This is a genomic window from Streptomyces sp. NPDC006393, assembly GCF_040628575.1.
Taxonomy (GTDB): Bacteria; Actinomycetota; Actinomycetes; order Streptomycetales; family Streptomycetaceae; genus Streptomyces.
Genome location: NZ_JBEXZD010000074.1, coordinates 1 through 41657 on the forward strand (window position 1 = coordinate 1; position 41657 = coordinate 41657).

The window sequence follows — 41657 nt, forward strand, 5'->3', positions numbered from 1 at the left end:
ATGATCGTGTCGACGGCCAGGGCGGTCTTGCCGGTCTGGCGGTCGCCGATGATCAGCTGACGCTGACCGCGGCCGATCGGGGTCATCGCGTCGACCCGACCGGGAAGCCGGTCGGGGCCACCCCTCTCCTGTCCCTGTGTCACAGGTCCAGAGCCCGCAGCACCAGCCCCGTCGCCGGCTTCGGGCCGAACGAGGTCGACTTGCGGGGCATCGTGACGCCCTGGCGGGCCAGGTCGCGGACGACCTCCTCGCGGACCGGATGCAGCAGGACGGCCGTACCGCCGTCGCGTTCGGCCTTCGCCACGGTGGCGGCCGTGTCGTGGATGTACGCGATACGGGTCGGATCGTCCTCGGGGATGTGCCAGACGTGGTCGAGGAGCGCGGCGTGCAGGACGGTCGCGTCCAGCGTGCGCCAGGCCGCCGGGCGGTCGGACGGAACCGTGCGGGCCAGCAGCGCGGGGTCCGGGTGGTCCACGAGGTGGAAGGCGCCGTCGCCCGCGAGCAGGAAGGCGTTGCCCGCGCAGGCCGCGTCAGCGAGGACCGCCAGGGCCTCGGCCAGGGGCAGCTCCAGCCGCCGTACGCGGAACAGGCCGTCCAGCGCGGACACCGCGTCGGCGACCGGCACGCCGTGCAGCAGGCGGTGGATGGCGCGGACCCTGAGCGGGTAGCGGGCGGTGTCGACCAGGAGGACCAGGCCGTAGTCCCAGGCGCTGGGGGAGAGGTGCTCGGCGCGCAGCCGCCGGTAGGTGGCCCAGCGATGGTGGCCGTCGGCGATCAGCGCCTGGTACCGGGCCAGGTCGTCGCCGATGGCGGCCAGGTCGGCGGGGTCGGTGACGGCCCACAGGCGGTGGTGGAAGCCGTCCTCGGTGGTCGTCGCCAGCAGGGGAGGCCGGGCGGCGGTGCGTTCGACGACGACGGCGGTGGCCGCGGTGGAGCCGTTGCCGCGGTAGGTGAGCAGCAGGGGTTCGAGGTTGGTGCGGGTGGCCCGCATCAGGGCCGCGCGGTCGGCGACGACGTGCGGCATCACGTCCTCGTGCGGCAGCACCACGCCGTCCTCCGGGTCCGACACGCGCAGCGCGCCGATCAGTCCGCGTTGCAGCATCCCGTCGCCGTCGCGCTGCTCGTAGACGTACAGGCCCGGTTCGGGGTCGGCGGTCAGGACGCCCTCGGACAGCCAGCGGCGCAGGGTGTCGGCCGCCTGCTCGTTGCGGGCCGAGGGCGTGCCGGCCTGGGGGAGGATCAGGCGGACGATGTTGTGGGGGTCGGCGGACTGGAGGTGGTGCAGGCCGTCGGGGCGTACGACGACGTCGTACGGCGGGGACGTCACGGCGGCGAGGCTGCCGACCCGTTCGGGGTCGTAGCGAAGGCCTCGGAACGGGGTGAGTTCGAGGCCCCGGCGCGTTGGTGCCGGTGAGTGACCTGCTGTGTTCATCCCGGCATCGTACGTGTGTCAGTGGCATGGGGGATGATCGGGGGAAAGCCGGTACCACGAGGAGCGATGCGGAATGAGCCAGGGCGTCAGGACGAGGCCCGAGGGCAGTGGGCAGGCCCTGAGCGAGGCGTACGACACGGCCCTGCTCGATCTGGACGGGGTGGTGTACGCGGGGGGCAGCGCGATCGCGCACGCGGTCGATTCGCTGGCCGCCGCCCGCGCGGGCGGCATGCACCTGGCGTACGTCACCAACAACGCGCTGCGTCCCCCGGACGCGGTGGCCGCGCACCTCACCGAGCTGGGCATACCGGCTCAGGCATCCGATGTCGTCACATCGGCGCAGGCCGTGGCCCGGCTGATCGCCGACCAGGTGCCGCGGGGCGCGCGGGTGCTGGTCATCGGTGGCGAGGGGCTGCGGGTGGCGCTGCGCGAGCGCGGTCTCGAGCCGGTGGAGTCCGCCGACGACGAACCGGTGGCGGTGGTGCAGGGCTTCGGCGGGCCTCAGCTGCCGTGGGGGCGTTTCGCGGAGGCCTGCTACGCCATCGCGCGCGGGGTGCCGTGGTTCGCCTCCAACACCGATCTCACGATCCCGAGCGCGCGGGGCATCGCGCCCGGCAACGGCGCGGCGGTGGAGGTCGTGCGGATCGCGACGGGCGCGGAGCCGCAGGTGGCGGGCAAGCCGCTGCCGCCGATGCACCGCGAGACGATCCTGCGCACGGGCGCGCGGCGGCCCCTGGTCGTCGGGGACCGGCTGGACACGGACATCGAGGGCGCCTTCAACGGCGGGGTCGACTCGCTGCTGGTGCTGACCGGGGTCACCGACGGGGCACGGCTGCTCGCCGCGCCGCCGCAGCACCGGCCGACGTACGTGGACGCGGATCTGCGCGGGCTGCTCACCGGGCAGCCGAAGATCACCCGGGAGGGTGATGGTTTCCGGTGCGGTGGGTGGACGGCGACGGCCGGTGCGGAGCGTCTGGAGCTGACCGGCGACGGGGAGTCGCTGGACGGGCTGCGCGCGCTGTGCGCGGCGGCGTGGACGGCGGGCGGCGAGAGCGGGTGCGAGCTGGACGGGGGGAAGGCACTGGCGCGGCTGGGGCTGTGAAGCGGCAGGCTCTCCGGCGCGTACGCTGACGCCCTGTCGAGGCGGTAGCGAGGGTAGGCTAACCTAACCCCGTGTTGGTCGACAGTCCTCCGGAAGAGCGCGCGGCCGTGGCCGCGGCGCCACCGACCCGTCGTGGGATGCGAGCCCTTGGGCTCCTTCTCTCCGCCGTGATCCTGGTCCTCGTCGCCCTGGCGAGCATCGCCGTCGGGGCGAAGGAGCTTTCTCTGGACCAGGTCTGGCACGGCCTGTTCCAGGACTCGGGGACCTACGGCGACGTCGTGGTCGGCGAGCGGTTGTCCCGGACCCTCCTCGGTCTGCTCGCCGGGGCCGCGCTCGGGCTGTCCGGGGCCGTGTTGCAGGCGCTGACCCGCAATCCGCTGGCCGACCCGGGGATCCTCGGCATCAACGCGGGCGCGTCGGCCGCCGTCGTCACCGCGATCACCTGGTTCGGTGTCACCAGCCTGAGCGGCTACGTCTGGTTCGCCTTCCTCGGCGCCGCCGCGGTGGGCGCGCTGGTGTGGTTCCTCGGCGGTGGCCGGGGCGCCACGCCCGTACGGCTCGCGCTCGCCGGAACCGCGATCGGCGCCGCGCTCTACGGCTATCTCCAGGCCGTCATGATCATGGACGACGCGGCGCTCGGGAAGATGCGCTTCTGGACCGTGGGATCCCTGGCCTCCGCCACCGACGCGACCATCGTCCAGGTGCTGCCGTTCTGCCTGGCCGGCACGGTCCTCGCGCTGCTGCTCGCCCGGCCGCTCAACGCGGTCGCGATGGGTGACGACACCGCCCGCGCCCTCGGGGTGAACCTCAACCGCACCCGGGCGCTCGCCATGCTCGCCGCGACCGTGCTGTGCGGGGCCGCGACCGCGGCCTGCGGGCCGATCGTCTTCGTCGGGCTGATGATCCCGCACGTCGTCCGCTCCTTCACCGGGCCCGACCTGCGCTGGATCCTGCCCTACGCCACGATCCTCTCGCCGGTGCTGCTGCTCGGCGCCGACGTCGTCGGACGGCTCGTCGCCCGGCCCGCCGAGGTCCAGGTCGGGGTCGTCACCGCGATCATCGGCGGCCCGGTGTTCATCCTGCTCGTACGGCGGCGGAGGACGGCCCAGCTGTGAAGACGACCCGCACCACCACCCGCACCCCCGCCGCCGCTGCCGCCCGCGTTTCTCGCACCGCCACGGCGGCGCGTACCGCACGGGCCGTCCGCACCCCGGGCGGGCTGTCCTTCCGTCTGGACGCCCGGGCGCTGACCGTCGTCGTCCTGCTGGTGCTGGCCGCGCTCGCCGCGAGCGTCGTGCTGATCGGCACCGGCGACTTCCCGATCCCGGCCTCGGACGTGCTGAAGACGCTGTTCGGCCAGGGCGACGCGGGCCAGGAGTTCATCGTCCGTGAACTGCGGCTGCCGCGCGTCCTGGTCGGGCTGCTGGTCGGCGCCTGCCTCGGACTGGGCGGGGCACTGTTCCAGTCCGTCTCGCGCAACCCGCTGGGCAGCCCCGACGTCCTCGGCCTGTCCCAGGGTGCGACGGCCGGCGCGCTCACGGTGATCGTCCTGTTCTCCGGCGGCGCCACCGCGGTCACCCTCGGCGCGCTCACCGGCGGCCTGGTGACCGGGATCGCCGTCTACCTCCTCGCCTGGAGGCGGGGTGTGCACGGATACCGGCTGGTCCTCGTCGGCATCGGCGTCAACGCGGTCGCCACCGCGGTCAACGGCTACCTGATCACCAAGGCCGACTTCGTCGACGCGGCCCGCGCGGTCGTCTGGATGGCGGGCTCGCTCAACGGCCGTGACTGGAGCCAGGTCCGGCCGCTGCTGATCCTGTGCGCCGTGCTCCTCCCGCTCGTCCTCGGCAACGCGCGCGGGCTGCGGATGCTGGAGATGGGCGACGACACGGCGTACGCCCTCGGGGTGCGCGTGGAGCGCGTACGGCTGCTGCTGATGGCCTCGGCCGTCCTGCTCACCGCGGCCGCCACCGCCGCGGCCGGTCCGGTCGCCTTCGTCGCCCTGACCGCCCCGCAGCTCGCCCGGCGCCTCACCCGCTCACCCGGCCCGAATCTGGTGCCGTCCCTGTGCATGGGCGCCGCCCTGCTCGTCACCGCCGACTGGGCTTCGCAGCGCGCCTTCGGCGCCGACCAGCTGCCCGTCGGCGTGGTCACCGGTGTGCTCGGCGGCGTGTACCTGCTCTGGCTGCTGGTCGCCGAGCGCAGGAAGGGCCGGATATGAGCACCCGCCACGAGCCCGGTCCAGAGCCCGGTCCTGAGCCCGGCCACGGGCCCCGCCATGAGCCCGGCCACGACTCCGTCAGCGAGCGGCACGAGAACAGCAGGAGGAGCACCGTGAACCGTCTGTCCGCCGACAACGTCACCCTCGCCTACGACCAGCGGGTCATCGCCGAGCAGCTGTCGGTGGAGATACCCGACAACTCCTTCACGGTGATCGTCGGCCCGAACGCGTGCGGCAAGTCCACGCTGCTGCGGGCGCTGTCCCGGATGCTCAAGCCCACCCAGGGGCGTGTGCTGCTCGACGGGCAGGTCATCCAGGCGATGCCCGCCAAGAAGGTCGCCCGGACGCTCGGCCTGCTGCCGCAGTCGTCGATCGCGCCCGACGGGATCACCGTCGGCGACCTGGTGGGCCGCGGCCGCTATCCGCATCAGGGCATCCTGCGGCAGTGGTCGGCCGAGGACGAGCGGGTCGTACGGGACTCCATGGAGCGGACGGGCGTCGCCGAGCTCGCCGAACGGTATGTCGACGAGCTGTCGGGCGGTCAGCGGCAGCGCGTGTGGATCGCCATGGCGCTCGCCCAGCAGACACCGCTGCTGCTGCTCGACGAGCCGACGACGTATCTGGACATCCAGCACCAGATCGACGTCCTGGACCTGTGCGCCGAGCTGCACGAGGAGCAGGGGCGCACCCTCGTCGCCGTGCTGCACGACCTCAACCACGCCGCCCGCTACGCCACCCACCTCATCGCCCTGCGCGCCGGAAGGGTCGTCGCCCAGGGCGCGCCGAACGACGTCGTCACGGCCGAACTGGTGCGGGAGGTCTTCGGGCTGCGCTGCCAGGTCATCGAGGACCCCGAGACGGGGACCCCGCTGGTGGTGCCGGCCGCGCGCACGGCACGGGCCCGCACGGCGGCGGCACGGGTGGGGGCCGGACGCGGCGCCGGCGCTACAGAAGCTTCCTGAGCCGGAACAGGTCCAGCAGACTCGCCTCCAGCTTCACCCGGCCCGACCCCCAGGCCGTGGCGAAGTGCAGCTCCCCGCCCACCAGCGCGACCAGGTCGTCGCCGGCCATCGCGAGCCGGATCTGGGCCTTCTCGGGCGGCGGCCCCTGGACGGTGTCCCGCACCTCGATCCGGCCGCCCCTCATACGGCCCACGAAGGTGACGTCGAGGTCCTTGATGTGGCAGCTCACCGAGCGGTCCAGGGCCGCCGCCTCACGGACGTCCCCTTCCGCGCTCGCCATGTTGTCGGAGAGCTTCTCGAGTGCTCGGCGGCACTCCTCGATCGTGGCCATCGCGACCGACGGTACCCCAGCGCCGCGAGGTAGCGTCTGGGCATGAGCGACTCTGTGCCCGAGACGGAGGCCCCGGCGGAAGCGGCGGCCGAGGACCAGGACACCGGGGCCCCCGCGCACGACCCCGCGGGCGCTCCAGCGGAGGACTCCGCCTCGGCGTCCGCGCACGCCCCTGCGGAACCCGCCGACGACCCCCTGGCCCCCGACGACCCCACCCCCCTGGACGTCCCCCGCACCCCCACCGGCAACGCGGGCGTGGACGCGGCCCTGGAGCGGCTCGGTGACGTCGACCACCTCGCCACCGACGGGCACATGGAGGTGTACGAGGATGTACACGGGGCGCTGCGCGAGGCGCTCACCGCGCTCGACGCCCGCCCGGGACCTCCGGCGCCCCCCACGCCTTCACCGGCGCACCCACAGCCGTACCGACACAGGAGCTGAACCGAACGTGGCAGGAGTCGCACGCCGCCGTCTGGACGCGGAGCTGGTCCGCCGGAAGCTCGCGCGCTCGCGCGAGCACGCCAGCCAGCTGATCGCCGCCGGGCGGGTCACCGTCGGCAAGACCGTCGCGACCAAGCCCGCCACGCAGGTGGAGACCGCCGCCGCCATCGTGGTCGCCTCCGACGACAGCGACCCCGACTACGTCTCCCGGGGCGGCCACAAGCTCGCCGGCGCGCTCGAGGCGTTCGTCCCCCGGGGGCTCGTCGTCGAGGGGCGGCGCGCGCTGGACGCCGGTGCCTCCACCGGCGGCTTCACCGATGTCCTGCTGCGGGCGGGCGCCGCACACGTCGTCGCCGTCGACGTCGGCTACGGGCAACTCGCCTGGTCGCTCCAGAGTGATGAACGCGTCACCGTCAAGGACCGTACGAACGTACGCGAGTTGACGCTCGAGGCGATCGATGGGGAACCTGTGGATCTTGTCGTGGGGGATCTGTCCTTCATCCCGCTCGGCCTGGTGCTGCCCGCGCTGGCGCGGTGCGTGACGCCGGACGCCGACCTGGTGATGATGGTCAAGCCGCAGTTCGAGGTGGGGAAGGAGCGGCTGGGCAGCGGGGGTGTCGTACGGAGTCCGCAGCTGCGGGCGGAGGCCGTGCGGGGTGTGGCGGACAAGGCGTGGGAGCTGGGGCTGGGCGTGAAGGGTGTCACCGCCAGTCCGCTGCCCGGGCCGTCCGGGAACGTCGAGTACTTTCTCTGGCTGCGCGCCGGGTCGCCCGCCCTGGACCCGGCCGACGTCGACCGAGCAGTGGCGGAGGGGCCGCGTTGACACAGAACCGAGCGCGAACTGTTTTCCTGCTCGCCCACACCGGGCGGCCGGCCGCGATCCGCAGCGCGGAACTCGTGGTGAAGGGCCTGCTGCGGCACGACATCGGGGTACGGGTCCTGGAGGACGAGGCGCGCGACCTGCCGCTGCCCGAGGAGGTGCGGCTGGTCAAGGAGGCGACCCCGCAGTGCCTGGACGGCTGCGAGCTGCTGATCGTGCTCGGCGGCGACGGCACGCTGCTGCGCGGCGCCGAGTTCGCGCGGGCGTCCGGCGTGCCGATGCTCGGTGTCAACCTCGGCCGCGTCGGGTTCCTCGCGGAGGCCGAACGGGACGACCTCGACCGGGTGGTCGACCGGGTCGTGGCGCGGTCCTACGAGGTCGAGGAGCGGATGACCGTCGATGTCGTCGTGCACCGCAACGGGGACATCGTGCACACGGACTGGGCGCTGAACGAGGCGGCCGTGCAGAAGGCCGGCGCCGAGAAGCTGCTGGAAGTCGTCCTGGAGATCGACGGGCGGCCGGTGACGGGGTTCGGCTGCGACGGGGTCGTGCTGTCGACGCCCACGGGTTCCACGGCGTACGCGTTCTCCGCCGGGGGGCCGGTGGTGTGGCCCGAGGTGGAGGCCCTGCTGATGGTGCCGATCAGCGCGCACGCGCTGTTCGCGAAGCCGCTGGTCACCTCGCCGGACTCGGTGCTCGCCGTGGAGGTGCTGCCGCACATCCAGCCCGGTGTCCTGTGGTGCGACGGGCGGCGGACCATCGAGCTGCCGCCCGGGGCGCGGGTGGAGGTGCGGCGTGGGGCCGTGCCGGTGCGGCTGGCCCGGCTGCACCACGCGTCCTTCACCGACCGGCTGGTGGCGAAGTTCGCGTTGCCCACCACCGGGTGGCGCGGGGCGCCGCACCACTCGCCGGAGTGACAAGGGCGGGGCGGTCGCACTCGCCGCCCCGGACCTCGTATGGTCTTGTCCGTGCTGGAAGAGATGCGGATACGGTCGCTCGGAGTCATCGATGACGCGGTCGTCGAGCTGTCGCCCGGGTTCACCGCCGTCACCGGTGAGACGGGCGCGGGCAAGACCATGGTGGTCACCAGCCTGGGGCTGCTGCTGGGCGGGCGGGCCGACGCGGCGCTCGTGCGGCTCGGGGCGGACAAGGCGGTCGTCGAGGGGCGGGTCACCGTGCCCGGGGACGCCGCCGCCGTCGTACGCGCCGAGGAGGCCGGTGCCGAGCTCGACGACGGGGCGCTGCTGATCAGCCGTACCGTTTCCGCCGAGGGGCGCTCGCGGGCGCACCTGGGCGGCCGGAACGTGCCCGTGGGACTGCTCGCCGAGCTCGCCGACGACCTGGTGGCCGTGCACGGGCAGACCGACCAGCAGGGCCTGCTGAAGCTGTCCCGGCAGCGGCAGGCCCTCGACCGGTACGCGGGCGACGCCGTCGCCGTGCCGCTGGCCAAGTACACCGAGGCCTACCGGCGGCTGCGGGCGGTCTCCGCCGAGCTGGACGAGATCACCACGCGCGCGCGGGAGCGGGCCCAGGAAGCCGACATGCTCCGCTACGGCCTGGACGAGATCGCCGCCGTGGAACCGCGGGCCGGGGAGGACGTGGAGCTGGCCGAGGAGGCCGAGCGGCTCGGGCACGCCGAGGCCCTGTCCTCGGCCGCGACGGCCGCGCACGCCGCTCTCGCGGGCAATCCGGAGGACCCCGAGGGCATCGACGCGGCCACCCTCGTCGCGGGCGCACAGCGGGCCCTGGAGGCCGTGCGCGCGCACGATCCGGCGCTGGCCGCGCTCGCCGACCGGATCGGCGAGATCGGCATCCTGCTGGGCGACGTGGCCGGGGAGCTGGCCGGGTACGCCGACGACCTGGACGCCGACCCGCTGCGGCTGGCGGCCGTCGAGGAGCGGCGGGCCGCGCTGACCGCGCTGACCCGCAAGTACGGCGAGGACGTCGCCGCCGTGCTCGCCTGGGCCGAGCGGAGCGCCGCCCGGCTGACCGAGCTGGACTCCGACGACGAGCGGATCGGGGAGCTGACCGCCGAGCGGGACGCGCTGCGCACCGAACTGGGCGGTCTCGCGCAGGCGTTGACCGACGCCCGGACGGAGGCCGCCGAGCGGTTCGCCGCCGCCGTGACCGCCGAGCTGGCCTCGCTCGCCATGCCGCACGCGCGCGTGTCGTTCGACATCCGGCAGACCGAGGACCCGGACGGCGTGGAGGTGGACGGCCGCACGGTCGCCTACGGGCCGTCCGGGGTCGACGAGGTGGAGCTGCTGCTGGCCCCGCACCCGGGCGCGCCGCCCCGGCCGATCGCCAAGGGCGCCTCCGGCGGTGAGCTGTCGCGCGTGATGCTGGCCGTCGAGGTCGTCTTCGCCGGGACGGATCCGGTGCCGACGTACCTCTTCGACGAGGTGGACGCCGGTGTCGGCGGCAAGGCGGCCGTGGAGATCGGCAGGCGGCTGGCGAAGCTGGCCAGGACGGCGCAGGTCGTGGTCGTCACCCACCTGCCCCAGGTCGCCGCCTTCGCCGACCGGCAGCTGCTGGTGGAGAAGACGAACGACGGGTCGGTGACCCGCTCCGGCGTGAAGGTCCTGGAGGGCGAGGACCGCATCCGCGAACTCTCCCGGATGCTGGCCGGCCAGGAGGACTCCGAGACGGCCCGCGCGCACGCCGAGGAACTGCTCGCCACCGCCCGTGCGGATCAGTAGGCCGCCCGTGCGGATCGGTAGGCCGCCCGTGCGGACGCGTAGGCACGGCGTGTGAGCGGCGGTGCGTAGGGTGGCGGGATGATCTCCCGTCTCGCCGCCTCCTTCGCCCTGGCCGCCGGTCTCGGCCGCGCCACGACCGCCGTCCTCCGCGCCACCGCGCCCGGCGGCGCCCGGCGCTGGGAGCGGACCAACCACGCGGGCCGCACGGTCGACCTGTACGCCGGGCCCGCCACGGCCCTGGCGGCCGCGGTCGCCGCCGCCCGGGTGCGGCCCGCCGCCGGGCTCGCGGTGCTGGCCGCCGGGGCCTGCGGCGCCTACGACGACATCGCCGGGGCCGGTGACCCGCGGCGCGGGTTCCGCGCGCATCTCACGGCCCTGCGGCACGGCGAGATCACCAGCGGGGCGGTCAAGCTGTTCGGGATCGGAGCGGCCGGGCTGCTCGCCGGCGCGCTGCTGAAGGAGCGGCCGGTCGACAAGGCGCTCGCGGGTGTGGTGATCGCCGGGGCCGCGCACGCCGTCAACCTCGTGGACGTACGCCCCGGCCGCGCCGCCGGCGCGGTGCTCGCGCTCGCCGCACCCGGAGTGCTGCGGCGCGGACCGGGCGCCGAACTGGCCGCCGCCGCGACGGGGACCGCCGCCGCGGTGCTGCCCGACGACCTGGGGGAGCGCTCCATGCTCGGCGACACCGGGGCGCACGCCCTGGGCGCGACCCTCGGCACCGCCGCCGTCCTGTGCAACGGACGCACCGGACTGGTCGCCCACGCCGCCGCGGTCGTGGCCGCGGCCGTCTACGGCGACCGGGTGAGCCGGTGGGCGGCCGCCGCCTGGTGAGGCGTCCGGCGCGTCCGAGGCGAACCGATGCGCCGCCAGAGGCGCGTCGTAGTTCCCGTCCGAGGCGCGTCGTCGTCCCCGTCCGAGGCGGTTCGGTCGTCCGGGCCGGTGCGGTCGGGGCGGAGTGCGCCGTTTGAGGTGACTCGCGTCGCTGAAGAGGGTTCCTTCTCGATGCGGATCGGTCGCCTCAGGCCTGTCGCTCGGGAGTACCGACGCCGACGGGCGCGCCCGGCGGCCCGGGTCGGCGCGTCTCCCGAAAGGGGACCGGCGTCGGCATGGGCCTGTCAGATTCACTCGTGTGAGTGACGCCGGGTTGTCGGATCGGGACGCGCCGTCCCGCTCGCCGGGCCCCGGTGTGTCCGGAACACCCGTACGTACTGGCATCCTTGAGCCGGGGGCAGCACGCGGAGCGGGCGCGCGCGGTTCGGCCCCCGGCTCGATACCTTCTGTACGTTCCCCCGCGATTCCCCGTGACCGCCCGAAGCCGAACCAGGAGCCCCGGCCGCGTGAGCCCCGTGAACAGCCGCGTACCGCACGGTCAGTCGACGCTGCGCACCGTCCAGGTGCTGGGCGGCGGCAACGCCGGCAGCAGCGCGCACGTGCGGTCGCTGGCCGCCGGGCTGGTCGCGCGGGGCGTACGGGTCGCGGTGTGCGCCCCCGCCGAGACCGACCGCGCCTTCGGATTCACCGCGGTCGGCGCCGAGCACATCCCCGTGCCGCGCAGCAGCGACCCGGTGTCCGTGGCCGCGCTGCGCACGGCCTGCGCGGGCGCCGACCTGGTGCACGCGCACGGACTGCACGCCTCCTTCCGGGCGGCCCTCGCCCTCAGCGGCCGCCGCACCCCGCTCGTCGTCACCTGGCACAACCACACCCACGCCGAGGGCCCGCGCGGGCAGCTGCTGCGCGTGCTGGAGCGACGGGTGGTCAAGTCGGCCACCCTGGTCCTGGGCACCACCTCCGAGCTGGTGGACCGGGCCCGCCACCGCGGCGCGCGGGACGCCCGGCTCGCCGCGATCGCCCTGCCCCGGCCGCGCACCGGCTACGAGCACCCCGAGCGCCCCTGCTCCAAGGTGCGCGCCGAACTCGGCGCCACCGGACGGCCGTTGCTCCTTTCCGTCGCCGCCCTCGACCCGCACCGCGGCCACGAGCTGCTGCTGGACGCCGCCCGCGCCTGGCGCCTGGCGGACCCCGTGCCGCTGGTCGTGATCGCGGGGGAGGGGCCGCTGCGCCCCCTGCTGCAACGACGGATCGAGGACGAGCAGCTGCCGGTACGGCTCGTCGGCCGCCGCGACGACGTGGGCGAACTGCTCGCCGCCGCCGACGTGGCGCTGCTGCCCGGCAGCCGGGAGGCCCGCTCCGTGCTCGCGCAGGAAGCCCTGCACGCGGGGGTACCGCTCGTCGCCGCGCGGACCGGGGGCATCGGCGAACTCGTGGGCGAGGCGGCCGAGCTCGTGCCCCACCGGGACCCGGACGCGTTCGCCGCCGCCGTGCTGCGGCTGCTCGGCGACCCCGAACGCCGCCAGGCGCTACGGGACCTGGGCGCCCGCCAGGCGGCCACCTGGCCCACCGAGGACGAGACCGTCGCCCAAGTACTGAGCATCTACGACGAGTTGACCCAGCCCCGGCCCAGGCCCCTCGGCCGGCGCTACTGAACGCCGGGAGGAGACCGGGCAGTCGGGGGAGGTGCGGAGTCGTCAGGGGACGTGCCGGCGGGCGCGCAGGGCGAGGCTCAGCGCCAGGACCGTCTGCGGGTCGTCTAGATCGGTGCCCAGCAACTCCCCGATGCGGGCGAGGCGGTTGTAGAGGGTCTGCCGGTTCAGATGCAGCTCGCGGGCCGTCTCCGCCTTGCGGCCCGCGTGCGCCAGATACGTCTGAAGGGTGGGCAGCAGCGGCGGCTTGGAGCGCCGGTCGTGGTCCAGGAGCGGGCCGATCGCCCGGTCCACGAAGGCCGCCAGGTCCGGGTGGTCGCGCAGCCGCCACAGCAGCAGATCGATGTCGAGGCGGCGGGCGTCGTACCAGTCCCGCTCCGGCAGCCCCAGCGCCGCCGCCGCCGTCTCCGCCGCGTGCCTGAGGCCCGCCGAGGCCGCCGCCCAGCCCCCCGCCACCCCGACGACCACCACCGGCGGCTGCCCGCCCGGCCGCCGCATCCCGGCCCGCTCCACCCCGGCCCGCAGCGCCCCGGCGACCCGCCCGGCGACCGCCGCCCGCTCCGCCTCCGACCGCAGCCCGACCAGCAGCAGCACCCGGCCCTCGACCGGCCGCACGCCCAGCAGCACCGGCACGCCCACCGCCGCCAGCTCCTCGGCGACCGCGCGCGCCAGCACCGCCCAGCCCCCACCCGGGGCGAGGGCGTCACCCAGCCGCATGACCACGGGCAGCAGCGGGCTGGTGCCCGGCTTGAACCCGAGGACACGGGCCTGCGCGGGCGCGTCCTCGGCGGTGACACGGCCCTCGGCGAGATCGGTGAGGAAGTCGCCGCGTCCGCGGGCCGCCAGCTCCTCCTCCTGGCGGGCCTGCATCAGCACGACGGCCAGGATGCCCGCCGCCCGCTCCGCGGCCATGCGGTGCACCGGCGCGAGCGGTGAACGGACCGGCAGCAGCACGAGCCGCGCGCGGACCGATCCGGTGCCGGGCCCGCCACCGGGCACGTCCACCAGGACCGAGCCGGCCGGGGGCGGGACGTCCTTGTGCTGGCCGCGCAGCCCCTCCCAGACCTGGAGCGGATCGGCGCCCTCGGGTCCGGAGCCGGCCGCGTACAGCAGCCGGCCCTCTGGGGTCTCCAGGAACACCGGGTTGTCGCCGAAGTCGGCCAGGATGCCGAGGACCTGCGGCACTCCGCCGCCGCCGAGCAGCGCCTCGGTACAGCGGCGGTGCACCTCCTCGGCGCGCTGGAGCAGCGCGTAGTGGCCGTTGACGATCTCGGTGTGGATCTCCTCGGTGACCGTGACGAACGGCACCTCGCGGTGCAGCTGGACGAGCGGGAGACCGGCGGTGCGGGCCGTCTCGACGAGGGCGGCGGGCAGGCGTGTGAAGCGCGGGCCCAGCTCGACGACCAGTGCCGCGATGCCGCGCTCGGCGAGGGTGCGGACGAACGCGCGCTGGTCGGCGGGGCGGGTGCCCAGACCGTAGCCGGTGGTCAGCAGCAGCTCGCCGCCCTTGAGGAGGGAGGCGATGTTGGGGACCTCGCCGGCGTGCACCCAGCGGACGGTGCGGGTGAGGCGGTCGGCGCCGGCGAGGACCTCCGGGAGGCCGCTGCGCAGGCCGGGGAGGTCGAGGGCGCGCTGCACGGTGATGCCGGCGCCCTCGGTGTCGAGACTGCGGTCCATGAAATCGGACGGTACCCTCCGCCGCTGCGGGCAGGCACGCCCGCGGCCACCTGCGTACCCAGCCTCCGTACGCGACCTGCGTACCTAGCCTCCGTACGCGCCGCTCGCCGTCAGCCTCAGGGCCGTGTCGATCAGGGGGACGTGGCTGAAGGCCTGGGGGAAGTTGCCGACCTGGCGTTGCAGGCGCGGGTCCCATTCCTCGGCCAGGAGGCCCAGGTCGTTGCGGAGCGAGAGCAGCTTCTCGAAGAGCTTGCGCGCCTCGTCGACGCGGCCGATCATCGCCAGGTCGTCCGCCATCCAGAAGGAGCAGGCGAGGAAGGCGCCCTCGTCGCCGGGGAGGCCGTCGACGCCGCGGTGCTCGCCGTCGGTCGGGTAGCGCAGGATGAAGCCGTCCGGCGTGGACAGCTCGCGCTGGATCGCCTCGATGGTGCCGATCACCCGCTTGTCGTCCGGCGGCAGGAAGCCCATCTGCGGGATCAGCAGCAGGGACGCGTCCAGCTCGCGCGAGCCGTAGGACTGCGTGAAGGTGTTGCGCTCCTTGTCGTAGCCCTTCTCGCACACGTCCCGGTGGATCTCGTCGCGCAGGTCCTTCCACCGCTCCAGCGGGCCGTCGACGTCGCCGGACTCCAGCAGCTTGATCGTGCGGTCCACGGCGACCCACGCCATGACCTTGGAGTGCACGAAGTGGCGGCGCGGCCCGCGCACCTCCCAGATGCCCTCGTCCGGCTCCTGCCAGTGCTTCTCCAGGTAGCGGATCAGCTTGAGCTGGAGCAGGGAGGCGTAGTCGTTGCGGGCCAGACCCGTCATGTTGCCCAGGTGCAAGGCCTCGGTGACCTCGCCGTAGACGTCCAGCTGGAGCTGGTGCGCCGCGCCGTTGCCCACCCGGACCGGCGCGGAGTTCTCGTAGCCGGGGAGCCAGTCCAGCTCCGCCTCCCCGAGTTCACGCTCACCGGCGATGCCGTACATGATCTGAAGGTTGTCGGGGTCCCCGGCGACCGCCCGCAGCAGCCACTCGCGCCAGGCGCGCGCCTCCTCGCGGTAGCCGGTGCGCAGCAGGGAGGACAGGGTGATCGCCGCGTCCCGCAGCCAGGTGTAGCGGTAGTCCCAGTTGCGCACGCCCCCGATGTCCTCCGGAAGGGACGTGGTGGGCGCCGCGACGATGCCGCCGGTCGGGGCGTACGTCAGCGCCTTCAGCGTGATCAGGGAGCGGATCACGGCCTCGCGGTAGGGCCCGTGGTACGTGCAGTGCGCGACCCACTCGCGCCAGAAGTCCTCCGTCGCCTCCAGCGACTGCTCGGGCTCCGGCAGGGGCGGCGGCTCCTTGTGCGAGGGCTGCCAGGAGATCGTGAACGCGACCCGGTCACCGGGGGCGACGGTGAAGTCCGCGTACGTGGTCAGCGACTCGCCGTAGGTCTCCACCTCCGTGTCGAACCACACGGAGTCAGGGCCGGCCACCGCCACCGTGCGCGACTCGTGCCGGTGCACCCAGGGCACCACCCGGCCGTAGGAGAAGCGCATGCGCAGCGCCGAGCGCATCGGGACCCGGCCCGTGACGCCCTCCACGATGCGGATCAGCTGCGGGGCGCCGTCACGCGGGGGCATGAAATCGGTCACCCGGACCGTGCCGCGCGGGGTGTCCCACTCCGACTCCAGGATCAGCGAGTCGCCGCGGTAGCTGCGCCGGGCCGCCGCCGGCGGCTTCGCGTCGGCCTGGTGGGCGGGGCCGAGCCGCCAGAAGCCGTGCTCCTCGGTGCCCAGCAGACCGGCGAAGATGGCATGCGAGTCGAAGCGGGGCAGGCACAGCCAGTCGACCGTCCCGTCCCGGCAGACCAGGGCGGCGGTCTGCATGTCTCCGATGAGTGCGTAGTCTTCGATGCGCCCGGCCACGTGCAACTCCAGTCGAACGGCCACGTCACACCCCACGAAAGGGGCTGTCGCTAGTGCGGTCAAGGGGTGGTTGTAAAGCGTCGCTGAGCGGTGGAACGACCGCCGGTCGGCCCTGGGGGCAGAACGACAACCTTCGCTCAACGAACTGACGAGCTCTTGTTGTTCCGGTCTATACGGGCTGGGGTGTGCCGTGTTGCCGGCCGGGCTCGGCAGCGAGTGTCCGAGCAGGATACGACGCACGTACATGATCCGCGCGCCGCTCCCGGCAACCCGCATGCGCCGAACGGGTGAGCCACGGGTGAGGAAACTGTAAGCGGTCGACGCCCGTGTCGGGATGTGTGCGGAGCGTGGCCGGAAGCCATCGCCCTCCGGCGCTGATACCCTGGTAGCCCGTGGACCGGTGGGCTCGAAACCCCCGAACCGCAGCGACGGCACCCCAGCCGGACAACCCGGGTTCCCCGGGCCGGACAGCCGTACCGCACGACAGACCGCGACCACGGGAGCCCCCTCTTGGCCATGCCGCCCACTGTTTTCCGGAACAGCACAGCCACGACGACCAAGCACATCTTCGTCACCGGGGGTGTCGCCTCCTCGCTCGGCAAGGGCCTCACCGCCTCCAGCCTGGGCATGCTGCTCAAGGCCCGCGGCCTGCGCGTCGTGATGCAGAAGCTCGACCCGTACCTGAACGTGGACCCGGGCACGATGAACCCCTTCCAGCACGGTGAGGTGTTCGTCACCAACGACGGTGCCGAGACCGACCTGGACATCGGACACTACGAGCGCTTCCTCGACCGTGACCTGGACGGCACCGCCAATGTCACTACAGGCCAGGTGTACTCCACGGTGATCGCCAAGGAGCGGCGCGGCGAGTACCTCGGCGACACGGTGCAGGTCATCCCGCACATCACCAACGAGATCAAGCACCGCATCCGGCGCATGGCCACCGACGAGGTGGACGTCGTCATCACCGAGGTCGGCGGCACGGTCGGCGACATCGAGTCGCTGCCGTTCCTGGAGACCGTCCGCCAGGTCCGCCACGAGGTCGGCCGGGACAACGTCTTCGTGGTGCACATCTCGCTCCTGCCCTACATCGGCCCCTCCGGCGAGCTGAAGACCAAGCCGACCCAGCACTCGGTCGCCGCGCTGCGCAACATCGGTATCCAGCCGGACGCCATCGTGCTGCGCTGCGACCGCGAGGTGCCGACCGCGATCAAGCGCAAGATCTCCCTGATGTGCGACGTCGACGAGGCCGCCGTCGTGGCCTGCCCCGACGCCCGCTCGATCTACGACATCCCGAAGGTCGTGCACTCCGAGGGCCTGGACGCGTACGTGGTGCGCAAGCTGGACCTGCCCTTCCGTGACGTGGACTGGACGACCTGGGACGACCTGCTCGACCGCGTCCACAACCCCGACCACGAGATCACCCTCGCGCTGGTCGGCAAGTACATCGACCTGCCCGACGCCTACCTGTCGGTGACCGAGGCGCTGCGCGCGGGCGGCTTCGCCAACAAGGCCCGCGTGAAGATCAAGTGGGTCACCTCCGACGACTGCAAGACCCCGGCCGGCGCCAAGGCGCAGCTCGATGACGTCGACGGCATCTGCATCCCGGGCGGCTTCGGCGACCGCGGTGTGCTCGGCAAGGTCGGCGCCATCCGCTACGCCCGCGAGAACAAGATCCCGCTGCTCGGCCTGTGCCTGGGCCTCCAGTGCATCGTGATCGAGGCCGCGCGCAGCCTCGCGGACATCTCCGACGCCAACTCCACCGAGTTCGACCCGGCCACCGCCCACCCGGTGATCTCCACCATGGCCGAGCAGCTCGACATCGTCGCCGGTGAGGGCGACATGGGCGGAACCATGCGGCTCGGCATGTACCCGGCCAAGCTGGCCGAGGGCTCGATCGTGCGCGAGGTCCACGACGGCAAGGAGTACGTCGAGGAGCGCCACCGCCACCGGTACGAGGTGAACAACGCCTACCGGGCCGAGCTGGAGAAGAAGGCGGGCATCGTCTTCTCCGGCACCTCCCCGGACGGCAAGCTCGTCGAGTACGTGGAGTACCCGCGCGACGTCCACCCCTACCTGGTCGCCACCCAGGCGCACCCGGAGCTGCGGTCGCGCCCGACCCGCCCGCACCCGCTGTTCGCGGGCCTGGTGAAGGCCGCGGTCGAGCGGAAGAACTCGAAGTAGCACACCCGGTTGTACGGTTGCCGGGGTGCCCACCCCTCAAAGGCGGGCACCCCGGCTTTTGTGTACGTGAGGACGTGCGAGGTACGTGTGGGTATGCGTGGGGAAGGGCAGGGCATGACGATCAGGGACATCCCCGAGGAGTGGGAGATCCGGGGGTCGCGGACCCCGTTCACCGGGGCCAAGACCTCGGTCCGGACGGACGACGTGGTCATGCCCGACGGCTCCGTGGCCACGCGTGACTACCAGGTCCACCCCGGCTCGGTGGCCGTTCTCGCCCTGGACGCCGAGGACCGGGTCCTGGTCATCCGCCAGTACCGCCACCCGGTGCGGCAGCGGCTGTGGGAGATCCCGGCCGGCCTCCTGGACGTGCCCGGCGAGAACCCGCTGCACGCCGCCCGGCGCGAGCTGTACGAGGAGGCGCACGTCAAGGCCGAGGACTGGCGGGTGCTGACCGACGTGTACACCACGCCCGGCGGCTGCGACGAGGCCGTACGGATCTTCCTCGCCCGCGACCTGTCCGAGGCGGAGGGCGAGCGCTTCGCGGCCGAGCACGAGGAGACGGACATGGAGCTGGGCCGGGTGCCGGTCACGGACCTGGTGCGGGGCGTGCTCGCGGGCGAGCTGCACAACAACTGCCTGGTCGTGGGTGTCCTCGCGCTGCTCGCGGCACGGCAGGGCGACGGACTGGACGCGCTGCGCCCGGCGGAGGCGCCCTGGCCGGCACGCCCCTTCGAGTCGTGACGCCCGCGCCCCGGCGCCTCGCGCTGGGCGCGCTCGTCCTGGCGGTGACGGCGGCGGCCGGCACCTGGGCGGTTGCCGCCGCGAAGAGCCGGCAGGTGCGCCTGGCGACGGTCTCCTCCCGCTCCCCGCTCGTCGGCACCTGGGAGGTGGAGGAGGGAGGGGGCCGGCTGCATCTCGACGCGGGCATGTGGAGACGGGGGTGCCATCCATCTGTGCGTGGCGTCGCAGTCCCCGGGAGTGCTGTGCGACCCGCTGCTGCGCCGGGCCCCCGGGTGAGCCGGACGGGCCCGGCACACGGCGTGTCGCCGTCCGGTGTGACCATCGCCTGATCCGATCGGGCGATGTGGTCGCCGTGCCCGCCGTGCTCCTCCCGGAACGTCGCAGAGAGTGAACTAGGCTCTTCGATGGCCCGCACCGGAGTCCCGGCGGGCTTGCGCGTTGCGGTGGGACGGAGTGTGGCCCGTGACGGACCAGGCGGTGGGCGCAGGCGGCATGAACCTGTCGGGAGACGACCGGTCGCCGGCGGCGATGACACGCCTTTTCCTGGGCCGCACACGGGAGTTGAAGGAGCTGCGCGCCGACATCGAGCGGGCCGGCCTCGACACCATCTCCGGCCGCAAGGCCCCCCGCGCGCGCGTGCTCCTCATCGCGGGCCGGGCCGGCTCCGGCCGTACGGCGCTCGCCGAGAAACTGGTCCGGCAGGTCGCCCACCGCTACCCCGACGGCGTGCTGCGCGCCCGGCTCACCGAGCCCGGCGGCACGCCGGTGCCGGTCGAGCGCGCCGCCCGCGACCTGCTCACCGCGCTCGGCCTGCCCACCCCGCCCGGCGCCGCCGAGGACGACCTGGCGAAGACCCTGCGGGACGCCCTCGCCGAGCGCCGTGTCCTGCTCCTGCTCGACGACGCGGCCGGCGCCGACCAGGTCGACGCGCTGCTGCCCGACAACGCCGACTGCCTGCTCGTCGCGGTCGCCCGGGGCCCGCTCACGGGCATCGCCGACGTCCGGCCCTGCACCCTGGGCGGGCTGGACACCAAGTCCGGGGTGGAGCTGCTGGGCCACACCATCGACCCGGTGCGCATCACCGTCGACCCGCGCGCCGCCGAGCATCTCGTCGAGGTGTGCCAGGGCCATCCGGCCGCCCTCGCCCTGGCCGGCGGCTGGCTCGCCGCCCGCCCCAAGGCGGCCGTCTCCGACCTCGCCAAGCAACTGCACGCCGACCCCGAGGAGGGCGACCCGCTCGGCCGCGTCCTGCGGCTCGTGCACGCCGCCCTGCCCGGCTCCGCCGCCCGGATGCTGCGCCTGCTCGCCCTCGCCCCGGCCGGCGACATCGACCCGCACACCGCCTCCGCGCTCGCCGGCTGCTCGCTCGACGGGGCCTGCGAGCTGCTCGACGACTTCGCCGCCCTCGGGCTGCTGCGGACCGTCCCCGCGCCGCTGCCGCGCTACGAGGTGCCCGGCTGTCTGCATCCGCTGCTGAAGTCCCTCGCCGACCGCCACGACCGGCCCGCCGAGCTCCAGCTGGCCCGGGCCCGGATGCTGGAGCGGACCGTGAGGTTGCTCCAGTCCTGCCGCGCGATCACCGAGACCGACAGTCCCGAGGCCCGCGAGCGGCTCAAGAGCCTGCCGCCCGCGCTGCGCTTCGCCACCCCGCGGGCCGCCGAGGACTGGCTGCTCACCCGTCGGTCCGCGCTGCTCGCCGCCGCCCGCCTCGCGGTCGCCGACGGCGAGCTCGACACCCTGGCCCGCCGCCTGATGTCGCAGCTGGTGCGGGCCATGGTCGCCCACCTGGGCACCCAGGCCGCCGCCGGTGACCTGTACGGCATCCACCGCCTCGTCCTCGACGTGGCCGAGCGGCAGAACCTGCCCCGGGAGCAGGCCGCCGCCCTGCTGAACCTCGCCGACCTGGACGCCCGCACCGGCCGGACGGCCCAGGCGCTGGCCCGCTACCGGGCCGCTCTGGACGCCGGACGCGCGGCGAACGACCCGTACGCGACCGGCCGTGCGATGGAATCCGTAGGCAGCGCCCACCAGGAGCTCGGCGACCACGACCGGGCGGCCGACTGGTACGGCCGGGCGCTCGCCCAGCGGCTGGCGCGCGGCGAACACGCGGACGCCGCCCGGCTGTACGGCCGGATCGCCACCGCGCACACCTACGCGGGCCGCTACGGCGAGGCGCTGCGCAACTGGCGGGCCGCCGTCGCCGCGCACCGCAGGACCGGCGATGTCGCGGCCCACGCGCGGGCCTTGAGCGAGCTGGCCCGCGTCCAGGAGTACGCGGGCCGGCCCGAGGAGTGCCTGCGCACCTGCCAGGAGGCCGTCGAGTGGGCCCGTCGCGCCGGGGACGCACGGCTCCAGGCCGCGCTCCAACTGCGGCTCGCCGACACCCTGGAGCGGCTCGGCGACCCGGCCGCCGCGGCACTGCACCGCGGCGCGGCCGAGCGCATGCTCGCCGGCGGGATCCGGCCGGACGGCGGGCCCCCGGCGGGCGACGAGCGGGACGACACGGACGACACACCACGGGAACACGCTGCTGATGCCTGCGAAATCCGCAGCACATCCGGTGAAGATTGATGCAATGAAAGGCTAGACAGCGCGAACACCTTCATTAAACTGGCTCTGCCGCTCGTTCTCCTGCGGTGTCTCCTGGTATGCCCCCGCATGCCGGGGTACGTCACTATTGCCCCACATTCCCTGAGCCAAGGACCGTGATCGACGTGAAGGTCGGCATCCCCCGCGAGGTCAAGAACAACGAGTTCCGGGTGGCCATCACCCCCGCCGGCGTGCACGAGCTGGTGCGCAACGGCCACCAGGTCGTCGTCGAGCGGAACGCCGGCGTCGGCTCCTCGATCCCGAACGAGGAGTACGTGGCGGCCGGCGCCCAGATCCTCGACACCGCCGACGAGGTCTGGGCCACCGCCGACCTGCTGCTGAAGGTCAAGGAGCCCATCGCCGAGGAGTACCACCGGCTCCGCAAGGACCAGATCCTCTTCACCTATCTGCACCTGGCCGCCTCCAAGGAGTGCACGGACGCCCTGCTGGAGTCCGGCACCACGGCGATCGCCTACGAGACCGTCGAGCTCCCCGGCCGCGCGCTGCCGCTGCTCGCCCCGATGTCCGAGGTCGCGGGCCGGCTGGCCCCGCAGGTCGGCGCCTACCACCTGATGGCCGCCAACGGTGGCCGCGGTGTGCTGCCCGGCGGCGTCCCGGGCGTGCCGGCCGGCAAGGCCGTCATCATCGGCGGCGGCGTCTCCGGCTGGAACGCCGCGCAGATCGCCATCGGCCTGGGCTTCCACGTGACCCTGCTCGACAAGGACATCAACAAGCTCAAGGAGGCCGACAAGATCTTCGGTACGAAGATCCAGACCGTCGTCTCCAACGCCTTCGAGCTGGAGAAGGCCTGCCTGGACGCCGACCTCGTCGTCGGCGCGGTCCTCATCCCGGGCGCCAAGGCCCCCAAGCTGGTCACCAACGAGCTGGTGTCCCGGATGAAGGCGGGAAGTGTCCTTGTCGACATCGCGATCGACCAGGGCGGCTGCTTCGAGGACTCCCACCCGACCACGCACGCCGAGCCGACCTTCCGGGTCCACAACTCGGTCTTCTACTGCGTGGCCAACATGCCCGGCGCGGTGCCCAACACCTCCACCTACGCGCTGACCAACGCCACGCTGCCGTACATCGTCTCGCTGGCCAACAACGGCTGGGTGGAGGCGCTGCGCCGCGACGCCGCGCTCGCCAAGGGTCTCAACACCCATGACGGCAAGGTGGTTTACAAGGAGGTCGCCGAGGCGCACGGCCTGGAGCACGTCGAGCTGGAGACCCTGCTCGGCTGAGCCCGCGGCGAAGCGGTCGTCAAGTCACCTTGGAGTAAAAGGCGATACGTCAACACGTGTCGTCAACGCCACGCATCCGGCCGGACCTTGCCCCACAAGGTCCGGCCGGATGTGTGTATGGTCACTTCGCCGCACTCGGTCAACTCGCCTCGAAAGCAACCGTTCGACCGATTCACGCACCGGTGAAACCTGCCGTGCGACGGTCGTACGCCCTTGACAGAGGGATGTTTCATTGCCGACACATCAGGCCGGGTCCGGCTGATTGTGTTGCTGCGGACCGCCGACACGCCATAGAGTCGCCAACCGTCGGCATGGTGCCACGCTGACCTGTCTAGAAGTTTCCTGGTCACCAAGGAGGTAAGACGACTTGTGAATGAGTCGACATTTTCTCCCGGGGGTGGTCAACCAGGAATGCCTGCGCGGGGCCAGGGCCCCGCGGGGCTCGAGGCTGTCGGCTCCGTTGCTGTGCGCACCTTCGCAGCCCACCAGGGTCACCGGATGCAAGGGGTGACCCAGCCAGCACACCAGAGCATGGATGGCCATCACGTGAACGCCATGGCCGGCGACGGAAGTGGCGCGCCCCACAACCACTTCGCCGACTACGACGAACTGCCCGAGGGGCACTTCTACGACCCCGACGCCGAATACGAGCCCGACCCCGAGTACGCGGCCACGCTGGCGCCCGACGCGGCCCGCCAGCGCCGCGAGCGCATCGGCCCGACCGGACGCCCGCTGCCGTACTTCCCCATCCCGGGCCCGCTGACCGACCACGGCCCCGCGAAGATCATCGCGATGTGCAACCAGAAGGGCGGCGTCGGCAAGACGACGTCGACCATCAACCTGGGTGCCGCGCTCGCGGAGTACGGCCGGCGCGTGCTGCTCGTGGACTTCGACCCGCAGGGCGCGCTGTCGGTGGGTCTCGGCGTCAACCCCATGGAGCTCGACCTCACCGTCTACAACCTGCTCATGGAGCGGGGCATGTCGGCGGACGAGGTCCTGCTGAAGACGGCGGTCCCCAACATGGACCTGCTGCCCAGCAACATCGACCTGTCGGCCGCCGAGGTCCAGCTGGTGAGCGAGGTCGCGCGCGAGTCGACGCTCCAGCGCGCGCTCAAGCCGCTGATGGACGACTACGACTACATCGTCATCGACTGCCAGCCCTCGCTCGGCCTGCTCACCGTCAACGCCCTCACGGCCGCGCACAAGGTGATCGTGCCGCTGGAGTGCGAGTTCTTCGCCCTGCGCGGTGTCGCGCTGCTGACCGAGACCATCGAGAAGGTCCAGGAGCGCCTCAACCCGGACCTGGAGCTCGACGGGATCCTCGCCACGATGTACGACTCGCGCACCGTCCACAGCCGCGAGGTGCTCGCGCGTGTCGTCGAGGCGTTCGACGACCACGTGTACCACACGGTCATCGGGCGCACGGTCCGCTTCCCGGAGACCACGGTCGCCGGTGAGCCCATCACCACGTACGCCTCCAACTCCGTCGGTGCCGCCGCCTACCGCCAGCTCGCCAGGGAGGTGCTCGCCCGGTGTCACGCCGAGTGAGTCTGCCGGGGGCCGACGAACTGTTCCGTACGACAGGGGGGACGGCGCTCCAGGCGTCCACTCCCCGGCGCCAGCCGGGCGGCGAGGCCAGGGTGCCCGCCCCCTCGGGGGAGAGCGACCCGGCGGCTGCCGCGGCCGAGGACGCCCCGCAGTCGGTGCCCGCGCAGGGCGGCGACGGCGCGGGCGCGGAGCACGTGGCGGCCGGCGCCGAGCCGGCCGAGGCCGGAGAGTCCCGCAGCCGGGGCACCGCGGGCCCGGCGGCGGAGCGCTCCGCGCGGCGCCAGGCGGCGCAGGAGGGTCCTGCCGCGAACGGTTCCGCGAATGCCGCCGCCGCGCAGCCGCGCAAGCGCGGCCGGTCCGCGTCACGCCGGCCCAGCGGCCGGGAACGGCACGACGAGAAGATCACGGTGTACGTGTCCGCCGAGGAACTGATGGACCTGGAGCACGCCCGCCTGGTGCTCCGGGGCGAGCACGGCCTCGCCGTCGACCGCGGCCGGATCGTCCGGGAGGCGGTGGCCGTCGTCCTCGCCGACCTGGAGACCCGCGGGGACGCCAGCATCCTCGTGCGCCGGCTGCGCGGGCGGTAGCGGTAGCCTGCGGGGGCCATGACCTCGAACGACGTACCCGCTCCCGGCGCAAACGCCGGTCGTCGGCGTGCGTTGGGGCGGGGACCGGGGGCGCCGCGACCGGCTCCGCCGGTCGAACCGGTCGTCCCGCCTCCCGCGGAGGTTCCGGAACCCGAGCCCCCGGCCGAGGTGCCCGCCGCACCGGAGGCTCCGGAGAAGACACCACCGGAGGTACCGGAGGAGGCGGCACCCGAGGTTCCGGAGGAGAACGGATCCTCCGACGGCGTCTTCAAGGTGCGCCTCTCCAACTTCGAGGGCCCCTTCGATCTGCTCCTCCAGTTGATCTCCAAGCACAAGCTGGACGTCACCGAGGTGGCGCTCTCCAAGGTCACCGACGAGTTCATGGCCCACATCCGGGCGATGGGGCCCGACTGGGACCTGGATCAGACCACCGAGTTCCTCGTCGTCGCCGCCACCCTGCTCGACCTCAAGGCCGCCCGGCTGCTGCCCGCCGCCGAGGTGGAGGACGAGGCCGACCTGGCGCTGCTGGAGGCCCGGGACCTGCTGTTCGCGCGGCTGCTGCAGTACCGCGCGTACAAACAGATCGCGGAGATCTTCAACGAGCGCATCGAGGAGGAGGCCCGGCGTTACCCCCGTACCGTCGGGCTGGAACCCGAGCACGCCGAGCTGCTGCCCGAGGTCGTCATCAGCATCGGACCCGAGGGCTTCGCCAGGCTCGCGGTCAAGGCGATGCAGCCCAAGCCCAAGCCGCAGGTGTACGTCGACCACATCCACGCCCCGCTGGTCAGCGTGCGGGAGCAGGCCGGGATCGTGGTCGCGCGGCTGAAGGAGCTGGGCGAGGCGAGCTTCCGGGCGCTGGTGGAGGACACCGACGACACCCTCACCGTCGTGGCCCGCTTCCTCGCGCTGCTGGAGCTGTACCGGGAGAAGGCCGTCGCCCTGGAGCAGGAGGCCGCGCTCGGCGAGCTGATGGTGCGCTGGACCGGCGGGGACGAGGACGCGGCACCGATGGTCACCGACGAGTTCGACCGGCCGCCCGAGAAGACCGAGGAGGAGAGGAAGCCGTGAGCGAGGACACCACCGAGGTTCCGGCGGGGCCGGGCACCGTCGCCGACCTGGACCTCAGGCCCGCCCTGGAGGCCGTCCTCATGGTCGTGGACGAACCCGCCACCGAGGACCATCTGGCCAAGATCCTCGAACGGCCGAAGCGGCAGATCGCGGACGCGCTGCGCGAGCTGGCCGACGAGTACACCGTGCAGGGGCGCGGCTTCGAGCTGCGGTTCGTCGCGGGCGGCTGGCGCTTCTACACCCGGGCCGCGTACGCGCCCGCCGTCGAGCGGCTGGTCCTGGACGGTCAGACCGCCCGGCTCACCCAGGCCGCGCTGGAGACCCTGGCGGTGGTCGCCTACCGCCAGCCGGTCAGCCGCAGCCGGGTCTCCGCCGTGCGCGGAGTGAACTGCGACGGCGTGATGCGCACCCTGTTGCAGCGCGGGCTGGTCGAGGAGGCGGGCACGGAACCCGAAACAGGTGCGATCCTGTACAGGACGACGAACTACTTCCTGGAGCGGATGGGCCTGCGCGGTCTGGACGAGCTCCCGGAGCTCGCGCCCTTCCTCCCGGAGGCGGACGCGATCGAGGCCGAGACGCAGGAAGGCGTGCCGTCGTTCGACCCGGACGCCCCGGACCCGGACGACGGTCCCGGGACGCGTACGACCGACACGACCACGACCTACACGACGACTGACACGACGACGACGGAACTTTGATGCGAAGCAGCGGCAGCGGCAAGAGCGGCGGGCGCGGTAACCACCGCGGTGCCGGCAACAACAGGGACCAGAAGCAGGGGCAGGGCCGCCCCCGCAAGCCCCGCCCCGAGGAGCGCCGCTACGACGTCGGCCCCGGCGCCACCAAGGACGGCCCGAAGTCGGGTCGCGGCGGCGCGGCCCGCGGCGGAGCCAAGGGCGGCCCCAAGCAGCCCCAGCAGGGCGGTCGCGGCCGTACGGCTCCCGCGCGCTCCCGCGAGTACGAGGCGCGCGCCGAGGAGCGCAACCGCGAGCGGTACGCCGGCAAGAGGGACATCAAGCTGCCCAAGACCTTCCCGGGCGCCGAGCAGGAGGGCGAGCGGCTCCAGAAGGTGCTCGCGCGCGCGGGCTACGGCTCGCGGCGTGCCTGCGAGGAGCTGATCGAGCAGGCGCGGGTCGAGGTCAACGGCGAGATCGTCCTGGAGCAGGGCCGCCGCGTCGACCCGGAGAAGGACGAGGTCAAGGTCGACGGACTGACGGTCGCCACGCAGTCGTACCAGTTCTTCTCGCTGAACAAGCCCGCGGGCGTCGTCTCCACGATGGAGGACCCCGAGGGCCGGCAGTGCCTCGGCGACTACGTCACCAACCGCGAGACCCGGCTCTTCCACGTCGGCCGGCTCGACACCGAGACCGAGGGCGTCATCCTGCTCACCAACCACGGCGAGCTGGCGCACCGCCTGACCCACCCCAAGTACGGCGTGAGGAAGACCTACCTCGCCGCCATCGTCGGCCCGATCCCGCGCGACCTGGGCAAGTGGCTGAAGGACGGCATCCAGCTGGAGGACGGCTACGCCCGCGCGGACCACTTCCGGGTCGTCGAGCAGACCGGCAAGAACTACCTGGTCGAGGTCACCCTCCACGAGGGCCGCAAGCACATCGTGCGCCGCATGCTCGCGGAGGCCGGCTTCCCGGTCGACAAGCTGGTCCGCACCGCCTTCGGCCCCATCACCCTCGGCGACCAGAAGTCCGGCTGGCTCCGCCGCCTGTCCAACACCGAGGTCGGCATGCTGATGAAGGAGGTCGACCTCTAGAAGCGCCTTGCGTCGATCACCGTCCCCCTTTATTGTCATGATGACGATAAAGGGGGATGGCGCTTATGCCCAAGCAGCCGGCGACCGGAGCACTCATCGGCCTCGCCCTCGGAGACGCCCTCGGCTTCCCGACCGAGTTCAACGACGTGCCCTCGATCCTGTCCAAGTGCGGCCCCTGGCGGGAGATGGAGCTGTCGAGCGGCGCCTTCGTCTCCGACGACACCCAGATGACCCTCGCCGTCGGACGCGCTCTCCGCACCGCCATGGACCGGGGCGTCCTCGCCCCGGGGGCGCTGGAGACGCCGCTGCGCGAGGAGTTCATCGACTGGTACGAGTCGCCGGACAACAACCGCGCCCCGGGCCGTACCTGCATGGCCGCCTGCAGCGTGCTCAGGACCGAGGGGCTGCCTTGGCAGGAAGCGAGCCTGATCGACTCCAAGGGCTGCGGCGCCAACATGCGGGTCGCCCCCATCGGCCTCGCTCCGGGCCTGAGTGACGACCAGCGGGCCGGTGCCGCCCAGTTGCAGTCCGCGCTGACCCACGGCCACCCGACCGCCCTGGCCGCCTCCGACCTCACCGCCCATGCCGTGCGCCTGCTCGCCCAGGGCGCCGACCCCGCCGGGCTGGTCGGGCGGCTGCGGTCGTACGCCTACGACCACCGCACGCACTACGACCACGCCTGGCTCGGCGACCTGTGGACCCGCTCCCAGGACGCCGGCCCCGAGCAGTTCATCGCGCGCGGCTGGGACGAGTGCCTGGAGATCCTCGGCCGGCTCCAGGAGGCCGTGGGCAGCGTCTCCCCGGAGACCGACCCGTGCCTGGCCACCGGGGAGGGCTGGATCGCCGAAGAGGCCCTCGCCACCGGGCTGCTGTGCTTCCTGCTCTTCCCCGACGAGCCCGTCACCGCCCTGCGCCGGGCCGCCTGCTCCTCCGGCGACTCCGACTCCATCGCCTGCCTCACCGGCGCCTTCGCGGGCGCCTGGCTCGGCGCGGACGCCTGGCCGGCCGACTGGGCCGACCGGATCGAGTACCGGGACGACCTGTTGGCGCTGGGGACGCTCTGGGACGCTTAGGCCCATGATCGACGACCTCGACATCGACCTGAAGCCCGTGGTGGCGGAACAGCCCGACCCCCTGTTGTTCGCGACCGTCTCCGGAGCTCATCTGTACGGCTTCCCCTCGCGGGACTCGGACGTGGACCTGCGGGGTGTCCATCTGCTCCCGGCGGCCGACCTCGTCGGGCTGCGCGAGCCGGAGGAGACCCGCTCCCGGACCTGGGTGCGGCACGGCGTCGAGCTGGACCTCGTCACCCACGATCTGCGCAAGTTCGTCCGGCTGATGCTCCGCCGCAACGGCTATGTGCTGGAGCAGCTGCTCTCGCCGCTGGTCGTGCACTCCGGGGAGGCGCACCGGGAGCTGGTCGCGCTCGCCCCCGGCGTCCTCACCAGCCACCACGCACACCACTACCGGGGCTTCGCGGTGACCCAGTGGCGGCTCTTCGAGAAGACCGGCGAACTCAAACCGCTGCTCTACACCTTCCGGGTGCTGCTCACCGGCATCCACCTCATGCGCAGCGGTGAGGTGCTGGCCCATCTGCCCACGCTGCTGGAGCAGGTCGAGGCCCCCGGCTATCTGCCCGAGCTGACAGCCGCGAAGGCGGAGCGGGAGCACGGCACCGCCGACATCGCGCAGGCGCGCGTGGAAGCCGATGTGGAACGGCTGCACGCCGTGCTCGACGACGCCCAGGCCGCCTCAGCCCTGCCCGACGCGCCGAGCGGCCACGACGCCCTGCACGACTTCGTGGTCCGGGTCCGCCTGCGGGGCTGAGGTACGGCGCACCCGGAACAGAAAGTCGCTCACGCGTGCGTGATCCGGCTCGGGCGGGAGCGGGCTGTGCTCAAGGGCCTCGTCCGCCTCCGCGCCCAGGCGAGCCATCCACGCCTCGACCTCGGCCCAGGAGACCTCGCCCCTCTTCACCGCGAGCAGGGGCTCCCGCTGTTCGCCGACGTCGATCCGGAACTCGCCGGTGCGCAGCAGGTCGCGGGCGCTCGTCAGGAGGCGGAGCAGGTGCATGGCGTGCTTCCAGCGCGGGGCGCCGTGGGTGCGCAGGTCGGCGTCGAGCTTGCGGCGCTGGCCGAGGGCGTAGCCGGTGAAGGTGGCATGGACCTGGCGGGAGAGGAACGCCCGGCGCAGGGCGAGGAGTTCACGGCCGGTGTCGTCGGCGTACTCCACGAGCGGGGAGTGCAGGCACTCCAGGATGTTCGGGTTCCCGCGCAGCGCCAGTTCGCAGAAGCGTTCCAGCTCCCAGCTGAACTGCTCGGGCAGCGGTCCGTCCACATGCGTCGGCGGCTTGTCGAACCGCCAGAAGAGCTCGGTGGGCGCGACGAAGACGCCCCGGCGGTCCGTGTCGCTGCCGTCCGTCGCCAGCCCGAAGGCCCGCGAGCCCATCACACAGGCGAAGATCGTGTGATCGCGTACCAGGCGGTGGCCGGGGTCCTCGGGCTGCATGCCCGGGAGCGTACGCGGAACCTCACGTCAGACGGATCGAATTTCCCCGCACCTCGATCTTCCGGGCGGCCAGCGGCCGGGTCGCCGGGCCGCCCGCCACCGAGCCGTCGGTGATGCGGAAACGGCTGCCGTGGCAGGGGCAGTCGATGGTGCCCTCCACGACCTTGGCGACCGTGCAGCCCTGGTGGGTGCAGACCGCCGAGAAGGCCTTGAACTGGCCCTTCACCGGCTGGGTGACCACCACCTTCTGCTCCGCGAAGACCTTGCCGCCGCCCTCCGGGATGTCGCTGGTGCTCGTCAGGTCCTGCGCCACTTCGGAGGCGCTGAGGGAGGCGTCGGCCTCCGGGTGGGAGGAAGGGGACTCCTCGGCCAGCGCGGGGGGAGTGGTCTCGGCCGACGGGGACATGTCCGTGGAGTTCTCGGTTCCGCCAGCCGTGGTGCCGCACCCCGTCACCGCGAGTGCCGCCGCACCCGTGGCGAGAACCGTGCGCCGCGTCGAGCCGTGGGTCATGGGATCACTCCGGGGGTTGCCGAGGAAGGGGATGCGAAAGGGGGAGCTCCGAGGGCGGAGCAGGCAAGAGCATCTTCGCATCGAAGGGCGGCAAGACGAAGCAAATCGGGAGTGGATGCCGCAAAAGGTGTTTTCGGTGCGTACTCCTCATCGCTGATCGTTGCCGCGCACTGCTTCCCCGTCTCAGTGAGCGAGCGGCCGCACGCCCGGCGCAGGCGCTCTGACTAGGCTGGACGCCCGAGAGCGACACACACGTCAGCAGCGACACAGATCAGCACGTCAGCGAGGAGCAGCGCCGTGGCGGTACGAGCGGTCCGGGGGGCCGTCCAGTTGGAACGGGACGAGGCCGGCCACATGAGCGAGCAGGTCGAGGCCCTGCTCACCGCCGTCCTGGAGCGGAACGGCCTGACCACCGACGACCTGATCAGCATCTGGTTCACCGCCACGCCCGACCTGCACAGCGACTTCCCGGCGGCCGCCGCCCGCCGGCTCGGCATCGTCGACGTACCGCTGATCTGCGCGCAGGAACTGGACATCGAGGGCGCGATGCCCCGCGTCGTCCGCGTCCTCGCGCACATCGAGTCCGACCGGCCGCGCGCCGAGATCGCCCATGTGTACCTCGGCGCGGCGGCCGCACTGCGCAAGGACATCGCCCAATGAGGACCGCACTCGTCATCGGAACCGGGCTCATCGGCACCTCCGCCGCCCTGGCCCTGGCCCAGCGCGGCGTGACCGTGCATCTGGCCGACCACGACCCGGGGCAGGCCCGTACGGCCGCGGCACTGGGCGCCGGCACGGACGAGGCCCCGGACGGGCCCGTCGACCTCGCGATCGTGGCCGCCCCGCCGGCGCACGTGGCCGGGGTGCTCGCCGACGCCATGCGCCGGGAGGTGGCCCGCGGCTATGTGGACGTGGCCAGCGTCAAGGGCGGCCCGCGCCGCGAGCTGGAGTCGCTCGGCCTGGACCTGAACCGCTACATCGGCACCCACCCCATGTCGGGCCGCGAGAAGTCCGGGCCGCTGGCCGCGACCGGCGACCTCTTCGAGGGCCGCCCCTGGGTGCTCACCCCCACCCGGGACACCGACACCGAGGTGCTCAACCTCGCCCTGGAGCTGGTCTCGCACTGCCGTGCGGTCCCGGTCGTCATGGACGCCGACGCCCACGACCGTGCCGTGGCCCTGGTCTCCCACATGCCCCATCTCGTCTCCAGCATGGTCGCCGCGCGCCTGGAGCACGCCGAGGAGGCGGCCGTACGGCTGTGCGGGCAGGGCATCCGGGACGTCACGCGGATCGCCGCCTCCGATCCGCGGATGTGGATCGACATCCTGTCCGCCAACCCGGGGCCGGTCGCCGACCTCCTCTCCGACGTCGCCGCCGACCTGGACGAGGCGGTGCGCGCCCTGCGCGCGCTTCAGTCCTCCGACGAGTCCAAGCGTCGCGAGGGCAGCGTGGGCATCGAGGACGTGCTGCGGCGCGGCAACGCGGGCCAGGTCCGGGTCCCCGGCAAGCACGGGTCCGCGCCGCGGACGTACGAGGTCGTCGCCGTCCTCATCGACGACCAGCCCGGCCAGCTGGCCCGCATCTTCGCGGACGCGGGGATGGCCGGCGTCAACATCGAGGACGTGCGCATCGAGCACGCGACCGGGCAGCAGGCGGGTCTGGTGCAGCTGATGGTCGAGCCGAAGGCGGCCCCGGTCCTCACCGCCGCCCTGCGCGAGCGAGGCTGGGCCATCCGCCAGTAGCGGCTGACCCCCGTCGCGTGTGCGGCGGGGGGAGCCCGGCCCTCGCCGGGACCGGATGCCGCGGTCGGCCCCCGGGGGCCGGGCGCCTGCGGCTGGGACGCCGGGGCCGGACGTCCGCAGCCGGACGCCGGCGCCGCGGGCCGGGTCGGGCACTTGCCCGTTTGCCGGGGCCGGGCGACGGGGCCGGACGCCAGGGGTACGGCGCCTGCGGCCGGGTGCTGGGGTCGGGCATCCGCCCGTTTTGCCGGGATCGGGCGATGGGTCGGACGCCAGGAGTAGGACGCCCGCTGTTGGAGGCCTGCGGCCGGGTGCTGGGGCGGGTACTTGCCCGTCTCGCCGGGGCTGGGTGTCGGGGCCGGACGTCAGGGGCCCGATGTCAGGGGCGGACACCCGCGGCCAGGCGCCTGCGGCCGGACACCCGGAGCCGGGTGCCGGGGTCGGATGCCCGGCCGGCTCGCCGGGGTCGGGTGTCGGGGTCGGGTTCTCGCCCGTCGTGCCGGGGGCGGGCCCCTCGGCTGTCGTGGCGGGGGCGGGTGCCCGGCCGTCTTGTCGGGGGCGGGGCCTCACTCGTATGGAGGGGTCCGGGAAGCCAGTAACCTTGTGCGGGGCGCTGTGAGGATTCGGCGTCCCGTACACCCGCCCACCACCCTTCACCCAGGAAGGTGCCCCGCTGTGGAAAACGGCGCCGCCCGGACCGCCCAGCCCGTGATTGTCGCCATCGACGGCCCCTCCGGCACGGGCAAGTCGAGCACGTCGAAGGCCGTCGCCGCGCAGCTCGGCCTGAGCTACCTGGACACCGGCGCCCAGTACCGGGCGATCACCTGGTGGATGGTGACCAACGGGATCGACACCGACGACCCCACCGCGATCGCCGCCGTGGCCGGCAAGGCCGAGATCGTCTCCGGCACCGACCCGGCCCACCCGACGATCACCGTCGACGGTGTGGACGTGGCCGGCCCGATCCGCACCCAGGAGGTCACCTCCAAGGTCAGCGCGGTCAGCGCCGTGCCGGAGGTGCGGGCCCGGATCACCGAGTTGCAGCGCTCCCTGGCCGTCTCGGCCGAGACGGGGATCGTCGTCGAGGGCCGTGACATCGGCACCACCGTGCTGCCGGACGCCGACCTGAAGATCTTCCTCACGGCCTCCCCGGAGGCCCGCGCCGCCCGCCGCAGCGGCGAGCTCAAGGGCGCCGACCTGCACACCACCCGCGAGGCCCTGATCAAGCGGGACGCGGCCGACTCCAGCCGCAAGACCTCCCCGCTGGCCAAGGCCGGCGACGCGGTCGAGGTGGACACCACCGACCTGACGCTGCCGCAGGTCATCGAGTGCGTCGTCACCCTCGTCGAGGAGAAGCGGGCCGCGAGGTGAGCCTTCCGTCCGAGCGGGGCGCCGAGGTCGGGCGGCGCATCGGCGTCGGCCTGATGCACGGGCTGTGGCGGCCGCGCGTGCTCGGCGCCTGGAGGGTGCCGGCGACCGGCCCGGCGATCCTCGCCGTGAACCACTCCCACAACATCGACGGCCCGATGGTCATGGGCGTGGCGCCCCGGCCGACCCACTTCCTGATCAAGAAGGAGGCGTTCGTCGGCCCGCTCGGCCCGTTCCTGACCGGGATCGGCCAGCTCCAGGTGGACCGGCACACCGCCGACCGCACCGCGATCACCCGCGCCCTCGGCGTCCTGGACGCGGGCGGTGTCCTCGGCATCTTCCCCGAGGGCACCCGCGGCGAGGGAGACTTCGCCTCCCTGCGCGCCGGGCTCGCCTACTTCGCGGTCCGCGGCGGGGCGCCGGTCGTCCCGGTGGCCGTGCTGGGAAGTTCCGAGCGGCGCGGACGGTTGATACAGGGACTGCCCCCGCTGCGCTCCCGCATCGACGTCGTCTTCGGCGACCCCTTCGAGGCGGGCGACGGGAGCGGACGGCGTACGCGCCGGGCGCTGGACGAGGCCACCGAGCGCATCCAGAAGCAGCTCACCGCCCATCTGGAAAACGCCAGGCGCCTGACCGGGCGCTGAGCGACACTCGAGTAGTGGATCACCACGGACCGTGGCGCTCCACCGATCACCACGAACGACGAGGTACGGACTTCATGAACGACGACATCCAGCCCGAGGGCTCGGCCGAGCACGAGTACGACCACGGGGCGCTCGGCGACGCCGAGTACGCGGAGTTCATGGAGCTCGCCGCGGAAGAGGGCTTCGACGTCGAGGACGTCGAGGGCGCCATCGAGGCGGCCGGGCACGGCCCGCTGCCCGTCCTCGCCGTCGTCGGCCGCCCCAATGTCGGCAAGTCGACCCTGGTGAACCGCATCATCGGCCGCCGTGAGGCGGTCGTCGAGGACAAGCCGGGCGTCACCCGCGACCGGGTCACCTACGAGGCCGAGTGGGCGGGCCGCCGCTTCAAGGTCGTCGACACCGGCGGCTGGGAGCAGGACGTCCTCGGCATCGACGCCTCCGTGGCCGCCCAGGCCGAGTACGCCATCGAGGCCGCCGACGCGGTCGTCTTCGTCGTCGACGCCAAGGTCGGCGCCACCGACACCGACGAGGCCGTCGTACGGCTGCTGCGCAAGGCCGGCAAGCCGGTGGTGCTGTGCGCCAACAAGGTGGACGGCCCGAGCGGCGAGGCCGACGCCGCGTACCTGTGGTCGCTCGGCCTCGGCGAACCGCACCCGGTCTCGGCGCTGCACGGCCGCGGCACCGGCGACATGCTGGACCGCGTCCTGGAGGTGCTGCCCGAGGCGCCGCGGGAGACGTTCGGCGGGAGCGGCATCGGCGGCCCGCGCCGGGTGGCCCTCATCGGCCGCCCCAACGTCGGCAAGTCCTCGCTGCTGAACAAGGTGGCCGGCGAGGAGCGTGTCGTCGTCAACGAGCTGGCCGGCACCACCCGCGACCCGGTCGACGAGCTGATCGAACTGGGCGGCGTGACCTGGAAGTTCGTCGACACCGCCGGTATCCGCAAGCGGGTCCACCTCCAGCAGGGCGCCGACTACTACGCCTCGCTGCGCACCGCCGCCGCCGTGGAGAAGGCCGAGGTCGCCGTCGTACTGATCGACGCCTCCGAGTCCGTCTCGGTGCAGGACCAGCGCATCATCACCATGGCCGTCGAGGCGGGCCGTGCGCTCGTCGTCGCCTACAACAAGTGGGACACGCTCGACGAGGAGCGCCGCTACTACCTGGAGCGGGAGATCGAGACCGATCTCGCGCAGATCGCCTGGGCCCCGCGCGTGAACGTCTCGGCGCGCACCGGACGGCACATGGAGAAGCTGGTCCCGGCCATCGAGACCGCCCTGGCCGGCTGGGAGACCCGGGTCCCGACCGGCCGCCTCAACGCCTTCCTGGGCGAACTGGTCGCCGCCCATCCGCACCCGATCCGGGGCGGAAAGCAGCCGCGCATCCTCTTCGGCACCCAGGCCGGCACCAAGCCGCCGCGGTTCGTCCTGTTCGCGTCCGGGTTCATCGAGGCGGGCTACCGGCGGTTCATCGAGCGCCGGCTGCGCGAGGAGTTCGGCTTCGAGGGCACGCCGATCCATATCTCGGTGCGGGTGCGCGAGAAGCGCGGCTCGAAGAAGAAGTAGCCGCCGGTCCGAGGAAACTCGGCGGCGGTTCGGACGACGGAAAGGGCGGCCCTGTCAGGGGGACCGCCCTTTCCGGCTCGTGGGGCCCGCCGGGGTCTCACAGACCGCGGCGCGGGGCGGGCGGCAGTGCCGCCGGGACATGGTGCGTCCCGTTCTCCTGCCGCCCGATCGCGCCCACGCGCTGCCACTGCGCCTGCTGCTGCCCGGTTCCGTGCCGGGTGCCGTAGACCCCGGCGCTGTAGGCGATGTACGCCTGGGAGCCCGTACTGTGCGGGAGGTTCCCGAACGCGACGAAGCCCAGATCCTCCTCGCCGCTGCGGTCACCCGGCAGCGCTCGGTAGGACTTGACGTACTCGGCGTAGAGCGCGTCGTAGATCGGCGTGGCCGATGGGCCGCCATGGGGGTCCTGGACCGGCCGCGCGGACCGGATCGTCGAGTAGGACTGGCGGCGGGGAACGTCATATGCGTGCACGTATGTGCAAACGACCCCGGACCGGAAGGGATGCGGCTCAGGTCCCGGCCAGCGGCAGCGTGGCCGCCACCAGCCGGCCCGCGGTCGCGGCCTTGTCCAGGGCCTCGCGCAGCAGGTCCTCACGCGGCTGGCGTCCGATGGAGCCGACCGGCGCCGCGAACAGGAGCACCTGCTGGTGCTTGTTGGCGGCGGCCCGCCAGCCGTCGCTGACCTGGAGCGGCTGGTGCGCCTGCCACCATGCCGTCGGCCGGCCGGCGCCACCCCCCGGCTGGAGGACGGCGTGCAGCTGGCCCATGGCCAGCAGCACCGACCAGCCGTGCAGCACCGCCGGTACGGAGTCGAGGTCGGCGACGGGCCGGTAGCCCTGCTCGACGAGCAGCGTCAGGAAGTCGTCGCCGGGACCGGCCGTCCCCGGGCGCACGATGGGCGCGGTGGGCTCGACGACCAGGGCGGGGTGCAACTCCCCGGCGATCAGGACGAGTCCGCTGGTCACGCCGAGCACCGCCTGCTCCGGCACCACCTTGTGGGGGTCGCCCTGCTGGATTCCGGACTCCTGGATCCCGGTCTGCTGGATCCCCGCCTGCTGGATGCCCGCCTGCTGGGGTTCGAACTGCTGCGGCGCGCCCTGCGCGGGCACCCCGCCGAAGGCAGCCGTGTCGGCGTTGATGGAGCGCACCGCGCCCCGCAGCTGTTCCTCGGTGACCTGGACGACCTGCGAGGGCAGGCAGGTGGCGTGGGCGAAGGCGAGGACGGCGGTCTCGTCCCCGACGAACAGGACGGTGCTGGTGCGCTCCTGTTCGCTGTCGCCGGGGGTGCGGCAGGACGTGCAGTCGTAACTGCCCGGGGCGTTCTCTCCGGCGAGCAGCCGGTCGGCTTCTTCGTCGCCGATCTCGGCGCGTACGGCGTCGCTGACGTCGAGCATGCGCGGCACGGGTGGCTCCCTCGGGATGCGGTACGTGACGGGACCGGGTGGCTCCCGGCCCGGGAACCGGGAGGGCCCCCGGCTCATGAAGAAGACAACGGACGATCTGTGGCGGGAGTCACGCCCTCCGAAGAACGGAATCGAACCATCCTGCGCACACGGTCACGACCGGTGCGGAATCGGCCACTCACCGTCAACTCGCCAAAAGTCAAGGGGTGTTGACGGGGTGAAGTGAGTCACAGGCGGACCGAGCTCCTGGTCGACAAATCAGGAAATCGGCGAATGAAGTGGGTGGCCGAAAAAAGTCGATACCTGCGGTAACCGGCAACTGGCCTGCCGGAACAGGCGATTGGTTGATCCGCGCTGGTCATGCTCCCTACATTCCTCGGCCGTGTGCACAGAGCACCACCCGGGCACGTCCGCCGACCGCACCACCCCAGCAGCATCCAGCACGACCCCGACCGGCGGACGGGGCGAGCGCGCCGACCGCGTCCATGCGTGCGAGGCGCGCCCCGCCCTGGGGGACCCCGGGTCCGTCGAGAGGGATGTCCATGTCCGAATGTGCCGATACCTACGCCGCTTCCCACGTCTCACCCGCCGGCACCGAGCGCGACGGCGCCCGTAGGGCCCGGACGGCGGCGGCGGCCCTCGCCGGGGCGGCCCTGCTCGCCCCGCTCGGTCTGCTGGCCGCGACCGGCGAGGCCCGTGCGGCGGACGGCGGGGTGTGGGACCGCATCGCGCAGTGCGAGAGCGGCGGCAACTGGCACATCAACACCGGCAACGGCTACTACGGCGGGCTCCAGTTCGCCGCCGGCACCTGGCGCGCCTACGGCGGCACGGCCTACGCGCCCACCGCCGACCGGGCCTCGCGGGCCCAGCAGATCGCCGTGGCCACCCGGGTCCAGCAGGCCCAGGGCTGGGGCGCGTGGCCGGTCTGTTCGGCCCGGGCCGGGGCGTCCGGCAGCGCGCCGGACGCGGCTCCGGCCGGGAGCGGGTCGGCGCACACGGCGAACAAGACTTACGAGCCCCCCAAGTCCAACGAGTCTCACAGGTCCCACAAGTCCCGCTCGTCCTACGAGTCGGCACACGGATCGGCGCAGGACCCGGCGCACCGGTCCGCGCGGCACGACGCGCGGAACGCGGCACCTGAGCGCGAGGCGGGGCACGCCGGCCGCGGTGCCTCACGCGGCGCGTACACCGTGCGCGCGGGCGACACCCTGAGCGGCATCGCCGCCCGGCACGGCACCACCTGGCAGCGGCTCTACGCCCTCAACACGTCCGTCGTCGGGGACGACCCCGACCTGATCGTGCCCGGGCAGCGCCTCGCGCTGTGAGCCGCGGTCCGTCCCAGGCGACGGCCCCGTCCGGTCGGTCGACCGGGCGGGGCCTCGCTGTGAAATGCCTGTGTCTCCGTGGCCCTCGCGCACCGGCCGCGAATGGGGCGGGAATGGCCTTCAGGGATCCTTGCGGGATCCTTCCGGGGTGTGCCGGGGCGGTCCCGCGGGCGTTGTCGCCGCCCTTTCCGCCGGGGTTTTCCGGACGTCTGCCGGGCCCGCGGGAATTGCGTTCGAATGGCTGCGGAAGGGGAACGGAACCGCCCTTGAGGGTGACGGAGTTCCTCCGTCCGGCCGTCGTGATCCTGTGACAGAAATGTGACAGGAGTGACGTAGGTGGCTGTTGCCGCCATCCTGGGCTTCCGTGGCCGGGGGCGGGCGCCTAGCGTGGCCGTATGGCACCGATTCCCACTCCGCCCGCGGAGCCCCAGGACAATCCGGAGACATACGTCGGCCTCGAGGCCGGGCGGGCCGAGCAACTCGCGCGTGAACGCGGCTGGTCGACGGTCAGGTCCCTGCCGCCGGGCGCGATCATCACCATGGAGTACCGGTTCGGGCGGCTGAACTTCGAGGTGGCGGACGGCCGGGTGGCCCGCGCCTGGAAGGGCTGACGCGGCGGCCGGGGCGCCGTCGCGGCCGTCAGGGGCGGGCCGCCGAGGTCGTGCCGCGGGGGACACGCTCGAGGTGCGGCGGGCGGCGGCTGCCGGCCGGGGTGACCGGTGTGCGCTCCGAGCGGGTCAGGTGCGGGCGGCCCGGGGCGAGATGGACCGCGTTCCGCGAGGGCGGGCGGCTCGAGCCGACCGGCTCGCGGGCCGCGGCGCCCTCGTCCGCGGCGGTGGCACGCGGCTTGAGCAGCACCGGGGAACCCACGGGATGGGCCGGCACGGGCACCGGGGCGCGGCGGCCACGGCGGGCGCGCCAGCGGTCGCGCAGGTCGAACAGGCCGTTCTCGACCCTGGCGATCAGCGGCTCGAACCACGGCAGCGCGAGCATGATCAGCAGACCGGCGGCCCAGCCGAGGAGCACGTCGCTGAGCCAGTGCGTGCCCAGGTAGACGGTGGTGAGGCCGACACCGAGCGCGGTCACCGCGGACAGGGCGGACAGCCAGCGGCGCGCTCTCGGGGTGGAGGCCAGATAAGCCAGGATGCCCCAGGTCACCACGGCGTTGGCGGTGTGGCCGCTGGGGAATATATCGCCGCCCAGGCCCATCTCGTTGGAGCCGATGACGGTGGCGTAGTGCGGTCCGAGGCGTCCCATGCCGAGCTTCGCGGCGCCGACCGTGAGGTTGAGCAGCAGCAGCGAGGCGGCGAGGGTGAGCAGCGGGCGCACGGTGTGCTGCCGCCAGGAGCGCCAGCCCAGCCAGGCGGCGACCATCACGGCGGTGGGGCCGCGCTGGCCCAGCACCACGTAGTAGTCGAGGAACGCGTGGATCTGCGGCCACTGCTGGTACGGCCGGAAGAACATGACCTGCCAGTCCAGGCGGACCAGCCAGGAAGTGGTCACCACGGCCCAGACGATCGCCAGGTAGAAGGCCAGGGTCGCGGAGAAGAGCACGACCCGGTGCCGGCTCATTCTCGGCATGTCGATGTGCGCCGGCCGTTGCGGCTCACGGTCCAGCCTGGCGAACACCCGGTCCAGGCGGGTGACGGTTCCTTCGGTACGCACCTAATCGACGTTACAGCGGGTCAGCTCAGTTCCCCGACGAATCACGGGGTTTGTGATGACGATGTGATGTGGGATTGCTCTCAACGGGCCTTTATTTCCACGGATTACGCAATCCGGGCCCCCCTTCCGGAGCACATTACCTTTGATCATTCCGGAAGTTGCTTATATCGCGCTTATGAATTCGTTAACCGGAAGCTCGGATGTAATTACCCGTCCGCTCATCGGACGAGCGGGCGATCGGTGGGCGATCGGCGGGTGATCGGCGGCGGTCACGGGGGGCCGGAGCCGTTCAGCCAGAACGCTCCGTAGAGCGCCGAGGCCACCGCGACCGCGCCGACCACCAGCGCCGACCGGGAGGCGCGTGCCCGGGCGAGCGCGAGTGCCAGGGGCAGCAGCAGCGGGAAGGCGGGCAGCAGCAGGCGTGGCTTGGAACCGAAGTAGCTGGACGCGCACAGCGCGAGCGCGGTGACGACACCCGAGTACACCAGGAGCGGCAGCGGCTGTCCCTGCCGTACGCCGATGACGTACAGCCAGATCACCGCGGCCACCCCGGCGATCAGCCCCAGCCCCGCCAGGGCCGAGGGAAAGGAGGTGAACTTGTCGGCGACGAAGCGGGCGAAGGCGTATCCGCCGTCGAAGCCGTTGCGCCAGCCGGCCTGCACATCGAGATAACCGAGCATGCCCCCGCCGGTGCGGTGGCCCACCCACAGGACGTAGCCGGCGGCGCCGAGCGGCGCGAGCAGCATGCCGAGGAGGAGACGGGAGGGAGCGGGGACGGGGACGGTGGAGGCGTGTGCCGTCCGCCGGGCGCCGTTCGCCGCCGTCGCGCTCCGGCCGCGGACGAACGTGCTCCGACTGTGCACGAACGTGGTGCGGTCGCGCACGAACGTGGTGACCGCCGCCGCCCACACCGCGGCCACGACGGCGAGACCGACCGGCCGGGTCAGCCCCGCCAGAAGCGCCAGGCCACCCGCGGTCACCCAGCGCCCGGTCAGCACGCAGTACAGCGACCAGGCGGCGAGCGCCGTGAACAGCGACTCGCTGTACGCCATCGACTGCACGATCCCGACCGGCAGCACCGCCCACAGCAGCACCGCGAGGACGCCGGCGCGGCGGCCGTACGCATGGTCGACCACCGCGAAGATCCCCCAGGCCGCGGC

Annotated in this window: 38 protein-coding genes; 28 read left to right on the forward strand and 10 right to left on the reverse strand. The window is 73.0% G+C overall.

Features of this window, described 5'->3' with window-relative positions:
* Positions 1–139 precede the first annotated feature (139 nt).
* Positions 140–1432: a DUF1015 domain-containing protein gene (locus tag ABZ484_RS26075; RefSeq protein ID WP_358868348.1), complete on the reverse strand. Its 1293-nt coding sequence runs from the start codon at positions 1430–1432 to the stop codon at positions 140–142.
* A gap of 73 nt (positions 1433–1505) precedes the next feature.
* Between ABZ484_RS26075 and ABZ484_RS26080 the strand changes: the two genes are divergently transcribed.
* From ABZ484_RS26080 to ABZ484_RS26095, 4 genes are all read left to right on the forward strand, one after another.
* The gene (locus ABZ484_RS26080) at positions 1506–2534 is read left to right on the forward strand and encodes an HAD-IIA family hydrolase (RefSeq protein WP_358868349.1); all 1029 of its coding nucleotides are present in this window, start codon (positions 1506–1508) and stop codon (positions 2532–2534) included.
* A gap of 71 nt (positions 2535–2605) precedes the next feature.
* Positions 2606–3649, forward strand: coding sequence for an iron chelate uptake ABC transporter family permease subunit (locus ABZ484_RS26085; RefSeq protein WP_358868350.1), 1044 nt, complete (start codon positions 2606–2608; stop codon positions 3647–3649).
* A 104-nt stretch (positions 3650–3753) separates the two neighbouring features.
* Complete coding sequence (locus ABZ484_RS26090) at positions 3754–4755, forward strand: iron chelate uptake ABC transporter family permease subunit (RefSeq protein WP_358868380.1); 1002 nt, start codon at positions 3754–3756, stop codon at positions 4753–4755.
* A complete protein-coding gene (locus ABZ484_RS26095) occupies positions 4716–5717 on the forward strand; it encodes an ABC transporter ATP-binding protein (protein ID WP_358868381.1) in 1002 nt (333 codons plus the stop codon). Before ABZ484_RS26090 ends, ABZ484_RS26095 begins: the two co-directional genes overlap by 40 nt.
* Here ABZ484_RS26095 and ABZ484_RS26100 read toward each other — a convergent pair.
* Positions 5701–6048, reverse strand: a complete 348-nt coding sequence (locus ABZ484_RS26100) for a sterol-binding protein (RefSeq protein WP_358868351.1) — start codon at positions 6046–6048, stop codon at positions 5701–5703. The genes ABZ484_RS26095 and ABZ484_RS26100 overlap by 17 nt on opposite strands.
* Before the next feature lie 42 nt (positions 6049–6090).
* On the opposite strand from ABZ484_RS26100, the gene ABZ484_RS26105 reads away from it, so the two are divergent.
* The 6 genes from ABZ484_RS26105 to ABZ484_RS26130 all read left to right on the forward strand — a co-directional run bounded on the left by ABZ484_RS26105 (position 6091) and on the right by ABZ484_RS26130 (position 12491).
* Entirely contained in the window at positions 6091–6489 is a 399-nt protein-coding gene (locus ABZ484_RS26105) for a hypothetical protein (protein WP_358868352.1), read from the forward strand.
* Between the two features lie 7 nt (positions 6490–6496).
* Complete coding sequence (locus ABZ484_RS26110) at positions 6497–7312, forward strand: TlyA family RNA methyltransferase (protein WP_358868353.1); 816 nt, start codon at positions 6497–6499, stop codon at positions 7310–7312.
* Positions 7309–8226, forward strand: a complete 918-nt coding sequence (locus ABZ484_RS26115) for an NAD kinase (RefSeq protein ID WP_358868354.1) — start codon at positions 7309–7311, stop codon at positions 8224–8226. The genes ABZ484_RS26110 and ABZ484_RS26115 overlap by 4 nt, the downstream gene beginning before the upstream one ends.
* A gap of 39 nt (positions 8227–8265) precedes the next feature.
* Positions 8266–10008 (forward strand): DNA repair protein RecN, encoded by a 1743-nt coding sequence (gene recN, locus ABZ484_RS26120; protein ID WP_358868355.1) that lies wholly within the window; start codon positions 8266–8268, stop codon positions 10006–10008.
* 78 nt (positions 10009–10086) lie between these two features.
* The gene (locus ABZ484_RS26125; protein ID WP_358868356.1) at positions 10087–10839 is read left to right on the forward strand and encodes a hypothetical protein; all 753 of its coding nucleotides are present in this window, start codon (positions 10087–10089) and stop codon (positions 10837–10839) included.
* A 506-nt stretch (positions 10840–11345) separates the two neighbouring features.
* Entirely contained in the window at positions 11346–12491 is a 1146-nt protein-coding gene (locus ABZ484_RS26130) for a glycosyltransferase family 4 protein (RefSeq protein WP_358868357.1), read from the forward strand.
* Between the two features lie 42 nt (positions 12492–12533).
* On the opposite strand, the gene ABZ484_RS26135 is transcribed toward ABZ484_RS26130, so the two are convergent.
* The gene (locus tag ABZ484_RS26135) at positions 12534–14165 is read right to left on the reverse strand and encodes a PucR family transcriptional regulator (RefSeq protein WP_358868358.1); all 1632 of its coding nucleotides are present in this window, start codon (positions 14163–14165) and stop codon (positions 12534–12536) included.
* Positions 14166–14249: 84 nt separating this feature from the next.
* A complete protein-coding gene (locus ABZ484_RS26140) occupies positions 14250–16052 on the reverse strand; it encodes a glycoside hydrolase family 15 protein (protein WP_306190871.1) in 1803 nt (600 codons plus the stop codon).
* Positions 16053–16568: 516 nt separating this feature from the next.
* On the opposite strand from ABZ484_RS26140, the gene ABZ484_RS26145 reads away from it, so the two are divergent.
* From ABZ484_RS26145 to ABZ484_RS26195, 11 genes are all read left to right on the forward strand, one after another.
* Positions 16569–18236, forward strand: coding sequence for a CTP synthase (locus tag ABZ484_RS26145; RefSeq protein WP_358868359.1), 1668 nt, complete (start codon positions 16569–16571; stop codon positions 18234–18236).
* Positions 18237–18350: 114 nt separating this feature from the next.
* The gene (locus ABZ484_RS26150) at positions 18351–18977 is read left to right on the forward strand and encodes an NUDIX hydrolase (RefSeq protein WP_358868360.1); all 627 of its coding nucleotides are present in this window, start codon (positions 18351–18353) and stop codon (positions 18975–18977) included.
* A gap of 462 nt (positions 18978–19439) precedes the next feature.
* Positions 19440–21548 (forward strand): tetratricopeptide repeat protein, encoded by a 2109-nt coding sequence (locus ABZ484_RS26155; protein ID WP_358868361.1) that lies wholly within the window; start codon positions 19440–19442, stop codon positions 21546–21548.
* Positions 21549–21682: 134 nt separating this feature from the next.
* Complete coding sequence (gene ald / locus ABZ484_RS26160) at positions 21683–22807, forward strand: alanine dehydrogenase (RefSeq protein ID WP_358868362.1); 1125 nt, start codon at positions 21683–21685, stop codon at positions 22805–22807.
* A gap of 411 nt (positions 22808–23218) precedes the next feature.
* On the forward strand, positions 23219–24355 hold the full coding sequence (locus ABZ484_RS26165) for a ParA family protein (protein WP_078917385.1): 1137 nt from the start codon (positions 23219–23221) through the stop codon (positions 24353–24355).
* The gene (locus tag ABZ484_RS26170) at positions 24340–24942 is read left to right on the forward strand and encodes a hypothetical protein (protein ID WP_358868363.1); all 603 of its coding nucleotides are present in this window, start codon (positions 24340–24342) and stop codon (positions 24940–24942) included. Before ABZ484_RS26165 ends, ABZ484_RS26170 begins: the two co-directional genes overlap by 16 nt.
* An 18-nt stretch (positions 24943–24960) precedes the next feature.
* Entirely contained in the window at positions 24961–26010 is a 1050-nt protein-coding gene (locus ABZ484_RS26175; RefSeq protein ID WP_358868364.1) for a segregation/condensation protein A, read from the forward strand.
* Complete coding sequence (gene scpB / locus ABZ484_RS26180; RefSeq protein ID WP_358868365.1) at positions 26007–26708, forward strand: SMC-Scp complex subunit ScpB; 702 nt, start codon at positions 26007–26009, stop codon at positions 26706–26708. Before ABZ484_RS26175 ends, scpB begins: the two co-directional genes overlap by 4 nt.
* Positions 26708–27775: a pseudouridine synthase gene (locus ABZ484_RS26185; RefSeq protein WP_358868366.1), complete on the forward strand. Its 1068-nt coding sequence runs from the start codon at positions 26708–26710 to the stop codon at positions 27773–27775. Before scpB ends, ABZ484_RS26185 begins: the two co-directional genes overlap by 1 nt.
* A 65-nt stretch (positions 27776–27840) precedes the next feature.
* Entirely contained in the window at positions 27841–28848 is a 1008-nt protein-coding gene (locus ABZ484_RS26190; RefSeq protein ID WP_358868367.1) for an ADP-ribosylglycohydrolase family protein, read from the forward strand.
* A gap of 4 nt (positions 28849–28852) precedes the next feature.
* Positions 28853–29602, forward strand: coding sequence for a nucleotidyltransferase domain-containing protein (locus ABZ484_RS26195; RefSeq protein WP_358868368.1), 750 nt, complete (start codon positions 28853–28855; stop codon positions 29600–29602).
* Here ABZ484_RS26195 and ABZ484_RS26200 read toward each other — a convergent pair.
* Positions 29528–30283 carry a nucleotidyltransferase domain-containing protein gene (locus ABZ484_RS26200; protein ID WP_358868369.1) on the reverse strand — a complete coding sequence of 252 codons (756 nt, stop codon included), beginning with the start codon at positions 30281–30283 and terminating at the stop codon, positions 29528–29530. The genes ABZ484_RS26195 and ABZ484_RS26200 overlap by 75 nt on opposite strands.
* Before the next feature lie 22 nt (positions 30284–30305).
* Entirely contained in the window at positions 30306–30794 is a 489-nt protein-coding gene (locus tag ABZ484_RS26205; RefSeq protein WP_358868370.1) for a Rieske (2Fe-2S) protein, read from the reverse strand.
* Between the two features lie 297 nt (positions 30795–31091).
* Here ABZ484_RS26205 and aroH point away from each other — a divergent pair, with 297 nt between their 5' ends.
* The 5 genes from aroH to der all read left to right on the forward strand — a co-directional run bounded on the left by aroH (position 31092) and on the right by der (position 36104).
* Complete coding sequence (gene aroH / locus ABZ484_RS26210) at positions 31092–31454, forward strand: chorismate mutase (protein WP_358868371.1); 363 nt, start codon at positions 31092–31094, stop codon at positions 31452–31454.
* Positions 31451–32536 carry a prephenate dehydrogenase gene (locus ABZ484_RS26215; protein WP_358868372.1) on the forward strand — a complete coding sequence of 362 codons (1086 nt, stop codon included), beginning with the start codon at positions 31451–31453 and terminating at the stop codon, positions 32534–32536. Before aroH ends, ABZ484_RS26215 begins: the two co-directional genes overlap by 4 nt.
* Positions 32537–33208: 672 nt before the next feature.
* Entirely contained in the window at positions 33209–33904 is a 696-nt protein-coding gene (cmk, locus tag ABZ484_RS26220; RefSeq protein ID WP_358868373.1) for a (d)CMP kinase, read from the forward strand.
* 53 nt (positions 33905–33957) lie between these two features.
* Positions 33958–34545 (forward strand): lysophospholipid acyltransferase family protein, encoded by a 588-nt coding sequence (locus ABZ484_RS26225; protein WP_358868382.1) that lies wholly within the window; start codon positions 33958–33960, stop codon positions 34543–34545.
* Between the two features lie 74 nt (positions 34546–34619).
* Positions 34620–36104, forward strand: coding sequence for a ribosome biogenesis GTPase Der (gene der / locus ABZ484_RS26230; protein ID WP_358868374.1), 1485 nt, complete (start codon positions 34620–34622; stop codon positions 36102–36104).
* A gap of 97 nt (positions 36105–36201) precedes the next feature.
* Here the strand turns inward: der and ABZ484_RS26235 are convergent, their stop codons facing one another.
* A complete protein-coding gene (locus ABZ484_RS26235) occupies positions 36202–36576 on the reverse strand; it encodes a hypothetical protein (protein ID WP_358868375.1) in 375 nt (124 codons plus the stop codon).
* Between the two features lie 37 nt (positions 36577–36613).
* A complete protein-coding gene (locus ABZ484_RS26240; protein WP_358868376.1) occupies positions 36614–37507 on the reverse strand; it encodes a hypothetical protein in 894 nt (297 codons plus the stop codon).
* A 542-nt stretch (positions 37508–38049) separates the two neighbouring features.
* On the opposite strand from ABZ484_RS26240, the gene ABZ484_RS26245 reads away from it, so the two are divergent.
* Positions 38050–38832, forward strand: a complete 783-nt coding sequence (locus tag ABZ484_RS26245) for a transglycosylase family protein (protein WP_358868377.1) — start codon at positions 38050–38052, stop codon at positions 38830–38832.
* Between the two features lie 395 nt (positions 38833–39227).
* Entirely contained in the window at positions 39228–39443 is a 216-nt protein-coding gene (locus ABZ484_RS26250; RefSeq protein WP_306190846.1) for an I78 family peptidase inhibitor, read from the forward strand.
* 28 nt (positions 39444–39471) lie between these two features.
* On the opposite strand, the gene ABZ484_RS26255 is transcribed toward ABZ484_RS26250, so the two are convergent.
* Together ABZ484_RS26255 and ABZ484_RS26260 are read right to left on the reverse strand one after the other, a co-directional pair.
* Positions 39472–40497 carry a phosphatase PAP2 family protein gene (locus tag ABZ484_RS26255; protein ID WP_358868378.1) on the reverse strand — a complete coding sequence of 342 codons (1026 nt, stop codon included), beginning with the start codon at positions 40495–40497 and terminating at the stop codon, positions 39472–39474.
* Positions 40498–40766: 269 nt separating this feature from the next.
* A partial coding sequence (locus ABZ484_RS26260; protein ID WP_358868379.1) for a hypothetical protein occupies positions 40767–41657 on the reverse strand: 891 nt, incomplete at its 5' end.

Excerpts from the sequence above, each read along its gene's own strand:
- ABZ484_RS26075 (WP_358868348.1), bottom strand. The coding sequence starts at position 1,432 with ATGAACACAGCAGGTCACTCACCGGCACCAACGCGCCGGGGCCTCGAA.
- ABZ484_RS26080 (WP_358868349.1), top strand. The coding sequence starts at position 1,506 with ATGAGCCAGGGCGTCAGGACGAGGCCCGAGGGCAGTGGGCAGGCCCTG.
- ABZ484_RS26100 (WP_358868351.1), bottom strand. The coding sequence starts at position 6,048 with ATGGCCACGATCGAGGAGTGCCGCCGAGCACTCGAGAAGCTCTCCGAC.
- ABZ484_RS26105 (WP_358868352.1), top strand. The coding sequence starts at position 6,091 with ATGAGCGACTCTGTGCCCGAGACGGAGGCCCCGGCGGAAGCGGCGGCC.
- recN (WP_358868355.1), top strand. The coding sequence starts at position 8,266 with ATGGTCTTGTCCGTGCTGGAAGAGATGCGGATACGGTCGCTCGGAGTC.
- ABZ484_RS26125 (WP_358868356.1), top strand. The coding sequence starts at position 10,087 with ATGATCTCCCGTCTCGCCGCCTCCTTCGCCCTGGCCGCCGGTCTCGGC.
- ABZ484_RS26135 (WP_358868358.1), bottom strand. The coding sequence starts at position 14,165 with ATGGACCGCAGTCTCGACACCGAGGGCGCCGGCATCACCGTGCAGCGC.
- ABZ484_RS26145 (WP_358868359.1), top strand. The coding sequence starts at position 16,569 with ATGCCGCCCACTGTTTTCCGGAACAGCACAGCCACGACGACCAAGCAC.
- ABZ484_RS26150 (WP_358868360.1), top strand. The coding sequence starts at position 18,351 with ATGACGATCAGGGACATCCCCGAGGAGTGGGAGATCCGGGGGTCGCGG.
- ABZ484_RS26165 (WP_078917385.1), top strand. The coding sequence starts at position 23,219 with ATGCCTGCGCGGGGCCAGGGCCCCGCGGGGCTCGAGGCTGTCGGCTCC.
- ABZ484_RS26175 (WP_358868364.1), top strand. The coding sequence starts at position 24,961 with ATGACCTCGAACGACGTACCCGCTCCCGGCGCAAACGCCGGTCGTCGG.
- ABZ484_RS26185 (WP_358868366.1), top strand. The coding sequence starts at position 26,708 with ATGCGAAGCAGCGGCAGCGGCAAGAGCGGCGGGCGCGGTAACCACCGC.
- ABZ484_RS26190 (WP_358868367.1), top strand. The coding sequence starts at position 27,841 with ATGCCCAAGCAGCCGGCGACCGGAGCACTCATCGGCCTCGCCCTCGGA.
- ABZ484_RS26195 (WP_358868368.1), top strand. The coding sequence starts at position 28,853 with ATGATCGACGACCTCGACATCGACCTGAAGCCCGTGGTGGCGGAACAG.
- ABZ484_RS26200 (WP_358868369.1), bottom strand. The coding sequence starts at position 30,283 with ATGCAGCCCGAGGACCCCGGCCACCGCCTGGTACGCGATCACACGATC.
- ABZ484_RS26205 (WP_358868370.1), bottom strand. The coding sequence starts at position 30,794 with ATGACCCACGGCTCGACGCGGCGCACGGTTCTCGCCACGGGTGCGGCG.
- ABZ484_RS26215 (WP_358868372.1), top strand. The coding sequence starts at position 31,451 with ATGAGGACCGCACTCGTCATCGGAACCGGGCTCATCGGCACCTCCGCC.
- ABZ484_RS26225 (WP_358868382.1), top strand. The coding sequence starts at position 33,958 with ATGCACGGGCTGTGGCGGCCGCGCGTGCTCGGCGCCTGGAGGGTGCCG.
- der (WP_358868374.1), top strand. The coding sequence starts at position 34,620 with ATGAACGACGACATCCAGCCCGAGGGCTCGGCCGAGCACGAGTACGAC.
- ABZ484_RS26245 (WP_358868377.1), top strand. The coding sequence starts at position 38,050 with ATGTCCGAATGTGCCGATACCTACGCCGCTTCCCACGTCTCACCCGCC.
- ABZ484_RS26250 (WP_306190846.1), top strand. The coding sequence starts at position 39,228 with ATGGCACCGATTCCCACTCCGCCCGCGGAGCCCCAGGACAATCCGGAG.